Source organism: Chelatococcus asaccharovorans (assembly GCF_003201475.1).
Classification (GTDB): domain Bacteria; phylum Pseudomonadota; class Alphaproteobacteria; order Rhizobiales; family Beijerinckiaceae; genus Chelatococcus; species Chelatococcus asaccharovorans.
Genome location: NZ_QJJK01000009.1, coordinates 172,147 through 229,817, shown reverse-complemented (window position 1 = coordinate 229,817; position 57,671 = coordinate 172,147). Strand labels below are relative to the sequence as shown.

Annotated in this window: 51 protein-coding genes and 1 tRNA gene (1 of these 52 running past the window's edge); 28 read left to right on the top strand and 24 right to left on the bottom strand. The window is 63.6% G+C overall.

The window, feature by feature from the left end:
* Nucleotides 1–238: 238 nt before the first annotated feature.
* Nucleotides 239–1,198, bottom strand: coding sequence for an SGNH/GDSL hydrolase family protein (locus tag C7450_RS21855; RefSeq protein ID WP_110376569.1), 960 nt, complete (start codon nt 1,196–1,198; stop codon nt 239–241).
* A gap of 273 nt (nt 1,199–1,471) precedes the next feature.
* Between C7450_RS21855 and C7450_RS21850 the strand changes: the two genes are divergently transcribed.
* The 5 genes from C7450_RS21850 (at nt 1,472) to metH (ending at nt 9,893) form a co-directional block, all read left to right on the top strand.
* Nucleotides 1,472–2,941 carry an AMP nucleosidase gene (locus C7450_RS21850; RefSeq protein ID WP_110376568.1) on the top strand — a complete coding sequence of 490 codons (1,470 nt, stop codon included), beginning with the start codon at nt 1,472–1,474 and terminating at the stop codon, nt 2,939–2,941.
* 118 nt (nt 2,942–3,059) lie between these two features.
* Nucleotides 3,060–3,770 carry a B3/B4 domain-containing protein gene (locus C7450_RS21845; RefSeq protein WP_110376567.1) on the top strand — a complete coding sequence of 237 codons (711 nt, stop codon included), beginning with the start codon at nt 3,060–3,062 and terminating at the stop codon, nt 3,768–3,770.
* A 254-nt stretch (nt 3,771–4,024) separates the two neighbouring features.
* Complete coding sequence (locus C7450_RS21840) at nt 4,025–5,038, top strand: ArsR/SmtB family transcription factor (protein WP_110376566.1); 1,014 nt, start codon at nt 4,025–4,027, stop codon at nt 5,036–5,038.
* Nucleotides 5,038–5,976 carry a methylenetetrahydrofolate reductase [NAD(P)H] gene (gene metF / locus C7450_RS21835; protein WP_110376565.1) on the top strand — a complete coding sequence of 313 codons (939 nt, stop codon included), beginning with the start codon at nt 5,038–5,040 and terminating at the stop codon, nt 5,974–5,976. The genes C7450_RS21840 and metF overlap by 1 nt, the downstream gene beginning before the upstream one ends.
* Before the next feature lie 161 nt (nt 5,977–6,137).
* Nucleotides 6,138–9,893: a methionine synthase gene (gene metH / locus C7450_RS21830; protein WP_110376564.1), complete on the top strand. Its 3,756-nt coding sequence runs from the start codon at nt 6,138–6,140 to the stop codon at nt 9,891–9,893.
* Between the two features lie 349 nt (nt 9,894–10,242).
* Here metH and C7450_RS21825 read toward each other — a convergent pair whose 3' ends face one another.
* The 3 genes from C7450_RS21825 to C7450_RS21815 all read right to left on the bottom strand — a co-directional run bounded on the left by C7450_RS21825 (nt 10,243) and on the right by C7450_RS21815 (nt 12,941).
* Nucleotides 10,243–10,866, bottom strand: a complete 624-nt coding sequence (locus C7450_RS21825; RefSeq protein WP_110376563.1) for an MOSC domain-containing protein — start codon at nt 10,864–10,866, stop codon at nt 10,243–10,245.
* Nucleotides 10,863–11,639 carry a trans-aconitate 2-methyltransferase gene (gene tam / locus C7450_RS21820; protein ID WP_110376562.1) on the bottom strand — a complete coding sequence of 259 codons (777 nt, stop codon included), beginning with the start codon at nt 11,637–11,639 and terminating at the stop codon, nt 10,863–10,865. The genes C7450_RS21825 and tam overlap by 4 nt, the downstream gene beginning before the upstream one ends.
* An 87-nt stretch (nt 11,640–11,726) precedes the next feature.
* A complete protein-coding gene (locus C7450_RS21815) occupies nt 11,727–12,941 on the bottom strand; it encodes a lytic murein transglycosylase (RefSeq protein WP_245450040.1) in 1,215 nt (404 codons plus the stop codon).
* 128 nt (nt 12,942–13,069) lie between these two features.
* On the opposite strand from C7450_RS21815, the gene C7450_RS21810 reads away from it, so the two are divergent.
* Entirely contained in the window at nt 13,070–13,624 is a 555-nt protein-coding gene (locus C7450_RS21810; RefSeq protein WP_146227443.1) for a hypothetical protein, read from the top strand.
* Between the two features lie 266 nt (nt 13,625–13,890).
* Here the strand turns inward: C7450_RS21810 and ettA are convergent, their stop codons facing one another.
* Complete coding sequence (gene ettA / locus C7450_RS21805; RefSeq protein WP_110376559.1) at nt 13,891–15,546, bottom strand: energy-dependent translational throttle protein EttA; 1,656 nt, start codon at nt 15,544–15,546, stop codon at nt 13,891–13,893.
* 210 nt (nt 15,547–15,756) lie between these two features.
* Here ettA and C7450_RS35185 point away from each other — a divergent pair, with 210 nt between their 5' ends.
* From C7450_RS35185 to C7450_RS21790, 3 genes are all read left to right on the top strand, one after another.
* Nucleotides 15,757–16,002: a hypothetical protein gene (locus C7450_RS35185; RefSeq protein ID WP_425351252.1), complete on the top strand. Its 246-nt coding sequence runs from the start codon at nt 15,757–15,759 to the stop codon at nt 16,000–16,002.
* 255 nt (nt 16,003–16,257) lie between these two features.
* Nucleotides 16,258–17,697, top strand: a complete 1,440-nt coding sequence (locus C7450_RS21795) for an aldehyde dehydrogenase family protein (RefSeq protein ID WP_110376558.1) — start codon at nt 16,258–16,260, stop codon at nt 17,695–17,697.
* Nucleotides 17,698–18,066: 369 nt separating this feature from the next.
* Nucleotides 18,067–18,663 (top strand): hypothetical protein, encoded by a 597-nt coding sequence (locus tag C7450_RS21790; RefSeq protein WP_110376557.1) that lies wholly within the window; start codon nt 18,067–18,069, stop codon nt 18,661–18,663.
* 181 nt (nt 18,664–18,844) lie between these two features.
* Here C7450_RS21790 and C7450_RS21785 read toward each other — a convergent pair whose 3' ends face one another.
* Complete coding sequence (locus C7450_RS21785) at nt 18,845–19,678, bottom strand: FadR/GntR family transcriptional regulator (RefSeq protein ID WP_170147361.1); 834 nt, start codon at nt 19,676–19,678, stop codon at nt 18,845–18,847.
* A gap of 217 nt (nt 19,679–19,895) precedes the next feature.
* Between C7450_RS21785 and C7450_RS21780 the strand changes: the two genes are divergently transcribed.
* The gene (locus tag C7450_RS21780; RefSeq protein WP_110376555.1) at nt 19,896–20,837 is read left to right on the top strand and encodes a DMT family transporter; all 942 of its coding nucleotides are present in this window, start codon (nt 19,896–19,898) and stop codon (nt 20,835–20,837) included.
* Here the strand turns inward: C7450_RS21780 and C7450_RS33650 are convergent.
* From C7450_RS33650 to C7450_RS21760, 3 genes are all read right to left on the bottom strand, one after another.
* Nucleotides 20,818–21,501, bottom strand: coding sequence for a hypothetical protein (locus C7450_RS33650; RefSeq protein ID WP_146227441.1), 684 nt, complete (start codon nt 21,499–21,501; stop codon nt 20,818–20,820). The genes C7450_RS21780 and C7450_RS33650 overlap by 20 nt on opposite strands.
* 237 nt (nt 21,502–21,738) lie before the next feature.
* Nucleotides 21,739–22,722 carry a D-erythronate dehydrogenase gene (gene denD, locus C7450_RS21765; protein ID WP_110376552.1) on the bottom strand — a complete coding sequence of 328 codons (984 nt, stop codon included), beginning with the start codon at nt 22,720–22,722 and terminating at the stop codon, nt 21,739–21,741.
* 194 nt (nt 22,723–22,916) lie between these two features.
* Nucleotides 22,917–23,384, bottom strand: coding sequence for a YaiI/YqxD family protein (locus C7450_RS21760; protein ID WP_110376551.1), 468 nt, complete (start codon nt 23,382–23,384; stop codon nt 22,917–22,919).
* Nucleotides 23,385–24,198: 814 nt separating this feature from the next.
* Between C7450_RS21760 and C7450_RS21755 the strand changes: the two genes are divergently transcribed.
* The 5 genes from C7450_RS21755 to C7450_RS21735 all read left to right on the top strand — a co-directional run bounded on the left by C7450_RS21755 (nt 24,199) and on the right by C7450_RS21735 (nt 29,214).
* Complete coding sequence (locus C7450_RS21755; RefSeq protein WP_170147360.1) at nt 24,199–25,146, top strand: DMT family transporter; 948 nt, start codon at nt 24,199–24,201, stop codon at nt 25,144–25,146.
* 190 nt (nt 25,147–25,336) lie between these two features.
* Nucleotides 25,337–25,564, top strand: coding sequence for a hypothetical protein (locus C7450_RS21750; RefSeq protein ID WP_245450038.1), 228 nt, complete (start codon nt 25,337–25,339; stop codon nt 25,562–25,564).
* Nucleotides 25,565–26,341: 777 nt separating this feature from the next.
* Nucleotides 26,342–27,250 carry an NAD(P)H-dependent glycerol-3-phosphate dehydrogenase gene (locus C7450_RS21745; RefSeq protein WP_110376548.1) on the top strand — a complete coding sequence of 303 codons (909 nt, stop codon included), beginning with the start codon at nt 26,342–26,344 and terminating at the stop codon, nt 27,248–27,250.
* A gap of 13 nt (nt 27,251–27,263) precedes the next feature.
* On the top strand, nt 27,264–27,665 hold the full coding sequence (locus C7450_RS21740; protein ID WP_110376547.1) for an FAD synthase family protein: 402 nt from the start codon (nt 27,264–27,266) through the stop codon (nt 27,663–27,665).
* 13 nt (nt 27,666–27,678) lie between these two features.
* Entirely contained in the window at nt 27,679–29,214 is a 1,536-nt protein-coding gene (locus tag C7450_RS21735; RefSeq protein ID WP_110376546.1) for a LicD family protein, read from the top strand.
* A gap of 280 nt (nt 29,215–29,494) precedes the next feature.
* Here the strand turns inward: C7450_RS21735 and C7450_RS21730 are convergent, their stop codons facing one another.
* From C7450_RS21730 to C7450_RS21705, 7 genes are all read right to left on the bottom strand, one after another.
* The gene (locus tag C7450_RS21730; protein WP_110376545.1) at nt 29,495–30,649 is read right to left on the bottom strand and encodes a hypothetical protein; all 1,155 of its coding nucleotides are present in this window, start codon (nt 30,647–30,649) and stop codon (nt 29,495–29,497) included.
* 63 nt (nt 30,650–30,712) lie between these two features.
* Entirely contained in the window at nt 30,713–31,507 is a 795-nt protein-coding gene (locus tag C7450_RS21725) for a glycerophosphodiester phosphodiesterase (RefSeq protein WP_110376544.1), read from the bottom strand.
* A 277-nt stretch (nt 31,508–31,784) separates the two neighbouring features.
* Nucleotides 31,785–32,030 carry a hypothetical protein gene (locus C7450_RS33645; RefSeq protein ID WP_146227440.1) on the bottom strand — a complete coding sequence of 82 codons (246 nt, stop codon included), beginning with the start codon at nt 32,028–32,030 and terminating at the stop codon, nt 31,785–31,787.
* Between the two features lie 487 nt (nt 32,031–32,517).
* Nucleotides 32,518–33,291, bottom strand: coding sequence for a TylF/MycF/NovP-related O-methyltransferase (locus tag C7450_RS21720; RefSeq protein WP_110376543.1), 774 nt, complete (start codon nt 33,289–33,291; stop codon nt 32,518–32,520).
* Between the two features lie 306 nt (nt 33,292–33,597).
* Nucleotides 33,598–34,518, bottom strand: coding sequence for a DUF1796 family putative cysteine peptidase (locus C7450_RS21715; protein WP_110376542.1), 921 nt, complete (start codon nt 34,516–34,518; stop codon nt 33,598–33,600).
* Between the two features lie 207 nt (nt 34,519–34,725).
* Nucleotides 34,726–34,947, bottom strand: coding sequence for a hypothetical protein (locus C7450_RS21710; protein ID WP_146227438.1), 222 nt, complete (start codon nt 34,945–34,947; stop codon nt 34,726–34,728).
* Between the two features lie 83 nt (nt 34,948–35,030).
* On the bottom strand, nt 35,031–35,225 hold the full coding sequence (locus tag C7450_RS21705; RefSeq protein ID WP_110376540.1) for a hypothetical protein: 195 nt from the start codon (nt 35,223–35,225) through the stop codon (nt 35,031–35,033).
* Between the two features lie 93 nt (nt 35,226–35,318).
* Here C7450_RS21705 and C7450_RS21700 point away from each other — a divergent pair, with 93 nt between their 5' ends.
* The 10 genes from C7450_RS21700 to C7450_RS21655 all read left to right on the top strand — a co-directional run bounded on the left by C7450_RS21700 (nt 35,319) and on the right by C7450_RS21655 (nt 43,785).
* The gene (locus C7450_RS21700) at nt 35,319–35,498 is read left to right on the top strand and encodes a hypothetical protein (RefSeq protein ID WP_210206497.1); all 180 of its coding nucleotides are present in this window, start codon (nt 35,319–35,321) and stop codon (nt 35,496–35,498) included.
* 1 nt (nt 35,499) lies between these two features.
* Nucleotides 35,500–36,471: an AAA family ATPase gene (locus C7450_RS21695; RefSeq protein ID WP_110376539.1), complete on the top strand. Its 972-nt coding sequence runs from the start codon at nt 35,500–35,502 to the stop codon at nt 36,469–36,471.
* An 11-nt stretch (nt 36,472–36,482) separates the two neighbouring features.
* Nucleotides 36,483–37,445 (top strand): DUF58 domain-containing protein, encoded by a 963-nt coding sequence (locus tag C7450_RS21690; protein WP_110376538.1) that lies wholly within the window; start codon nt 36,483–36,485, stop codon nt 37,443–37,445.
* The gene (locus C7450_RS21685; protein ID WP_110376537.1) at nt 37,445–37,909 is read left to right on the top strand and encodes a DUF4381 domain-containing protein; all 465 of its coding nucleotides are present in this window, start codon (nt 37,445–37,447) and stop codon (nt 37,907–37,909) included. The genes C7450_RS21690 and C7450_RS21685 overlap by 1 nt, the downstream gene beginning before the upstream one ends.
* Before the next feature lie 3 nt (nt 37,910–37,912).
* Nucleotides 37,913–38,908 (top strand): VWA domain-containing protein, encoded by a 996-nt coding sequence (locus C7450_RS21680; RefSeq protein WP_110376536.1) that lies wholly within the window; start codon nt 37,913–37,915, stop codon nt 38,906–38,908.
* Nucleotides 38,905–39,819: a VWA domain-containing protein gene (locus C7450_RS21675; RefSeq protein WP_245450036.1), complete on the top strand. Its 915-nt coding sequence runs from the start codon at nt 38,905–38,907 to the stop codon at nt 39,817–39,819. Before C7450_RS21680 ends, C7450_RS21675 begins: the two co-directional genes overlap by 4 nt.
* Nucleotides 39,816–40,460 carry a tetratricopeptide repeat protein gene (locus C7450_RS21670; protein WP_110376535.1) on the top strand — a complete coding sequence of 215 codons (645 nt, stop codon included), beginning with the start codon at nt 39,816–39,818 and terminating at the stop codon, nt 40,458–40,460. The genes C7450_RS21675 and C7450_RS21670 overlap by 4 nt, the downstream gene beginning before the upstream one ends.
* Complete coding sequence (locus C7450_RS21665) at nt 40,457–41,758, top strand: BatD family protein (protein WP_110376534.1); 1,302 nt, start codon at nt 40,457–40,459, stop codon at nt 41,756–41,758. Before C7450_RS21670 ends, C7450_RS21665 begins: the two co-directional genes overlap by 4 nt.
* A 42-nt stretch (nt 41,759–41,800) precedes the next feature.
* On the top strand, nt 41,801–43,450 hold the full coding sequence (locus tag C7450_RS21660) for an arylsulfatase (protein WP_110376533.1): 1,650 nt from the start codon (nt 41,801–41,803) through the stop codon (nt 43,448–43,450).
* Nucleotides 43,451–43,533: 83 nt separating this feature from the next.
* Nucleotides 43,534–43,785, top strand: a complete 252-nt coding sequence (locus C7450_RS21655) for a hypothetical protein (protein ID WP_110376532.1) — start codon at nt 43,534–43,536, stop codon at nt 43,783–43,785.
* A 140-nt stretch (nt 43,786–43,925) separates the two neighbouring features.
* On the opposite strand, the gene C7450_RS21650 is transcribed toward C7450_RS21655, so the two are convergent.
* The 7 genes from C7450_RS21650 to C7450_RS21620 form a co-directional block, all read right to left on the bottom strand.
* Nucleotides 43,926–44,001 (bottom strand) — tRNA-Ile (locus C7450_RS21650).
* A 333-nt stretch (nt 44,002–44,334) separates the two neighbouring features.
* On the bottom strand, nt 44,335–46,137 hold the full coding sequence (locus tag C7450_RS21645) for a TadE/TadG family type IV pilus assembly protein (RefSeq protein ID WP_110376531.1): 1,803 nt from the start codon (nt 46,135–46,137) through the stop codon (nt 44,335–44,337).
* Between the two features lie 499 nt (nt 46,138–46,636).
* Nucleotides 46,637–47,959: an adenylate/guanylate cyclase domain-containing protein gene (locus C7450_RS21640; protein ID WP_245450034.1), complete on the bottom strand. Its 1,323-nt coding sequence runs from the start codon at nt 47,957–47,959 to the stop codon at nt 46,637–46,639.
* Between the two features lie 268 nt (nt 47,960–48,227).
* Nucleotides 48,228–48,515: an HlyU family transcriptional regulator gene (locus C7450_RS21635; protein ID WP_110376530.1), complete on the bottom strand. Its 288-nt coding sequence runs from the start codon at nt 48,513–48,515 to the stop codon at nt 48,228–48,230.
* Nucleotides 48,516–48,635: 120 nt separating this feature from the next.
* Nucleotides 48,636–50,624, bottom strand: a complete 1,989-nt coding sequence (rpoD, locus tag C7450_RS21630) for an RNA polymerase sigma factor RpoD (protein WP_110376529.1) — start codon at nt 50,622–50,624, stop codon at nt 48,636–48,638.
* A gap of 234 nt (nt 50,625–50,858) precedes the next feature.
* The gene (dnaG, locus tag C7450_RS21625; protein WP_110376665.1) at nt 50,859–52,814 is read right to left on the bottom strand and encodes a DNA primase; all 1,956 of its coding nucleotides are present in this window, start codon (nt 52,812–52,814) and stop codon (nt 50,859–50,861) included.
* Between the two features lie 388 nt (nt 52,815–53,202).
* Complete coding sequence (locus C7450_RS21620; protein ID WP_110376528.1) at nt 53,203–53,667, bottom strand: GatB/YqeY domain-containing protein; 465 nt, start codon at nt 53,665–53,667, stop codon at nt 53,203–53,205.
* 178 nt (nt 53,668–53,845) lie between these two features.
* Between C7450_RS21620 and carA the strand changes: the two genes are divergently transcribed.
* Both carA and C7450_RS21610 read left to right on the top strand, forming a co-directional pair.
* Nucleotides 53,846–55,081 carry a glutamine-hydrolyzing carbamoyl-phosphate synthase small subunit gene (gene carA / locus C7450_RS21615; RefSeq protein WP_110376527.1) on the top strand — a complete coding sequence of 412 codons (1,236 nt, stop codon included), beginning with the start codon at nt 53,846–53,848 and terminating at the stop codon, nt 55,079–55,081.
* Between the two features lie 102 nt (nt 55,082–55,183).
* A complete protein-coding gene (locus C7450_RS21610; protein ID WP_110376526.1) occupies nt 55,184–55,912 on the top strand; it encodes a class I SAM-dependent methyltransferase in 729 nt (242 codons plus the stop codon).
* A gap of 220 nt (nt 55,913–56,132) precedes the next feature.
* Here C7450_RS21610 and C7450_RS21605 read toward each other — a convergent pair whose 3' ends face one another.
* Nucleotides 56,133–56,555 carry a GtrA family protein gene (locus C7450_RS21605; RefSeq protein WP_110376525.1) on the bottom strand — a complete coding sequence of 141 codons (423 nt, stop codon included), beginning with the start codon at nt 56,553–56,555 and terminating at the stop codon, nt 56,133–56,135.
* A 434-nt stretch (nt 56,556–56,989) separates the two neighbouring features.
* Between C7450_RS21605 and carB the strand changes: the two genes are divergently transcribed.
* Nucleotides 56,990–57,671, top strand: partial view of a carbamoyl-phosphate synthase large subunit gene (gene carB / locus C7450_RS21600; protein ID WP_110376524.1) — the 5' end (the start) only. Its footprint extends 2,651 nt past the window's final position; the window shows 682 of its 3,333 coding nt (coding positions 1–682); the start codon lies at nt 56,990–56,992; its stop codon lies beyond the right edge, outside the window.

Below are 57,671 nucleotides of genomic sequence, written 5' to 3'. Positions count from 1 at the left end.
TTTGCGCCAGGCTGTCATTTGCTCCAGGACGTCATTTGCTCCAGGCCGTCATTTGCGCCAGGCCGTCATCCTTGGACCGAAACCGTTGGCCGCTGTCGCCTGCGCGCGGGCAGCCGGCACGGATAGCGCGCGTCACGTCATCGGCGCTTCCCGCGCAATACGACGCTCTCGCGCTGCGCTTGAAAGACTGGGGCCACGCGGTGCGGCGTCGCGCGGAGATGAGACAGAGGATGCCGTTTCAGCGGCGTGATGCGGCGGTTCCGTTGGAACCGGCAGCGACAGGTACCAAAGTCGGGTCGGCCAACGCCACCGGCTTGCCGTTCTCGCGCGCCGCGCGCAGGATCTCGCGGCCGAGCAGCCGCGCCATGCAGGCATGGCCGCGATCGCTCATATGGAAGCCATCGCTCGACAGCATGGCCTGCAAGGCAACAGCCGACTGGTCGCCCCAAGCTTTCATGAGCGCATAGCGCGAAAACACGCAGGTCTTGGTCTTCAAGCCGATATCCGTGACCAGGCTGACGAACCGTTCGTAGCGCTGCTTGTCCTTGATCGTCGGAAAGAACTGCTGGTCAAGCAGGATGAGGTCGGCGCCTGCCGCCGTCGCTGCGGCGATGCCACGTTCCACCAGATCGCGAAACGCATCCTCGCCCACGGACGACAGCGCGTCGTTGGTGCCCACCTGCCAGATCACGAGGTCAGGCTTCAGCGCGGCCGCTTCGCGTTCGAGGCGCGCGAGCGTTTGCACGGCGGTCTCGCCGCCGACGCCCGACACATGCATGTCGATGTCGACGAGGGGCAGCTTCTCCTCGAGCCGTGCCGTCAACTGGGCGGGATAGGCCGCGGCGGCCGAGGATGTTCCCACGCCGGCCGTCGTCGAGGAACCGATCGCCAGGATCGTCAGACGCCCGCCGGTCGCGAAGCGCGCCGCGGTGTGCGTGAGCCGGCCGTTGAGCGCGAGCACCGGCTGCATGGACAGGCATTCCCAGCTCGCGGCCGCCGCATTGGCTGCCGGCTCGGCCTGAGACGCCACCATCGCGGCAGGGAGCTTGTGAGCCACGTCGCGGTCTTCTGCAAAAGACGCGGCCGGCAAGGCCACGGCCATGACCGATCCAAGGAACGCAGCGGAGAGCAGGGAGGACAAGCGGCACAGGACTTTTGCGACGGTCGCACCGGCCGTCGGAACTGAAACTGGAACCATTCGGTTGGCACCGGATAAAAGACAGGACCCTGCCGGTCTCTAACATATGCTGCACTGCGGCGCGAGCGGAACCGTTGCCGTGCATAAGCTTGCGCGCCCTCGGCGGTGGAGTGTCGCTGTCGCGGGTCATTCGTCGAAGCGGACGATCGACCGCGGTGCTATTCTCCCACTGGCAACCATTCGCGGAGAATGCCTGTCGGGATTCCCTGACGGCGACGTGCGTTTCGCGCTAGATTCGGCGAACGTCCTTCTCCGTGAAGATGGGAGCCCCGTGTGCCCAGCCGAACCAACGGCTTCGTTGCTGTCAAAACCCCTGAAGAAGCCGTCGACCGCCTGACGGAGCTGCATGCGAGCTCTGCCAACGGGCTGAGACGGGCGCTCGAGGCCTATCTCGCTGACCAGACCATCCCGACAGCGACGGAGCGCGCCTCCTATCGCTATCCGGAAATTCGCGTCACCTATGAACCGCCCGGCCTGATGCCGGTGACGCCGCGTGCCTATGCGAAATTCCAGGCGCCAGGCGTCTATGGCACGACCATCACCCAGCCTCGCCACTTCCGCGCCTATCTGATCGAGCAGCTGCGCCATCTGATGGGCGAATACGGCGCCACCGCGGCCGTCGGGCTGAGCCAGCAGGACATCCCCTACCCCTACGTCGTCGAGCGTGGCGATGAACTGGCGGGAACGGGTGTGACCGCGGCGGAGCTCGCGCGCTATTTCCCGCCGCCTCTGCTGGCATCGGTGGGTGACGAAATCGCCGATGGCCTCTGGGAGGAGGATGCAACCGGCATGAAGCCGCTCGCCCTCTTCGATGCCGCCCGCGTCGATTTCTCGCTGCGCCGGCTGGTGCATTATACCGGCAGCGACTGGCGCCACGTGCAGCCGTGGATCCTCCTGACCAACTACCACCGCTACGTCGACCAGTTCGTGCGGCTCGGCCTCGTGGAACTCGCTGCCGGACGCGCCGAGCGCCTCATCCTTCCCGGCAATGTCATCATCGAGCGCGACCTCGACGAGGCCGAAGCCATCGCCCGGATCACCGCGGTCGCCTGGCACCGCTTCCAGATGCCCGCCTACCATCTCGTTGCGGCGGACGGACGGGGCACGACGCTCGTCAATATCGGCGTCGGCCCGGCCAATGCCAAGAACATCACGGATCATCTCGCGGTGCTGCGCCCGCAGTGCTGGCTGATGATCGGCCATTGCGGCGGGCTGCGCCAATCGCAGACCATCGGCGACTATGTCCTCGCCCACGGCTATCTCCGGCAGGACGGTATCCTCGACCGGCTTCTGCCGACGGATATCCCCGTGCCGGCGCTCGCCGAGATTCAGGTCGCGCTCCAGGAGGCGGCGGCTGTTGTCACGGGGGACCGCGGCGACGCGCTGAAGCAGCGCCTGCGCACCGGAACCGTCCTCACCAACGGTGACCGCAACTGGGAGCTGCGCTGGAGCCAGGAGCGCCGCCGCATCAATCTGTCGCGCGCCATCGCGGTCGACATGGAAAGCGGCACGATCGCCGCCCAGGGCTATCGCCTGCGCGTGCCTTACGGAACGCTGCTCTGCGTGTCCGACAAGCCCCTGCATGGGGAGATCAAGCTGCCCGGCGCCGCCAATGCCTTCTATGAACGGGCCGTCGGCGAACATTTGCGTATCGGCCTCAAGGCGCTGGACCTCCTCCGCGAAGAGTCGCACGGGCTGCATTCGCGCAAGCTGCGCAGCTTCGACGAACCACCCTTCCGTTGACCGATCCTTGGGCCGGGCGCAACAAGGGACGCCGTCGCAACTCGCCCTTGCGGTGGCGGCATGGCTCGCGCGCCAGGAAGGGGGCAATCTGTGCCCAGCTTCGAACGGGACGGGGACCATGCAGCTATCTATTGCCGAAATCTCTCCGCAGTTTCCGGAGGCGCGCATCGCAGCGATCGTGATCGCGGGCCTCCAGATTCAGGGGGCCCGTCCCCCTTCGCTCGACGCCCTGATCGCCGAGCGCGAGGCCGCCTGCCGCAAGCAGTGGGGCGGCCGTGAACTCGCCGACATCCCGGGGATCGCAGCCTGGCGTTCCGCCTACAAGGGCTTTGGAATCAAGCGCACCAGTTATCGCTCGTCGGTGGAGCGTCTGGTGAAACGCGTGCTCGCGGGCGAGCGGCTGCCCGTCGTGAACAGCTTCGTCGACCTCTATAATGCTATTTCCCTCACCCACGTCATGTGTTGCGGCGCCGACGACCTCGACAAGATCGAACCGCCGCTCGCTTTCCGATTCGCGCGCGACGGCGACAGCTTCATCGACATGGGAGCCGCCGAACCGGGCGAGGACGACGACCCGCCCAAGGCGGGCGAGGTGGTCTATGCCGATGCCCGGCATGTGCTGTGCCGGCGCTGGAACTGGCGCCAGGATGCCCGGACCTGCATTTCGCCTCGCTCCACGCGGGTCATCGCCACCATCCAGGCGAACGGCCACGGCGACCTCAACCAGGCGATCGCGGATTTCACGACGCTCGTCGCGATCCACTGCGGTGGCCATACCACCGTCAAAATTGCCGATGCCGCAACGCCCGTCGTGACGATCGGGGCTTAGGTCCCCCACCCCTTACCCCTCCCCGCAAGGGGGAGGGGAGCGGCAGCGTTGGAGACTCAAAGCTCGAGCGTTGCGTAGCAGGGAGGCAAATTGCGAAGGCGCGAGGTCAACCGCTCCCCTCCCCCTTGCGGGGAGGGGTAAGGGGTGGGGGATTACCGATGTCGCCCCCGATGCTTCCGCAGGAATACCTCGACATCGACCTTGCATCGACCTCGAACTTCACATAAAGATATCTTTATGTGTGAGATGAGGCCATGATCAATCAGTCCGCCCTCCCCTTTCCCGTCCTGCTCTGCGCCATGAAAGCGGCGGCCGAGGAAACACGGCTGCGCATGCTCGCGCTGCTCAACGACGGCGAGCTGACCGTTTCCGACATGACCGATATTCTCGGCCAGTCGCAGCCGCGCATCTCGCGCCACCTGAAGCTGCTCACCGAAGCCGGCATCGTCGAGCGCCATCGCGAGGGCGCCTGGGCGTTCTTCCGCATGGCCGATCGCCATCCGGCAGCCGGCGCGATCCGCGATCTCGTCGCCCATCTCGACCCGTCGGATCAGCGTCTGGCGGGTGACCGCGCGCGCCTGAAGGCGGCGCGCCAGGCCCGCGCCGAGGCGGCCGAGGCCCATTTCTCCCGCCTTGCCGACAACTGGGACAAGGTGCGCTCGCTGCATGTGCCCGAGGAGGCCGTCGAGGCGGCGATCATCGAGGCCGTCGGCGCCAAGCCTGTCCAGGCCTTCCTCGATCTCGGCACAGGCACGGGACGGATGCTGCAGCTCCTCGCGCCGCTCGCCTCCCGCGCGGTCGGTGTCGATGCGAGCCATGCCATGCTCTCGGTGGCCCGCGCCAATCTGGAACGGACGGGCCTTGCCAAGGTACAGCTCCAGCAGGGCGACATCCACGCCCTGCCTGTCGAGCACGATGCCTTCGACCTCGTGCTCATCCACCAGGTCCTGCATTATCTCGACGATCCGGCCCGCGCCTTGCGCGAGGCGGCGGCCGTGCTGGCACCGGGTGGCCGCCTGCTGGTCGTCGATTTCGCCCCCCATATGCTGGAGTTCCTGCGCGAGGGGCACGCCCACCGCCGGCTCGGCTTTGCGGACGAGCAGCTCCGCGGCTGGCTCGCGGAAGCCGGGCTCGACGTCGTCGCCCATCGCGACCTCAAACCCGAGCAGAACCATCCCGAGCAGCTCACCGTATCGCTCTGGCTGGCGCGCGATCGCCGTGTCGTCACCGATTTTCAACCACGCTCCACCCAACGGGAGGTTGCCTGATGGCACCCGCTTCTTTCCGCCCCAGCCGTCACAGCTCCCGGCCCGTGCGGGTGTCCTTCGAGTTCTTCCCCCCGAAGACACCCGCCATGGAGGAGACCCTGTGGACGTCCATCGAGCGTCTGGCGCCTCTCAAGCCCAATTTCGTCTCCGTCACCTATGGCGCGGGTGGCTCCACGCGTGAACGTACCCATGCCACCGTCAAGCGCATCGTCGACGAGACGGCGCTGAAGCCGGCGGCGCATCTCACCTGCGTGTCGGCGACCCGCGAAGAAGTCGACGCCGTCGCCCGCGCCTATTGGGCGGCCGGCGTCCGCCACGTGGTGGCGCTGCGCGGCGATCCGGTCGCCGGCATCGGCACGGCCTACGAAGCGCATCCCGGCGGCTACGCCTCATCCTATGATCTCGTCGCCGGCCTCAAGCGCATCGGCGACTTCGAGGTGACCGTTTCGGCCTATCCGGAGAAGCATCCGGAAAGCCCTTCGATTGACGCCGACATCGAGATCCTGAAGCGCAAGGTCGATGCCGGCGCCGACCGCGCCGTCACCCAGTTCTTCTTCGATAACGACCTCTACCTGCGCTATATCGACAAGGTGCGCGCCGCCGGGATCAATATTCCGATCGTGCCGGGCATTCTGCCGGTGCAGAACTTCAAACAGGCCGCGAATTTCGCCGAACGCGCCGGCGCCAGCATGCCCGACTGGCTCGCCGCCCGCTTCGACGGCCTCGATGAGGACGTGGAAACCCGCCGCCTCATCGCCGCGGCGGTCGCCGCCGAACAGGTCATCGATCTGGTTGACCGCGGCGTGACCGATCTCCACTTCTACACGATGAATCGTGCTGACTTGGTCTATGCAATTTGTCATCTATTAGGGCTGAGAGCCGAGATCACGGCACCGGCCAAAACTACGGTACCGGCGAGTGCCGTGGCGGCGGCTTGAGATCTCTGTCATTCCGGGGCGGCCGAAGGCCGAGCCCGGAATCCAGAACCGCTTCGAAGCTTGAATAGGCGATAAGCTGAGGTCACCCCCAGCCGCATCGTTTCTGGATCCCGGGCTCTGCGCTACGCACAGCCCCGGGATGACACGGAGAATCGCTTCCAATGTCGCAGACCGATTTCCCTGCCGTCGATGGTGCTGAAGTGCGGGCCGCCCTGAAGAAGGCGGCGGCCGAGCGGATCCTGGTGCTCGACGGCGCCATGGGCACGGAATTGCAGAACAGCAAATTCTCGGAGGCCGACTTCCGGGGCGAGCGCTTTCGCGATCACGCCCACGACGTCCGGGGGAACAACGACCTGTTGATCCTGACGCAGCCGGATGCGGTCAGAAAGGTTCACCTCGACTATTTCCGCGCCGGCGCCGACATCGTCGAGACCAATACGTTCTCCGGCACGGCGATCGCCCAGGCCGACTACGGCCTTGAAGCCATCGTCTTCGAGCTGAACCGCGAGGGTGCCCGCATTGCCCGCGAGGCCGCCGCCATTGCCGAGCAGGAGGATGGGCGCCGCCGCTTCGTCGCCGGCGCCATCGGCCCGACCAACCGCACATTGTCGCTCTCGCCCGACGTCAACAATCCCGGCTTCCGCGCGGTCACCTTCGATCAGGTGCGCGACGCCTATGCCGAGCAGGTGCGCGGCCTCATCGCCGGCGGCTCGCACGTCATCCTCATCGAGACGATCTTCGATACCCTCAACGCCAAGGCTGCCGTGGTCGCCGCCCAGCAGGTCTTCGCCGAGACGGGCGTGACGCTGCCGATCATGATCTCCGGCACCATCACAGATCTTTCCGGCCGCACCCTCTCCGGCCAGACGGTGGAAGCCTTCTGGAACGCGCTGCGCCATGCCGATCCCATTTCCATCGGCCTCAACTGCGCGCTCGGCGCGAGGGAGATGCGCGCCCATATCCGCGAGCTCTCGCAGATCGCCGATACGCTCGTCTGCGCCTATCCGAACGCAGGTCTCCCCAACGAATTCGGCCTCTATGACGAGAGCCCGGAGGCGATGGCGGAGCTTGTCGGCGAATTCGCGGAGGCCGGCCTCGTCAATATCGTCGGCGGCTGCTGCGGCTCGACGCCGGCCCATATCAAGGCGATCGCCGGGGCGGTGAAGGACAAGGCGCCGCGCGTCATCGCCCAACCGCCGCGCTATATGAGGCTGTCCGGCCTGGAACCCTTCACGCTGACGCCGGAAATTCCCTTCGTGAATATCGGCGAGCGCACCAACGTCACCGGTTCGGCGCGCTTCCGCAAGCTGATCACCGCCGGCGACTTCGCGGCAGCGCTCGACGTGGCGCGCGACCAGGTCGCCAATGGCGCCCAGGTGATCGACATCAACATGGACGAGGGCCTGCTCGATTCCGAGAAGGCGATGACGGAGTTCCTGAACCTCGTCGCCGCCGAGCCGGATATCGCCCGCGTGCCGGTGATGGTCGATTCCTCGAAGTTCACGGTGATCGAGGCCGGCCTCAAATGCATCCAGGGCAAGCCCATCGTGAACTCGATCTCGCTGAAGGAAGGCGAGGAGAAGTTCCTGCACGAGGCGCGCATCGTGCGCAGCTACGGCGCAGCCGTCGTCGTCATGGCCTTCGACGAGACGGGTCAGGCCGACACAGAGGACCGCAAGGTCGAAATCTCAACGCGAGCCTACAAGATCCTCACCGAGCAGGTGGGCTTCCCGCCCGAGGACATTATCTTCGATCCCAACGTCTTCGCGGTCGCCACCGGCATCGAGGAGCACAACAACTACGGCGTCGACTTCATCAACGCCGCGAAGCGTATCCGCGAGAGCCTGCCCCACGTGCATATCTCGGGCGGCGTCTCGAACCTGTCCTTCTCGTTCCGCGGCAACGAGCCCGTGCGCGAGGCGATGCACGCGGTGTTTCTCTATCACGCCATCCAGGTCGGCATGGACATGGGCATCGTCAACGCCGGCCAGCTCGCCGTCTATGACGAGATCGACCCGGCGCTGCGCGAGGCCTGCGAGGACGTGGTGCTGAACCGCCGTTCCGACGCGACCGAGCGGCTGCTCGACCTCGCCGAGAGCTTCAAGGGCAAGGGCCGGCAGGCGCGCGAGGCGGACCTCACCTGGCGGACTTGGACCGTCGAGAAGCGCCTCGAACATGCGCTCGTCAACGGCATCACCGACTATATCGACGCCGATACCGAGGAAGCCCGCCAGACGGTGGCGCGGCCACTGCATGTCATCGAGGGGCCGCTGATGGCCGGCATGAGCGTGGTCGGCGACCTCTTCGGCTCGGGCAAGATGTTCCTGCCGCAGGTGGTGAAATCCGCCCGCGTCATGAAGCAGGCGGTCGCCTATCTCATGCCCTTCATGGAGAAGGAAAAGGAGGAGAACGGCGGCGGCAGCGTGCGCGAGGCTGCCGGCAAGATCCTGATGGCCACCGTCAAGGGCGATGTCCACGACATCGGCAAGAACATCGTCGGCGTGGTTCTGGCCTGCAACAACTACGAGGTCATCGACCTCGGCGTCATGGTGCCCGCGCAGAAGATCCTCGACACCGCCCGCAAGGAGAAGGTCGACATCATCGGCCTGTCCGGCCTCATCACGCCGTCGCTCGACGAGATGTGCCACGTGGCCGGCGAGATGGAGCGCGAGGGCTTCGACATCCCGCTGCTGATCGGCGGGGCGACCACGAGCCGCGTCCACACCGCCGTCAAGATCCACCCGAATTACGCGCGTGGGCAGGCCGTCTATGTGAATGACGCCAGCCGCGCCGTCGGCGTCGTCTCCTCGCTCCTGTCGGCCGACAATCGCGCGACCTATGTGGAGACGCTGCGCGCCGAATACGCGAAGGTCGCCAATGCCCACGCCCGCGCCGAGGCCGACAAGCAGCGCCTGCCGCTGGCCAAGGCACGTGCCAATGCGTTCAAGCTCGACTGGTCGACCTACCAGCCGCCGAAGCCGAGCTTCCTCGGCACCCGCGTCTTCCGCACATACGACGTCGCGGAACTCGTCCGCTACATCGACTGGACGCCCTTCTTCCAGACCTGGGAATTGAAGGGCCGCTTCCCGGCGATCCTCGAGGATGAGGCGCAGGGCGAGGTGGCCCGCCAGCTCTATGCGGATGCGCAGGCCATGCTGAAGCGCATCGTCGAGGAGCGCTGGTTCACCCCCAAGGCGGTGATCGGCTTCTGGCCGGCCAATGCGGTGGGCGACGACATTCGCCTCTACACCGGCGAAAGCCGCACGGAGGAACTGGCCACGTTCTTCACCTTGCGCCAGCAGCTCCTGCGCCGCGACGGGCGGCCCAATCTCGCCCTCGCCGATTTCATGGCGCCGGCCGAGACCGGCAAGGCCGACTATGTCGGCGGCTTCGTCGTCACCGCCGGCATGGAAGAAGAGCGCATCTCGAAGAAATTCGCGGAGAAGAACGACGACTATGCCTCGATCCTCGTGAAGGCGCTGGCCGACCGCATCGCCGAGGCCTTCGCCGAGCGCATGCACCAGCGCATCCGCCAGGAGTTCTGGGGCTATGCACCGGACGAGAACCTAACCAACGAGGAACTGGTGCGCGAGGACTATGCCGGCATCCGCCCGGCGCCGGGCTATCCCGCCCAGCCCGATCACACGGAGAAGGCGACCCTGTTCGACCTCCTCAAGGCGAGCGAGCGCGTCGGCGTTTCGCTGACCGAGAGCTACGCCATGTGGCCGGGCTCGTCGGTCTCAGGGCTCTATCTCTCGCATCCGGAGTCCTACTATTTCGGCGTGGCGAAGGTGGAGCGCGACCAGGTCGAGGACTATGCCATCCGCAAGGGCATGGACGTCGCCGAGGTCGAGCGCTGGCTCGGGCCGATCCTCAACTACGATCCGGCCAACTACGCGCGCGTCGCCGCGGAATAGGCGCATCGTGCGGATGCCCTGCCTCGCGGGCGCCTGTCCATGGATCCCCTTCCCGAGAGCCTGCGGCTCTCGCCGGGGATGACAACCGTGGCCTGCACTGCGCTCTCCGTATCATCAAGTCAGTCGCGCCACACGCCGATCCCTCCCCTTCAGGGGAGGGTGGCGCCGCAGGCGCCGGGTGGGGTCCACCTGACGCTGAGGCGACGGAATATTGTCGGCCTTGGGGGGCATCGGCTCAAGCCGCGCGACCCCACCCGACCTCGCTGACGCGAGGCCCCCCTCCCCTGAAGGGGAGGGATCGGCGCGCGTGGCCCCCGCGTATCATCCCCGGCGGGCTGTGCCGACGCCCCTACCCCGCCGGTGCGTAGGCCCAATGTTCGGGGATGCGCGCGACGACCTCTTCGCCCGGCGTGATGACGCCGGGGCGCTCCACCCAGCCGACCAGCCCACGCAGGCGTTTCGCCACCTTGACGAAATCGAGCGCGATCTCGGGCCGCCCGGGGTGGGCGTCGGCGACCATCTGGCCCGCGTATTTGCAGGGCGCATTCTGCCCCTCGATGCCGATGACCACGCCGCCGGCGAACATCAGGCGCGTCCGCGGCGGGATCATCGAGAACTGCGGCAGCCCTTCGACGACGATATTGCCGCCGAGCCACTCCGCCTTGACCGAGGGGATATCCAGGCCGGCCGCGATCTCCGCCAGCTCCTCGACGGCCAGCAGCGAGATCTGGCGATCGTTGCGCATCTCGGTGCCGCGCGGATACCACGGCTCCCGCGCCCCGGAGAGACGCGTGAGCCCGTAATGCCGGTCGCCGGGGATGCCCTCATAGGTGACAGGGAGATCCGATACCGCCGCTGTCACGAAATCATAGGTGCCGCCGCCCTGCCCCGCCTGGAGCGTCGCAGTGACCCGGCCATTGAGCCGGCGGCCGGGACAGATCGCCGGCCCGAAGAGATCGCCCGTCCCGCTCATGCGGCTTTCTCGGCAACGATGAACAACCGGGGGAAAGCGAGCAGCACCTTGCCATCGACCCTGGGCGGATAGCCCTCGGTCAGTCGTTCGCGATAGTCGGCCAGAAAAGCCGCCTGCTCGGCCTCGTTCAGCGGCGCCAGGAAGGGGCGCAGGCCTGTCGCCTTCAACCATTCGATGATCGCCGCCGGGCCATCCAGCGGGTGCTGGTATGTGGTCTGCCAGATATCGACGCGACGCGCGGAGGGCTTCACCAGGTCGTAGAGATGGCCGGGGGGCGCGAGCGGCACGCGCGCCGCGCTGGCCTTGGCGAGCTTGTCTCGCCAGCGCTCCTCACGCGCCACGTCACGCATCAGCGCATGCGAGGGCTCGGTCAGATTGTTCGGCATCTGCACCGCGAGGATCCCGCCGGGCGCCAGCAGCGTCATCAGATGCGGAAAAAGCTCATCATGGTTCGGCAGCCACTGCAGCACCGCGTTGGCGAACAACACATCGACCGGCTGCTCCGGCCGCCATGTGGCGACATCGGCTTCGATGAAGGTGGCGCGTGGCAGACGCTGACGCGCCTTCTCCAGCATGTCGGGCGACGTGTCCACGCCGATCACATTCGCCTCGGGAAAGCGCGCGGCGAGCAATTCCGTCGAGTTACCCGGCCCGCAGCCGAGATCGACCACACATCGGGCTTCAGCCGGCGCAACCTGCGCCAGAAGATCTGCGGAGGGCCGTGTGCGCTCGTCCTCGAACTTCAGATAAAGCTTGGCGTTCCAATCTGCCATGACGCTCTCCCGTTGCTCACCTGTTGCCCTGCGTCATACCATCAGCCGTCCCCATGCACAGGATGGCGTAGCGCAGGGCAGACCCGCTCAGCGCGCCGCCTGCAAAGCCTTGAGGACGGCATCCCCCGGCCAGCAATCGACGCTGAGCCCCCGCGCCTCCTGATAGCGGCCGATGGCAAGGCGCGTCTTCATGCCGGCCCGCCCGTCGACCGTCTCGGCATAATGCCCCTGACGTGCGAGTTCCTGCTGGATCGCGGCGATCCCGGCCGTCGACGACTGTTTCGCCGCCTGCCAGGGGGTGGCGAAGGCAGCGCCCCCGTCGATCAGGTCGGCGAGATGGCCGACATACAGCACATAGAGATCCGAGAAATTGTAGGCCTTCAGGACGTAGTAGTTGCGTGTGATGAGAAAGGCCGGGCCATAGGCGCCGGCGGGCATGAAGAGGGAGGCCGGAGCCGCACGGTCCGTGGCACTCGGGACCTTCCCGCCGATCACGGTGAACCCGCGCGCGAGCCATCGCGAGACCGCCATCGCCTCTTCGGGATCGGCATGGCCGCAGGTGAAACCGGCGGCCGGCTTCACCTCAAGCGCCCAATCGAGGCCGCGAACCCAGCCCTCGCCGGCGAGGTGGTTGGCGATCGAAGCCAAGGCATCGGTCTCCGACGTCCAGATATCGACGCGGCCCGAGCCATCGAAATCGACACCGTATTTGTAATATTGCGACGGCAGCATCTGCGTCAGGCCGATGGCCCCCGCCCAGGAACTGCGCAGCCCCGCCCGGCTGACGGCGCCGTCCTGCAGCATCTTGAGGGCCAGCAGGAACTCCTGCCGGAACTCGGCCTTGCGGCGCCCGACGAACGCCTGGGTGGCCAGTACGCGCACCGCGTCATAGGGCACCTTGGCCGCGCCGAATGCCGTCTCTCGCCCCCAGATGGCGAGCACCACCGAGCCCGGAACCCCGTAACGGCGCTCGATGGCGGCGAGCGCCTGCCTGTGGCGCGCCAGATACTGGCGGCCCTTTGCCGCCTGCGCCGCGAGTGCCTTCGGCGCCAGATACTGCGCCGGCGTCAGCGTGAATTCAGACTGCCCAGCGTTGGATGGGCCCCGACGACCGGGAAGATCGAGATTGGGGAGGCTCAAATCCGGCGTGAGACCTTCGGTCTCCCTGTCGAAGGTGGCGGTCGTCACGCCGACGCTCGCGGCCTCGGCCCGCATCTCGCGCAGGAAGGCTGAGAAATCCTGCGCCGCAGCGGCGCCTGGGCCCATCAGAGAGGCGATGAGCGCGATGACAGCGAGGATCACGGATGGTGTTCGCAAAACGAAACCTCGGCGGATCGCCCGATCGGGCATTGCAAAGTGAAGATCTTGCATTGGCCAGCCCAAATGGGCATCACAGACGTTGACATTGGCAGTCGTCAAACGGATGGACCATGGCGCGACGCACGGCGGAACGATGGGCGAAACGGGTTCAGACCAGCATGGCGGGCAAGGCCATCAGGAGCAAGCGCCTTGGAGGCGCATTCGTCCTCTGCGGACTGGCAGCGGCCACCGTGATTTCGACCCATGGACACGCGATCGCTCAGGACAATCCGGCCGCCGTCTGCCGCTACGCCGGCGACGACAACATGATCCGGCCGCTGCCAGGCAGCATGTTGGCCAAGGCCAAGGCAGCCTTCGGCAGCGATCTTGCAGGGATCGGCGGCGCGCCGGTCGGCATCTGGCGCTGCATGGGTGGCCGGGTCATGGTTTGCCTGCCCGGCGGCGATCGCCATTGCGGCCGCGCCGACAGCCAGCCCATGGCCACGCCCGAGGCCAGTGCTTACTGCCGCAGTCATCCCGGCAGTGAAACGGTGCCCATATCCGAGACCGGCCGGGATACGATCTTCGCCTGGGGTTGCGACGGGGCAGCCGTCAAGAACAAGGGCAGCGTACGCAGCGTCGATCCGCGCGGCTTCGTGAAGGAATACTGGCGGCCGCTCGACTAGGCGGCGCGGTTTCCCCCACCCCCAACCCCTCCCCGCAAGGGGGAGGGGCGCGTCTCCTGTCGAGATTTCTGGATAAAGGAACGACTTCATCCGCCTTCCGACAGGCTGCGCTTAACTTTGCAATCTCCAACGCTGCCGTCGCCCCTCCCCAACGCAAGTCGGGCTTGCGCGACTTGGGCAGATGCCTGCGGATCTTGGACAAGCCCAAGATCCGTGGGGGAGGGGTTAGGGGTGGGGGTTGCATAGAGCGCTACGGCGCCCGCCGATCAGCGCCCGAACTTCTTGTACTGGATGCGCTTCGGGATCGTGGAATCGATGCCGAGGCGGCGCTTCTTGTCGTCCTCGTAGTCCTGGAAGTTGCCCTCGAACCACTCGACATGGCTGTCGCCTTCGAAGGCCAACATATGCGTCGCGATGCGGTCGAGGAACATGCGATCGTGGCTGATGATAACGGCGCAGCCGGCATAGTCCTCGAGCGCTTCTTCCAGGGCCCGCAGGGTGTCGACGTCGAGATCGTTGGTCGGTTCGTCGAGCAGCAGCACATTGGCGCCGGACTTCAGCATCTTGGCGAGATGGACGCGGTTGCGCTCACCGCCGGAGAGCATGCCGACCTTCTTCTGCTGGTCGCCGCCCTTGAAGTTGAAGGCGCCGCAATAGGCGCGGGAATTGATCTCGCGCTTGCCGAGATAGATGATCTCGTTACCGCCGGAAATTTCCTCCCAGACGGTCTTCTTGTCGTCGAGGGCATCGCGCGACTGGTCGACATAGCCGAGCTTCACCGATTCACCGACGGTGATGGCACCGCCGTCCGGCTTTTCCTGGCCGGTGATCATGCGGAACAGCGTCGTCTTGCCGGCGCCGTTCGGGCCGATGACGCCGACGATGCCACCCGGCGGCAGCTTGAAGGACAGGTCGTCGATCAGGAGCTGGTCGCCGAAGCCCTTCGACAGCCCGTCGAAATCGACCACATTATTGCCGAGCCGCTCGGCGATCGGAATGACGATCTGGGCTGACGTCGGCGACTTGTCATTGGCCTTCTGCACCAGCTCCTCGTAGCGCTGGATACGCGCCTTGTTCTTGGCCTGGCGCGCGCGTGGCGAAGCGCCCATCCACTCCTGCTCGCGCTGGAGGGTGCGCTGCCGCGCTTCGTCCTCGCGGCCCTCCTGCGTGAGGCGCTTCTGCTTCTGCTCCAGCCAGGAGGAGTAGTTGCCCTCATAGGGGATGCCACGGCCGCGATCGAGCTCGAGGATCCAGCCGGTGACATTGTCGAGGAAGTAGCGATCGTGGGTGACGATCAGGATCGCGCCCGTGTAGTTGCGCAGATAGCCCTCGAGCCAGGCCACCGTCTCGGCGTCGAGATGGTTGGTCGGCTCGTCGAGCAGCAACAGGTCCGGCTCCCACAGGAGGAGCTTGCAGAGCGCTACGCGGCGCTTTTCACCGCCCGAGAGCTTCGCCACATCGGCATCGTCGGGGGGACAGCGCAAGGCGTCCATCGCCTGGTCGACACGGCTGTCGAGATCCCACAGGCCCTTCGCCTCGATCTCGTCCTGCAAAGCCGTCATCTCGTCGGCCGTCTCGTCCGAGTAATTCATGGCGAGGTCGTTGTAGCGATCGATGATCGCCTTCTTCTCGGCCACGCCTTCCATGACGTTGTCGCGCACGCTCTTCGTGGTGTCGAGCTGCGGCTCCTGCGGCAAATAGCCGACGCGCACGCCATCCGCTGCCCAGGCCTCGCCGACGAACTCCTTGTCCTGGCCGGCCATGATCTTGAGCAGCGTCGACTTACCCGAGCCGTTGATGCCGAGCACGCCGATCTTGGCACCGGGGTAGAAGGACAGGTGCACGTTGTCGAGCACCTTCTTGCCGCCGGGATAGGTCTTCGACAGACCACGCATATGGTAAACGAACTGCTTGGCAGACATGAACAACGAGCTCCACCCCGCGCGCGCCGGCGACGGATCAGACTTTCGGGAATGCGCCTCGTATCTAGCGACCGCCCGCCGGAACGGCAAGGGGCCGCGACTTCCGAACAGCGCATCGCCCCGGATTTGCGGATGGTGGCACGCGGATGTTAGGCTGCCCTATCAGCCAACGTAAATCGCTCGCCCTCCTCTATCAAGCTGCGTGCCTTGATGAGCGCGCGCACGTCGCCGCGGGCGTGGGACCTGCGCTGCGAGGTGCGTGAAAAGCTCCTCGCCTTTCTGCAGGCGGAATATCCGCGCGCCCTGCCACGCCGCCGCGCCGAACTTGTCGAGACACAGGGTCCTGCAGGCGACGACGGCCGGGGAGATACAATCCGCAAGACGGACAAGCGGGGCAAGGCCGGCAACCGCCCCACCTCGCTCGATCAAGGATCTGTTGCCGTGGCGTCGGGCTGACCGTGGCGTCGGGCTGACGTGACCCTGTGATTGCCCACCATAGGGCCGCGCGCGGTGGAAAGCTCTTTCCATGCCGGCGCTGGATGCTTTAGAGCAAGATGGACGCGCTCGTTGCCAGACGCCGGAGAGTGAGCGCTAACATAACTGATGATTTCGCGCGTCACGGTGGGAACGGGTCACGCCCCACGGCGGCGAAAAGGCGTATGAAATTGCGGCCGGGCCCCTGCCCGCGTCGCAGTGCAACCGGAGGAAGCGATGACTGACCACTCCAAGAACTATATTGCCGGCGAATGGGTTGACGGCAGCGAGGCTGCCCCTGACATCAATCCCTCCAACACCGGTGACGTCGTCGGGCAGTTCGTGCGTGCGAGCGCAGCCGACGCGGACCGCGCCATCGCCGCTGCCCGCGCCGCGCTGCCGGCCTGGTCGCGCACCACGCCGCAGGAGCGCCACGACATCCTGAAAAAGGTCGGCGACGAGATCCTCGCCCGCAAGGACGAGCTCGGCCGGCTCCTGTCGCGCGAGGAAGGCAAGACCCTGCCGGAAGGCATCGGCGAGGCCGCCCGCGCCGGCCAGATCTTTCTGTTCTTCGCCCAGGAAACCCTGCGCATCGCCGGCGAGAAGGTCGCATCGGTGCGGCCGGGCATCGACATCGAAATCACCCGCGAGCCCGTCGGCGTCGTCGGCATCATCGCGCCGTGGAACTTCCCCATCGCCATCCCGGCCTGGAAGATCGCCCCGGCGCTCGCCTATGGCAATACGGTCGTCTTCAAGCCCGCCGATCTCGTTCCCGGCTGCGCCCACGCCCTCGCCGAGATCATCGTGCGCGCCGGCATTCCGGCGGGCGTCTTCAATCTCGTCATGGGCCGCGGTTCGGTCGTCGGCAACGCGCTTCTGAAGAGCCGCGGCGTGGACGCCATCACCTTCACCGGCTCGGTCGCCACCGGCCGCCAGGTGGCGGCGACCTGCGTCGAGACCATGAAGAAGTTCCAGCTCGAGATGGGCGGCAAGAACCCCCTCGTCGTGCTCGACGACGCCGACCTCAAGACCGCCGTCGAGGTTGCCGTCAACGGCGCCTTCTTCTCCACCGGCCAGCGTTGCACCGCCTCGTCGCGCTTCATCGTGACCGACGGCATCCATGATAAATTCGTCGATGCGGTCACCGAACGCCTCAAGGGTCTGGTGATCGACGACGCGCTCAAGGCCGGCACCCAAATCGGCCCCGTGGTCGACCAGTCCCAGCTCGACCAGAACCTCTCCTACGTCAAGCTCGGCAAGGACGAAGGGGCGAAGCTGGTCTATGGCGGCGAACTCCTGAACCGCGAGACGCCCGGCTTCTACATGGCGCCGGCTCTGTTCACCGACGTCGATCCCTCAACGCGCATTTCCCGGGAGGAGATCTTCGGGCCGGTCGCAACCGTGTCGCGGGCCAAGAATTATGATGAGGCCCTGGCGCTCGCCAACGACACCCAGTTCGGCCTGTCGTCGGGCATCGTCACCACCAGCCTGAAATATGCGTCGCATTTCAAGCGCAACGCCGAGGCCGGCATGGTGATGGTCAATCTGCCGACGGCCGGCGTCGACTACCATGTGCCGTTCGGCGGTCGGAAGGGCTCGAGCTACGGTCCGCGCGAGCAGGGCCGCTATGCCGCCGAGTTCTACACCACGGTGAAGACGGCCTATACGCTGCCGTAACCGTAGCTGTTGAGCTTCACGGACGATCCGGAGCAAGTCCGCAACAGACGGACTTGCTCCAGGTCGCATGCCCCGCGCCGCGACGGCTTGCGGGCGACCAGACAGACCCAGCGCATCAGCATCGATCGCAACAATCAAGGCGCGTGCCGCCTCAAACCGCATTCCGCTTGCCGCGAAATCGCCAGATACACCGCTATAAGGTAGCTGCAAATAATAGAATTCTTCTTTTCGCGAAAAGACATATATATGGAAAATATCGATAAAGACAAGAATTGCGAATTTCTTGAGAAGCGATCATATATAGCACCATAATCTCTGAGCTATATATTATTATAAGCGCCTGAAAATATTCTTAGGAAAGCGAATTCCATGCTTATCGTTTATGGAATGGCGCAGGGCGGAGCTGTGGAGCTCCGGCTCGGCGGCGGACACGCCGCGATTGCACTGGCCGGCCTTGGACATGACGCGACCTATATCTCTTGGATCCGCAAAGGGCGATCACCCGTCTTCAACGCGTTTCGGAAGGGGCCCTTCGGAACGCCGGTCTATCGGATCTGCATTCCCTCGAACGAGGACCTGAATTTCAATATCGGAATCAGCGAAAGAGACGCTTATAATTGGATATACAAAGAATTGGCCGGGGATGGAATGCGACGATATACGCTTGATAAGCGTATACACCAGATAAAATCATTGCCATTCGGGCCGCTTTATTACGAATATAATTGCGTCGATATTGTCAAAAACTGCCTTCGCGTGAGCGGAGCATATCGCTATGCCGGATCTCTGCTGCCCACCTGGACCGTAGCAGGTGTGTGCGGCGACGCCGCAACAATACGCAGGGCCGTTCTGCGGCGCCTTTCGAACGGCGTCGACCCTGCGTTGCAAACCCCGCGGATTGCGACACCGCCCGACTTTTTCCGGGAGGACGTGAGACGAGAACAGAACATCGAGCCCACCCTGTGAAATCCGTGACCTGGACTATCGCCAGGGCCTCCCGCCGCCAAGAGACCGGATGCCTATGGATGATAGGCGACCGGGGCATTGCCGCGCGAAGCGGAAGCCAGTTCGCGTGAAGACGATACCTTGGTGCCGGCCGCCGACCTGCCGCTCAGAGCCGCACCTTTGGGCCTTGATGAAAGGCATGTCATGTGCCGAGAGCGGGATCCTGCGCGGCAGCGGACGACGCGGCCTCCTCCTTCCTCGGCACGGAATTTTGCGAAAGCGCACAGCCTGCGGCCCGCTGGCGCGCCGCCGTGCCAGGCCGGGCGACCGCCAGAGCATCGTGCTCCGATCGCGCGAGCAGCCCCCGCATGGCCGCCCGCGCCGCAGCGGCATCGCCGCTGATAATGGCATCGACGACCGCGCCATGCATGGGAATGACATGGTCGAGTTCGTCCGGCGTCGCGCGCGTAACACGGAAAGCGAGGGTCAGGGAGGCCTCGATCACGGGTGCGAGCGCCGCGAGTAGCTGGTTGCCTGACGCTGCCAGCACGGCCCTATGGAACGCAAGATCGGCCTCGATCGAATGCGTTGAGTGAGTATCGGCGGCGGCAAGGGCCGCCATCGCCGTCTCCAGGGCGTTAAGTCTCGCGGGGATGGCCCGCTCCGCGGCCAGCGCCGCCGCATCGGGCTCGATCATCCGGCGCAATTCGAAAAGCTCGCGCACGAAGTCGGCGCTCAGTTGTCCCTCGCTGCGCCAGGACAGCACGTCGGCATCGAAGAGGTTCCACTGATCCTGGGCGCGGACCACGGTGCCGCGGCGCGGGGAGGATTTCACCAGGCCCTTGCCGGCGAGAATCTTGATCGCCTCGCGCAGGGAGGAACGCGACACCCCAAGCTCCCGCGACAGCGCATCCTCCGGCGGCAGGGCCTGGCCGGGCGCCCACGCGCCACCCACGATCTGCCGGCCGATGGCAACGGCGACCTCGGTATGCCTGTAACGCGGGGCGTGGCCCGACACCGCCGATCGCTTGCTCATGCCGCTCCCCTGAGATGTGCCGTGGCCAGCATCCACGCCGTCGCTTTTCCGAAAAATGTCCGACAAATCCCCATCCAGGTCAACGCGGCATGCATCGCTCGCTGCATTGAACGCCATGCAGGGTCGGAATGCCTTTGCCCACCTACCGGGCACTCTGCTTATCAGCTATGCGATCCAGGCAGAAAATAGCCACAGTCCGTCGTATAAAGCAGCTCTCATGTCCGCCTCAGATCCCACGACCCTCCCCAGCCGTCGCCCCCTCGTCGAGGGGCCTGCCGCCAAAGGCGCGGTGATCGCGGGTATCGGTCTGATGTTGCTCGGCATTTTTTCATATTCGCTGAACGACGTCATGGGCAAGTGGCTGGTCGCGACCTATACGGTGCCGCAGGTCATGCTGATCCGCGGCTTCGCGGCATTATTGCTGCTCATGCCGTTCCTGTGGCGCGAAGGATTGTCCGGCATCCGGGGCGTGCAGCGACCCGGCCTGCAGATCCTGCGCGGCATCGCTGTGATCTTCGATGTCGCCTGTTTCTACTGGGCCGTCGGCTATCTGCCGCTCGCCAGCGTCATGACCTATTATCTTGCCGGGCCGATCTATGTCACCGCCCTCTCCGCCTTGCTGCTCGGCGAGCATGTGGGTTGGCGACGATGGCTCGCCGTCGCATTCGGCTTCAGCGGTGTCGTCATTGCCCTCGATCCGACCGCGGGGGCATTCGGCCTCGCCGATTTCGTCGCCTTCTGCGGCAGCATGGGCTTCGCATTCCTGATGATCACGACCCGTCAGCTTCGCGGCACCTCGGAGACCCTGCTGGTCTCGGCCCAGGTCATCGCTCCCCTTCTTGTCGGCGCCGTCCTGGCCCCCATCGGCTGGGTCACGCCGAGCGCGATCGATTTCGGCCTGCTGGGTTTGCTCGGTATCGTCTCCATGATCGCGAGCCTCTGCGTCAACCGGGCCTTGAAACTGGCACCGGCCTCGGTCGTGGTGCCCTACCAGTACACCTTCATCATCTGGGCCATCGTTTTCGGCTATGTGTTCTTCAACGACACGCCGACGCCGCACATGCTGGTCGGCGCGGCGATCATCATCGGGGCCGGCCTGTTCATCTTCCTGCGGGAGCAGGCGCTGGCCCGCGAGCCCGTTAATCCCGATCGGGGGTGAAGCATTTTCCAACTTTCACGACCCTGCTGAGACGGGTCAACCCCCAATCTTCCAACTTGGCCCTGACAACTTCGCGCTTGCCATCCGGAACGTATATGGCCATCATATCCTGAATAGAAATAGCTGCCTTGCTCACCGGATGCTCCGCAAGACGTATTAAATCATCTTCCATCAACCGAACACCGTATAGTATTGGGAAAATATCTGCTTCCTTAGAAGATCCAATTTCTGCATAGTGAATAGATTCAGAATATCGATCTGCATAACTGAGGCTAACGCCCGTTGCAATATATCCCGCGCTATCGCGCATGACGGGGAAAACGGAAATACTCCAACGGCCGTCACCATTCCTTTGCCACTCATAATCCTCGCGCCGAGGAAACCAGGGCTGGCCAGTCGGCTTCTGAAAAAGCGCCTCGAATACATAACCCCGTTCACCGGAGCCAAGGCCACGCTTGTGGAACCAGCCCGTCTGATATATCAGCTGCATCGGCAGAAGCGCACGGAACCGTACCAAGCCTTCCAGACTGGCACTGTTCGAGCCATGGACCATGTTTACGTCATCGGCTTCAAACTGACCCTTCGCCTCTTTATGACGATGGCCAAAATCGAGTTTCAGGTTTAGGTTCGTATTCACGAACTGTGGGCGCTTACGTTTCAGCATTTCACAATCACATCAAAAAAATGACGCGTCTTCATTATTAAACATGAAAACGACATCAAATATAAAACAATGGCTCAATGCATAAATTCAGATATTGAAATATACTAGAATGACCAATGGTATAAAGATTACATTATCGCTCCCCTTTCTGTCAATAATATACGTCGCTTGACGCACCGCCGGGCGGAGCGGGCCAGGGCTGAACAGCCTGCCAAATATCGGCCTTGGGATCCCCCTTCAGATCCGCCCGTCGAGCTCGTCCTCGACATGGATCCGGATGATCTCGTCGAAGGTGGTCTCGGCCGTGAAACCGAGCGCGGCCGCCCGGCGGGCATCGAAGGCCGTCGGCCAGCCGGCCACCATCTTGCGGATCAACGGATCGGGCTCGCGCCGGATCAGCTTGACGGCCTTGTCGCCGGCCACGCGGCGCAACGCCTCGATCTGCTCGCCCACGGTGGCGGCAAGACCCGGCATGGTGACATTGCGGCGCCAACCGAGTGCGGCGAGATCCATCGTCGCGGCGTGGATGAGAAAGCCGACGGCCGCGCGCGGGCTCGCATGCCAGTGGGTGACATCCTCCGAAACCGGGAGAATAGCCTCCTGCCCCACCAGCGGCTCGCGGAGGATGTTGGAGAAGAAGCCGGACGCCGCCTTGTTCGGCCGGCCGGGGCGGATGCAGATCGTTGGCAGGCGGATACCGATGCCGTCGAAAAAGCCGCGTCGGGAATAGTCCGCGAGCAGGAGCTCACCGATGGCCTTCTGCGTCCCGTAGCTCGTCAGCGGCGCCGTCAGAAAATCATCCGGAATGACCTCCGGGAACGGGGCGCCGAACACGGCGATCGATGATGTGAACACCACCCGCGGGTAATAGGAGCCATCGCGACCCTCCAGCCGGATCGCGTCGAACAGCGCACGCGTTCCATCGAGATTGATGCGGTAGCCCTTGTCGAAATCAGTCTCGGCCTCGCCTGAGACGATCGCCGCGAGATGAAACACGACATCGGGGCGCTGCGCGATCAGCGTCTCGACCATCCCCGGCCCCGCGATGTCGAGGGCCATGGCCGCGCCCTTGCCGGAAAAGCCTTCGGGCAGTTCAGGTTCGACCACATCGACGAGGGTCAGCGTATCGATCGGCTTGTTGCCGAGATGCCCGTCGGTCACAAGCTGTGCCGTCAGCTTGCGACCAACCATGCCAGCCGCGCCAAGAATGAGAATACGCATGCGAAAACATCCCCAGGCAAGTCCCTCTGATCAGGACTTGCTCCACTTGAAAAGTGACGAGCAGATCGACCCGCGGTCGCAGACACCCTGTCGCCGGTCGGGGCATGGTCGCGCGGCATAGGCCGCGGGGCAACCCAAAAGAAATCGCAAAACCTCTCCGTCCCCACGTAACGGCGGCGACGGGTGGACCGCGCTTACCGCGGCCGCTGGAGCCTCACGAGGGCGAGGTCGAGCGCGGACAGAAAGCTGGAGCGATCCCGCGCCGAGAATGGCTTCGGCCCGCTGGTGATCGCACCGGCCGCGCGCAGATCCGTCATGAGATCACGCGTGGCAAGCGCCATGCCGATCGATGCCTCGGTGAAGGCGCGTCCCGTTGGGGAGATCACGGCAGCGCCGGCCTTCACGCATCGGCTGGCGAGCGGCACATCCGCCGTCACCACGACGCTCAGCGGGCCGGCCCGCGCGGCGATCCAGTCGTCGGCCACATCGAGCCCCGCGCCGACGATGATACGCTCGATCCATGGCTCCCTGGGCACGGCGATGAAGCTGTTTGCGACGACGACAACACGGACGCCGCGCCGCTGCGCGACCTTGTACACCTCGTCCTTGACCGGACAGGCATCGGCATCGACATAGATCACAAGGGGGGAAGAAGCATCCATAAGCCGGGGATAAATGACCACCGCAGGGCGCGCGTCAAGCCGGGATGCTGACGGTGACGGGCTACGGGCTGCGCCGCAACGAAACAACATCGTTTGGGCCTAGCGGCATCCCGGGCCTCGGCGGAAAGCGGCGTGCGGGAAAACGCCAGCGTAAAGAGCCGGCGCGGACAGGCGTTTCTGCACCGTCACTCCGCCCATAAGCAGCAATAAGAAGGGCTGCCCCGAAGGACAGCCCTTCCATTGTCAGACCACGGCCTGATCGGAGCAGCAGACATCGCTTACGCGGTGCAAACTCCGCCAGAGGCGAAGATCCAGCTGACCGACACTGACGACCGTAGATGGCGACAATGAGACACCAGATCACCTCCTTTCAATAGTTGACGACAGTTCATAGTAGGGCGTGAGTCTCGCGTTTTTACAAGTGACATTCTGCGCGAAACGCCACAAATAGTGTTTCAGCTGATGCCTTCATCCTTGCAGCCTGAACGATCTCGCCCCTTCTTTTGCGCGCGCAGCTGTCGCCCGCCCGCCTCCCAGCGACGGCAGCGTTCAGCCCGTTCAAAGGCATCTCTCGCGAAGCAAGATTTGCACCACCAGATTTGTGCCGCGAAATATGTGGGACCGGCGATCCTGGCCTCGACGGCAAGGGGCTGCAGTGTGGAGGCTGCCGTGTGGGGGCTGCAGAACGTGGGGCTTCCGATCGTGAGGGGGTGGAGACCTGCGGCATGGGCAACGGTGCGATGCGTCAAGCCCCCTGTTATCCCCCCGGCCGCATGCTATGCAGGGGGTAAGCAACAGAAAAGAGACGATCGACGTGTCGACGCTTCCCGCGCCCGCCGAAAATGCCCGCCCCGCAGCGTCGCCCGGGATTGAACCAGCTCCTTCCCCGAAATCGGCGCCAAGGGCGGACAATCCCCTTCGCGGAATCCTCCTGTTTTCTCTCGCCTTGATGCTGTTTTCCGTCGGGGACGGCGCGTCGAAATATCTCACGGAAACCCTGCCTCCGTTCCAGATTTCCTGGATGCGCTTCGGCGTTTTCGCCTTCATCGTCCTGGGGATCACGGTCCTGCGGCGTGACTGGTCCGCATTTCGCTCGCGCTGCCTTCCTATCCAGCTGGCACGCGGCGTCGGCATCACGGGCTCGACGGTGCTCTTCGTGACCGCCATGAGCTATCTGCCGATCGCCGAAGCGACCGCCATCTCCTTCGTTTCGCCCCTGCTCGTGACCGCGCTTGCCATTCCGATCCTTGGGGAAAAAGTCGGCTGGCGCCGCTGGGCGGCGATCGTCGTCGGCTTCATGGGCGTGCTCATCGTCGTCCAGCCGGGATCCGGCCAGCTCGGCATGGCCGCCTTGCTACCGCTTGGCAGCGCAACCTTCTGGGCCATGGCACTCATCGCGACGCGCATGACGAGCGGCCGGGACGGTGCGCTCACCGCGCTCATCTACGCATCCGGCCTGGGCTTCCTGCTGACGACCCTGCTCCTGCCCATCGGCTGGGTCCAGCCGTCCCTTGCGGAACTCGGCTGGCTTGCGATTGCCGGCGGATCCACCGTCGCGGCGCATTTCCTCGTCATCGGCGCCTTCCACGTCGCGCGCGTCTCGACGCTCGCCCCGCTCGCCTACATGCAACTTCTCTGGTCGGGGCTTATCGGCTATTTCGCCTTCCACCACATGCCGGATCAATGGGCAATCATCGGTGCGCTCGTGATCATGGCGAGCGGCCTCTACACCGCCAGCCGGGAACGCCGCGCGCGGGCGTAACCGTCACGCTCATCAACCGTTAACGACACTATCGCGGAATTCGAACTTCTTTTTGGGTTGACCCTCCCCGCCTAACTCATAATTAAGAAAGTACCGTCCGATACGATGTGGGGTGTTCATGCGGATTGCAGTGACTGCGGCCTTTTTGGCCCTTGCCGTGGCTGGTTGCCAGTCGGCCCAGGATTCGATGATGGATGCAGAATTCACCTGCGAGGAGGCGGGCCTGCGTCCGGGCACCCGTGCATTCGAACGTTGCGCCAACGTGAACTACAGCCGGAACAGGCAGCAGTCGCAGGATGCCGCCAACGCGGTCGCGCTGGGCGCGGCTGCAGGCGTCATCGGCGGCGCGGTCATCGGTGCCGCCTCGACCCCGCGCTACTATCCCTATTACCGCTGTAACCGTTGGCGTTGCTGGTAGGAAGGCCTGCCGTCGCGGGATCACGATGATCGGTGACAGAAACAGGAAGCCCCGGCACAACGGGGGCTTTTGCGTCTCATGAGCTGAATGAGCCGCCGGGACGGATCGCGATCTGATCGATCCCGGCCGGTCGGCGCCGCCCATCGCCCCGGTGAGTTCCGACGCGGCTCTGGTTGTCATGCCTGGAAGCCGCCAGCGACATAGGGGTAGACCGCAGGCGGCGCCGATGACGCGGCTTGTCCAGGAAAAGCCGCCTTCTCCTTTCGCGGGAGAGGCGTTCCGAAGCGATGAAATCGGCAAGATAATCGCCGTCAAATCTTACTCAGACGCTAAAATACCGTAATAGTATCCGAACGTTATTTCCTAAATACACGCAGGAAAGAATAACCTTGGGGCCCGTTGCTCAGGGTGCACGGATGCTGCGCGCACCGGGCGAGACCGTCAATCTCTGTTGGGTGAAAGCTGAATTCCGCACGATCGCTATGGATCAGTGAAACATCAGCATCTGGCCGATATAAATCCAACCCGATGGCGGTGCCTCGCCCGGTGGATACCCTTTGGATATGACACACGCATCCTTGAGCTTTGCAGTATAAGCATCGGACAATACAGGGAAAATTGAAAAATTTACGCGCCCACGCCCAGCTGATGCCCTGTTTTAACAGGCGCACAATTAGCCAAAGCGGCGGTTTAGCGCCTATTGCTGCGGCAGTGAAATATTGATAACCATCCAATATAGGTGCGCTATATGACAATGGCGTGTCAGAGAGATAAAAAATGCTGGCTCGGACAAAATTGCTGCTGATTGGGTTTGGCACATTCGGTCAGGCCATTGCCAATGCTCTGTCGTCCCGCAGCGATCTGTCCATTAGTGTATGCACGCGTAGTCCTCGGTCATTCCCGTCTTATATAACGCGTTCCTTCACTGACGCTATGGACGTGCCGATGGACGATTTCGACATTGTCGTCCTCGCTTTGCCGAGCTTTGCGGTGGGGCCGGCCCTGTCCGCTCTCTACGCAGACAAGAGGCCGCAGGGGGTGATTGTTTCCTGTGCCAAGGGGCTCGATCCGCACGCGACGCAGTTCGTCAGCCAAGTCATTCAGTCCACGACCGGCTCGGATGCCATAGCGGTTTTGGCGGGGGCCAGCTTCGCGCATGAAATGATGGAGGATAGCCCGGTCTTCCTGACGCTCGCCTGCACCAATCCGGCGATCGGCAAAGAGCTCATCGATCGGCTTGAAACAGCCAAGCTGCATCTGGAGCTTGCAACGGATGTCCGCGGCATGGAAGTCGTTGGCGTTGCGAAGAATATCCTGGCAGTCGGCGCCGGTATCGCTGATGGCTTGAACCTCGGCGAGAATTTTCGCGCCACGTATATCGCGCGGGGTGTCGCCGAACTCTCCAGGATCATTACGATGCTTGGCGGCGACAGCGACACAATCTCCAAGATTGGTGCCCTGAGCGACATCATCCTGACCTGCTCATCGGATCGGTCACGGAACTATCGCCTGGGGCGGAATATCGCTGTTAACAGACTGCACAACGCAAGTCTTGCCGAGGGGCTGCACTCCGCCGGAGCCTTCGTTAATCTCTTGGAACGTCAAGGTGCGCAATCGCGCTTCTTCAGCGTCATCAGTGAGGCGATGGGAAACCCCTCGCTTATTGTCAGCACCCTTTTCCGGTAAAGAGGCGGCCAACATGAATGTCGGCATCACTTTTGGAACGTTCGATCTGCTCCATATCGGTCATATCAAGATCCTCGAGCGGTCGAAGGCCCTCTGCGACTATCTGGTGGTGGGTGTGTCGAGCGACGCGCTCAATCTCTCAAAAAAGAACGCCGCACCTATATATTCTGAAGACGAGCGCATGAAAATTGTTTCAAGTTTACGGTGCGTCGACTTTGTTTTCCGGGAAGAAAGTCTTGAAGAGAAGCGCGATTATATCAAGAAATATAACGCGTCAACCCTGATCATGGGGGACGATTGGCACGGGAAGTTTGATTTCTGCTCTGACATTTGCCGAGTTGTTTACTTGCCGAGAACACCTCACATATCGACCACGCAGATTAAGGCAGAAGTGTTTTCCCGCCATACGGTCTAAGGGAGCCGGCACGATGTTTGAAGTTTCGCGGCAAACAAGAGAGCGCTTAGCCTTGGCGGGCATGCCAGGGTTAGTTCACTTCGGATTGGCCCCCCTCCGCCTTTTTCCGATGCGCACGTGCAAGAAGCTCCGCTTGCAGCTGTTGGGGACCGGCATCCTCAATCTGGAATCCTTGTCGCTCGTCGGCCCTGAGGACGTCGTGCCGTTCGTAGAGGAGGCCCGCATGTCGTCGCGACACGCGTCCTCGCATGATCCGGAGCGACTTTTGACGGGAAACCCGATCCATACCGCAAGTGAGCTGTGCCCCTGGTGGGAAGTCACGTTCTCCAAGCCGGTCCAGATCGATGAAATTACGGTCGGTAATCGCCTCGGCGTCTGGTGCGGACGTGCTTACGGCCTGATTGTCGAGCTCATGGACAAAGACGGTATCGCCTGGACCTACGATAATCTTTCAGCGACACGCTTCAACGACCAAATCGCCCGATTCAAGCAGCATATCGAAGCATTCGTGTCTCACTGCTACCGGCTTCCTGTCGCCAGCAGAAATGGCAGCTCCCGGGCCCTGCTTGAGTTTATAGGCACCGCCACGACATTGACAACGCGTGTGGAGCAGGCGTTGCAGGGCGCCAGTTTTTCCGAGCGCGATCTCACGGATGCACGGATCGCCACGCTTGCGGGGCTCGATGCGATCCATCAGCCTTTGGCCACGAAAGATCTGGTCTCGACACTGAAGCAGTCATACCTGCTTTTCGATTGGTTGCTTCCACGCCCAAAAGCCGCGAATATTGATATGAATCTGCCGGTCGAGCTGTCGGCCATGTCCTGGATGTTCGCCTCGATCCTTACGGAACATCACACGGTCAAGCTAGCTCATATAAAGGATCATGATCGTCTCCTTGCCGATACAGCCTGCACCCGCTTCGTCGAAGAGACCGTCAATACCGCCTATAAGGCAACGGGCCTGACCCGCACCGCCATGCCGATCATGTTTCGCGCCCACGGGATGAGCGGATCCGCGCTTCTGTCAGACCCGCAATCCTTTGTTCGATCAATGAAGGAGATCGAAGAGATCCTCGACGGCATCGGATATCAAGCCGCCATATGCTACGGAACGTTCCTCGGCGCGGTGCGAGAGAAAGGCTTTATTCCGCATGACGATGATGTGGACATGGCCTTCCCGCTGAAATCCCACGGGGATGAGGGCGTCGAAGAAGAGCTCCAGGCGATTGTCGCGACCTTGCAGAAGCAGGGCGTCGATGCCGGCATTACCACGGGCTACCAGTTCTTGAAGATCAGGGCTCCCAAAAACAAACGACTCGTGGATGCATTTCCGATTATCCGGCGAGGCCCGGAGCGCGTGGGGATGTATATGCAGGAACTGAAGATACGCGACGTTCCCGCCCATGTCGTTTTGCCTTTCGGCTCGATCGAGCTCTATGGCGAAAGCTTTGCAGCTCCGGCATCGGTTGATGGCTTTCTCTCCGAGCGATATGGGCCGACCTGGCAAACCCCCTTGCGCATCATCGGCTCCAAAACCCTTGAGGTGTGAGGTTGCCCGATCGCGTCAAGACGCTTAGAGCATAATCCGACCGGAGTGAAACGAGGATCGATAAGATTATGCTTGAAATAAACGAGGTTAGAGCGCCGATCTGATGCAATCAGATCGAAACGCGCTCTAGGTTCATTCGACATTCAGCGCTCTCGGCCGTCATGGCCGGGCTCGTCCCGGCCATCCCGATGAATTGAGGCGCCTTTCTGGTCGGGATCACCGGGACAAGCCCGGTGATGACAGTGGTATCTCTTGGGCAATTCTTGAATGTCGATTGGTCCTAGTTGTGGATCTCGACCGCGATGCGCTTCAGATCCCGATCAAAGCCTATCGCGCAATCCGCTGCGCCGATCTCCGTGAAGAATAAGAAGAACCTGTTTCCAACATTGTCGAAGTTGCGTCCCTCGGCGTCGGGATCGACTGCCGAGGGATAGGCCAAAAGCTTTGAGCCGGCGCAGGGGCCGTTGTAGAGCGTGGGGCCGGGCAAGAGCAGCTTCAGATCCGTCCACTCCAGAAGATTGGTCGAGGTGCTGTAATAAATTCCGGGTGCAGGGCTGGAAGGTCGTCCTCCAGGGCTTTGGAAGACCGCGATCCACCGCCCGCTGGGCCTATGCCGAACGACGGCCCCGACCGGGTCGGAGAATGGCTGTATGACCTTGCAGGGCGCAGCGGAACCAAGACCGCGGTACGGGTCGCCAAAGCGGGCTGCAAACGCCCGGCCATTCCACGCGCGCCATGAGGTTTCGTCAAACGGATTGTCTGTCCGAAACAGGCAAGCCCCGTATCCCATCCCCTCCCATCCGGTCGTCGCAGCGAAAAAGTAATAAGAGGACCCGTCCCGGACGATATTGGAGGGATTGAAAAAGCCGCGATGCCGTCCTTGCCCCACATCCTGGGCAAAGGGGAAGGCGGCAACCACGACAGGTGGATCCCCGCTTTCAAACGAAAGGCCGCCGTCGGAGGATCGGGCGGCTAAGATCGTATTAAACCAGCATTTCCGATACTCGCGGTAGGCACATCGGCCGGCGTGCGTGTTGGCTTGAAATTCATCATGCACCAATGCCGCGATATGCTGTCCATCGTCGGTCCAGGTGGCGGTCAACCAACGCTTGTCGTTGTAGGCCGCGGGGTCCGGATTAAGCGCGCTCGGCATGACTACGGAGCAATCCAGTGTGAGAGACTGCAAAGATGGCCCGATCAGCGCCCTGTTCACATAGTGCATGCCCAGCGCGACCACCATTCCGTCCTGACGTCTGAAAGCACGCAGAGGCGCATCGGGGATGTCAGTCTTGTCACAGGCCTGGCTGCGGCGGTGAAAGACGGTTGTCGCTTCTCCGCGCAGCACGAGCGCCAGCCGTGATGGCAGGGGATCCGCGCGCAACGCCGGCTGCAATAGAAAACAGGTCGGGAACAAACAGGCAAAGGCGACAATCAAACCCCGCGCGCCACGCCGTCTATTGGGGATTAGCTCCATGCCACTATAGACAAGCAAATTCACTTACGGCGCAAGCGGCTTATCCGCAATGATCGGCGAAACGCCCATCGCCACCAGTTCGTCAGCAATGGAACGGTCGGGAACAGTCCAGGCTCCCACCTTGATGCCGGCTCTCCGCAGGCGTGCGACAGTATCGCCATTGGCCAGAAGCTCTTTATAGTAAGCCAGAATGGACGTATCGCCGCCCAACGACGCCATCTGTTCCACCATAGCTTCGCTATCGTTGATTTTACTTACGATATAATCAAGCGGAATCGTTTTGTTTCTCTTTCGAACATAGGCAAGATCGCCAAGCCTGAAGCTCGAAAGACGAAGATTGCAGGAGGAACATTGTCCGATATCGCTTAAAATCAGGTCGATATCCCGTTGATTGCGATATCCCTTGATTTCGACATAGGCCTGGACTGATGGGTGTTTTGACAGGAATTGTATGAAATCGGCAAAGGACGGTATCCGAGCATCTGGGATCTGGAGGGCTCCCCTCCTGAGTTGAAGCTCCGCTATCTGCTTCAACGTCAGGTTGTCGACGTTCCCCTGCCCGGTCGTGACACGAGATACATCCTTGTCGTGGAGAAGGATTGGGACGCCGTCGGCCGTGATCCGCACATCCGTTTCAATCGCGCGAGCGCCGCCTGCGACCGCTTCTTCGAAGGCTTGGATCGTATTCTCCGGCGCTGTTCCGGATTGCCCGCGATGCGCCACGAACAGCGGCGCCTCACCTGCCCAGCCCTCCGCCAAGAGGCTTGAACCCAGCAACACGCCCAGCAGCACGGCACAGAGCTTGGCAGATCTCAGCACGAACCATTCCCCTCTGAGTCAGCGTGGCTGATCAAAGAAGAGCAGCAGAATGTCAAATTTACGGTCGTTTCGGCCTGCTGCGCCTGCTCGCTAGTGGAGCGAATTTGACATTTGAGTCCCACCTGACATCAAGCTCCAGATCAAATGTCAAATTCAAAAGCTCCACTAGAACCAATAACTTGCTAGTGGTTCTCTTGACTCCGACATTTGCTCCAAGGGTGGTATCGGACGGATGCAAATGTCAGAGTCGAACCACTAGATCGTCAGGCAGCCAGAGTCAGCGCGCGGTGTCGGGGATCACTCCTCCGAGTTCTTCGAGTAACGCGCGTCCGCGCGCGATTTCCGCCGGATCGAGACCCATGATATCGGCCCAGTTCACGATCTCCTGAAGCACCTTGTGCATTTCGTCGGCGCGCGCAATTTCACGTGCCGCTTGCTCACTGTGAACGTCCACAATTACTGAGTGACCATCGTCATGCCGAAATTCGACCCTCGCACCAGTCGCGCTTAAACATACGCTCACGTTCTGCTCCGCTCCAGAGGCCTGGTTCATTAAGCTTATGAAGTTTTTTTGACATTCCCGTGACACGGCTCCAGCGGCAGGACGCCGCAGGATTGGCCGCGACAAGCTGAAGCAAGACGCGTGCCGCCGCCGGATCCGGGCCATTGCCAGAGCGCAACCAGCGGGGCGCCCCGCATCGACGGTCGGCTGCAGGTCTTCAGGGGGATAAAGGATCGATGCTGTCGAAGGAACGCGAAGCGTGCAGCGATGGGACGTGCCCTGCAGGCCTGAACGGGGGGCGTATCCGATCGCCGGCTGTGCGACCCCGCCGGAGGCCGGAGAGGTCGCGCCGATCGCGCAATGCGTCGCTCAGCGCGGCGGCACGATCCGGTCGGATGACTGCGGAGCGATGGCGACGGCCGGCGCGGACAAGCCCCGCCGAACCCTTCGCTTGGTGGGACTATGCGATCCGCGCGATCGCCAGACCGCTCCAGCGGGATGGACTGACCTATTTTGTGATCCGGATCGCGACCTGTACCCACCGCGTTTTGAACAGATACTCGAAGGAACGATCATACTCCTTAGCCCAATCCATAAGGGCGCGGTGTTCGTCCTCCTCCTTGTTCATCACATATTCGTCGAACAAGATGATCGTGCCCGGCACGATTAACGTGTTGATCGGGTAGAGAACGTCGATCGTCGAGCTATAAAGATCGGCATCCATATGAATGAAGCTCAACGGGTTCTCATGCGCCTGCGCGAAGATCGGAACCGTATCCTTGAACCACCCCTTGTAGACGCGACAGACCTCCGGATCGAGCTTGGGGACATTGCCCTTGAGGTCGAAGTGACCTTTCGCCCACGCGCCCGCCCACGCTTCAGGTAGCCCCTCGAAGCTGTCGAAGAGATGGAACCGCCGCCCCTTCGGTACGAACTGGGTGATGAAGCGAGCGCAACGCCCCTTAAACACGCCGAACTCCGCGAAGTCCCCCTTCAGCGACACGAAAGGCATGGCGGCATAGGCCGAGATCAGCTTGAAACTGGTGAACCGCTGTTCGTGCACGTAGAAGTCGTCGATGTGCATCTCGGGAATGCGCTTCATCGCCTCCCGTCCACCCTCACCGGGGATGGGCGCGACGGGCGTCAGTCTCGATACGAGTTTTTTCGTTGGCGGCCCCAACCGGCTGACGGCTTCAGCCGCCAGCCGATCGATATCAACCTTGACCGGAACAGTATCCGCTGCAGAACTCATCGGCCGTTCCTCCTCATAGCTCGTATCCATGCGTACCACGCACTGCGATCATTCACCGAATTTATGAGACAGGCAACGGAAAGAAGAGCGAAACGCGCCTTTTCTTGGTGGAAACACTGTCGCTCGTCATCGGAGGATCTTGAGACCGCCGGCCTTCACCGGCAAATGAAGGCCGGGCCCACTGAGGCTCCAGAGCGCGTTTCGACCTGATTGCATCAGATCGGCGCTCTATCCTCTTTTATTTCAAGCATAAGCTTATCGATCCTCGTTTCACTCCGGTCGGATTATGCTCTAAATTTGTTAGAGGCTGACGAAGACGCCCGGAGGGCTGATCTCTCATTCTGGCGATTTCGCCAAGCGACTGTCTACGAAGGATTTTATCTGGGAGACGCCTTGACGCTCGAATTCATAGCCCTTCTCGGAAAAATAATGTTCAGGCATATGCCAAACGTAGCTCTGATAAGGAAAAGGGATATTAATAACGCGAGCATGAGGGCCTAAGTCCTCTTCGTAAGGACTTCCCACACCATCAACATAGCTGTTCCAGACAATAAACAACGATTCCTTGCCCTCACGGCGTGCCGACAGAAATTCAAAAATCCTCCTCAATACGCGCAGCGCGTGCTTGTCGGCTGATTTCGTATGTGAAATGAACACAGCTCGCTCGGCCGTATCAATCGTGTTCCACAGATTGTCAATTCTTGATCTATATATATCAATCAATTTCGAGAAATTGTCCTTTGGATACTCCTCTCCGGTCTCGTGATTGAAACTCACCCTCAGCTCAGTGTTGACGCAGAAATTGCGCCGCTTATCAAATGCGAGCAGGGATGGCTCGAGGTACTTTTCGAAATTGGTCTTCAGGGCGCTCTCGATCGCCAGAAGGGGATGAACCGATAAATCAAAGGGGTGGCTCTTCTCACCGAGCTTCGCAGATGGCTTCAGGCCCCACCGCGTCGGCACTGTGCGGCTTAGGCAATTCGTTCCGAGGGAGATCCAGGCTATGTCGCTATATCTGAGCAAATTTCGCCGCCGCATGTGCGCGAGATCGATCAATCTGTCAAAGCTCTTCGTTATCAGCTCGACACCGCGCTCGCGTGCCGTCGCCAAATCCTCGATGTCATTCAGGGACATCGACAAGCCGGAACGTGACGACCTGGCAATCTGATTGAGAACGACCTCGCCAAGGCCCTTTTCAAAGGATTCGACAGCGAAAAGATTATTTCGCGCTGAGTCTACGCCTGTGTCAGTCGCCATCGCCGAGGCCTCCCCAGCTATAAGATATCTCCAATTTAGCGTTTGTGAATCCGATCGGTCAATAATTCCGATCGCAATCCGGCTTAGCGACAGTTGAAGTTAATAACGCATGCCGTCGCCTGCGGCGGCGGCGCGGGAAAATCTGGTCGAGGCAGTTCGTGAACTGGTATACGTCCCGTCACGGCGCAGCTTGCAGCCGGCGATTGTTTAATATTCGGAAAAACCTGCGAAAATCGTCCGTCCGGACAGCTGGTGGCGAGGCCGTGAGCGCTCGCCGTCGCACCGCAAGCGTGCTTGCGCGGCAGATCCCGCTGCGGCGGGCGTGTCGTTGAAGGCGATGCGCGCCGCGGCCGGCCATCCCACGGGGCAATTCCAGATCGGCGGTCGCTCCCCCTCCGCCTCGAGCACCCGGCGGGTCGGCTTCGCCATGGCCGGCGCCTCATGCCTGGACAGGGAGGCGGCCCGCAACAGCATCGTCCAGGACGACGTCACCAGGATCAGAACCGTACGAACTATCTTACCCCCGCGACATTCTTGGCTCGCTCGAGACCCCTTTGCGAGGCATCGACGATTGGATCCGTAGCGCCGGCACGGCGCAGATAGGCCGCCGGTTCGCGCGCAAGGACCGTCGTCTTTCCCATCTCCGCGAGCGCTGCTTGCGTCGCTTCGCGATTGCCGAGTTCGGCGTTGGCAATAGCGATCAACATCTGACTGACGCCAGATCCACCGACCGCTGATCGCTGAGCCGTCGCGAGCATTTGTCGGTATTCTTCGCGATGCTACAATGGGCGACGCTCAACGTGGGGCCGCGCTTCGGAATGCTCCTCCACCATACGGATGCCGACCAGGAATGGGCCAATGATCGACACGCGTCTTTCGGCCGGCTCGACGTCGCGCTCGACGAGGCGCCCCACCGCGGCTGGACCGTCGTCGATATGAGGGCAGCCTGGAAGGTTGTCGATCCATTCGAGGTGAAGTGACATGACGGCCCGCGGCTCTATCGTTGAAATTCAGCAACGGGTGAACGCCTCGGTCATCGGCCAGGAGCGCGTCGTCGAGCGCCTGATGATCGCGCTGCTGGCAAATGGCAACGTGCTGCTTGAGGGACTGCCCGGTCTCGCCAAGACGCGCGCCATCAAGAGCCTCTCGCAGGCTGTGGAAAGCGAGTTCAGCCGCATCCAGTTCACGCCCGATCTTCTGCCCTCCGATGTCACCGGCGGGGAGATCTACGTCGCCGAAGCCAGCGGGGCCGGCAGGTTCGAGTTCCGCAAGGGTCCGATCTTCGGCAATATAGTGCTTGCCGACGAGATCAACCGCGCGCCCGCCAAGGTTCAGTCGGCGTTGCTCGAGGCGATGGAGGAACGCCAGGTCACCGTGTCCGGCACGCGCTATGCGCTGCCGGAGCTCTTCATGGTCCTCGCCACCCAGAACCCGATCGAGCAGGAGGGCACCTATCCGCTGCCGGAAGCGCAGATGGACCGGTTCCTGATGCATGTCAGGATCGCCTACCCGAGTGACGACGACGAACTTGCAGTCATGCGTCTGGTCCGCGGCGAGGCGGCGGGCGCGGCCGAGACCGCCGCGCCGCGGATTCCGCAGGCGGACGTTCTGGCGGCGCGCCGGGAGATCGACGCCGTCCGCACGGTCGAGGCGGTGGAGCGCTACATGGTCGCGCTCGTCGCCGCGACGCGCCGCCCCGCCGACTTCGGCGACAAGCTGAAGGGCTGGATCGCCATCGGTGCAAGTCCGCGCGGCACCCTGGCGCTCGATCGGGCCGGCCGCGCCTATGCCTGGTTGCACGGGCGCGACTACGTCGTACCCGAGGATATTCAGGCGATTGCCCATGATTGCCTGCGCCACCGTGTGGCGGTCACCTACGAGGCGACGGCCGACGGAAAGAGCTCCGACGACGTCATCGACGAACTCATTCGGCAGGTGGCGGTGGCCGTCTAGAGGAGACCGACATGGCAGGTGAAGCCCGTGCGCATGTCTTGCTCGACGATCTGCTGCGCCTGCGCCATCGCGCCAAGGGCTTCAGCTTTCTGCCGCGCCAGCCCGTGCATTCGCTGCTCGCCGGCCGCCACGCCTCGCGGTTGCGCGGGCGCGGCCTCGAGTTCGAGGAGTTGCGGCCGTACTATCAGGGCGATGACGTCCGCGCCATCGACTGGCGCGCCACGGCCCGGCTCGGCGAGCCCCAGCTCAGGGTCTACACCGAGGAGCGGGACCGGCAGGTCATCCTTCTGGTGGATCAACGGCTCAGCATGTTCTTCGGCAGCCGCCGGACGATGAAGGCGGTGGTTGCTGCCGAGGCCTCGGCCTTGGCGGCGTGGCGGGTGACGTCTCTTGGCGACCGGATCGGAGGCATCGTCTTCTCCGAACATGGTGTGGACGAGATCCGCCCCCGCGCCCGCCAGGCCGCCATTGGTCCCCTGTTCGCGGCGGTCGTCCGTCACAACCAGGCGCTCAGGGCCGACGACGCGCGCCCCTCCGACCCGACGCTTCTCAACACCGCCATCGCCAAGGCCCTGCGCCTGCTGCCGCACGACGGCCTGCTGACGCTCATCACCGATGCCGCGGGGGCCGATGCCGAGACGGTGCGGCTCGTGACCGAGGTCATGGCACACAACGACGTGCTCACGATCTTCGTGTTCGACCCGCTGGAGGCGCGGCTGCCGGACATCGGCCGCACCGTCGTTGCCGAGGGAAGCCACCAGATCGAATTCGACAGCGGGGCAAGCGGTCTTCGCGCCGGATTTGCCTCAAGCTTCAGCGAGCGGCGGCAGGCGGTCGAGAATTTCTCGCGCCGGCGCGCCATTCCCGTCCTGCCGCTGACGACCGAACGCGACACGACGGAGCAGTTCCGCGAGCTCCTGGGCCGGCGGATGGCGCGATCGCCGGCAGCGGATCGACAGGCGAGTGCGATGTGATGGCCGACGAAGCGGACCTGTCGCGGCTAGCCGATATCGTGGTGCCGCCTCCCCTGCCCTGGTGGCCGCCGGCGCCGGGCTGGTGGATCATTGCCGCCGCCCTGCTCGGCGCCGCGGTGATCACGGCCGTCGCCGGCCTTGCCCGGTGGCGGCGCAATGCCTATCGCCGCGCGGCGCTGGCCGAGCTCGCCGCCATCGGTCCCGTCTCCACGCCCGCCAGCGCCGCGGCGGTCTCCGCCATCCTCAAGCGGGTCGCCCTCGTCGCCTATCCCCGTGTCGAGGTGGCGAGCCTCACCGGGGAGGCGTGGCTCGCCTTTCTCGACCGCACCTCGGCCAGCGACGCATTCTCGCAAGGCGCGGCGGCCGATCTCGCGCGCGCGCCGTTCGGCGCACCGGTGCGCGACGGCGGGGCGCTGCTCGGTGTTGCCCGCCGGTGGGTGACGCATCATCGCGGGGAGACCTGAGCGATGCTGTCCTTTGCCCATCCCTGGCTCGCCCTGCTGCTTCCCCTCCCTGCCCTGGCCTATTGGCTGCTGCCGGCCTATGAGATCCGCCGCCCCGCGGTGCGGGTGCCGTTCTTCGCGGAGCTCGTCCGGCTGACGGGCGCCGCGCCGCGCCAGGGAGCGAGCGTCGGGCGGCGCGGGCTTTTGCGCATGCTCGTCCTGGTGCTGTGCTGGCTGCTGGCGCTGGCCGCCCTGATGCGGCCGCAATGGGTGCTGCCGCCGATCCACCAGGATCGGCCGGCGCGTGACCTCCTGATGCTCGTCGATCTCTCCGGATCCATGGACACGCAGGATTTCACCGATCCATCGGGCAAGACGATCGATCGCCTGACGGCGGTGAAGCAGGTGCTCGACACCTTCCTCGCGCGCCGCGATGGCGACCGGGTGGGGATCGTCGTCTTTGGCAATGCCCCGTTCATGCTCGTGCCCTTCACGACCGATCTTCATCTCGCCCGGCGGATGCTCGCGGAGATGCAGGTCGGCATGGCCGGGCCCCGCACCGCCTTCGGCGATGCCATTGGCCTCGGCATCAACCTGTTTGCCGCGTCCACCGCGCCGGCCAAGACCATGATCGCCCTGACCGACGGCAACGATACCGCAAGCAAGGTCACGCCGGCCGATGCCGCCCGTATCGCCAGGGATCGGGGCATCGTCATCGACACCATCGCAGTGGGCGACCCCACGGCGGCCGGCGAGGAGAAGCTCGACGAAGCCGCACTGCAGGACGTGGCGACCGTGACGGGTGGCGGTTACTACCGCGCCCTCGATCGCGAAGAGCTCGACGGCATCTATGCGCGGATCGATCAGCTGGAGGCACGCAAGGTCGAGACCGTCTCCTTCCAGCCGCGCCGCGAGCTCTACTGGATGCCCCTTGCACTCCTGACAGTCCTTTCGCTGCTGGTGCAGGCCTTCAGGCTCGTGCGCTGGCCGCGCCGCCGGGGGATGGAGGTCGCGCCATGATGGACGCGCTGGCCAATTTCCATTTTCTGCGGCCGCTGTGGCTTATCCTCATCGCGCCCGCCGTCGCCTTGTGGTGGCTGGAGCGTCAGGAAGCGGACACAACCGCGCGATGGCGCGCCGTCATGGATGCGGAACTGCTCGCCCGCCTCACGGTCGGCGGCGACAGCCGGCGACGGCTGACCCCAGGCGATCTGCTGCTGGCGGCCTGGGTGATCGGCGCATGCGCCGTCGCGGGTCCCACCTGGCAGCGGATGCCGCAGCCCTTCGCGCAGGTGGCGCGTCCGGCGGTCTTCGTGCTCAAGGTCACACCGTCCATGGGCGAGCGGGATCTCGCCCCGACGCGGCTCGATCGGGCCCGCGAGAAGATGGAGGATCTGCTGAAACTGCGCGAGGGCGCGCCAACCGGCCTCGTGGCCTATGCCGGCTCAGCCCATCTCGTCGTACCGCCGACGCCGGATCCGGCGGTTGTGACCGGCATGGCGGGCGCTCTCGCACCGGACGTCATGCCGCGCCAGGGCGATGCGCTGGCGGATGCAGTGAAGCTCGCCGCGAAACTGATTGCCGACGGCGGCCAGGGCGGCTCGATCGTCGTCTTCGCCGATACCGCGCCGGCCGTCACGCCCCTCGATCTTCAGGGAGCGCCGGTGTTCCTGTTTCCCATGCTGCCGCCGGCACGCGCATCGGCCGCGCCGGCGCTGCGCGCCGCGGCGACCGCGCTCGACGCCGAGATCATCGCGCCGACCATCGACAATGCGGATGTGGAGGGGCTGGCGCGGCTGCTCGCGACGGCGGGACCGCCGCCGCCGGCGCCGGGCGAAGAGCTGCGCTGGCAGGAGGCGGGGTGGTGGCTGACGCCGCTGCTGGCGGTCCTCGTGGCGGTCTGGTTCCGGCGCGGATGGGTGCTGGCATGAGGACGCGTCGCGCCTTTGCCCTTCTCGGCGCGGGCCTGGTCGCCGCGCTCGGCCTCGCGACCTGGCAGGTCGGCTGGCCGGCCCTCTGGGCGAGCCCGGATCAACGCGGGCGCTATCTTTTCGAACACGGCCGCTATGTCGCCGCGGCTGATGCCTTCGCCGATCCTATGTGGCGTGGCGTCGCCGCGATGCGCGCCGGGGACTTCAAGGCAGCGGAGGCGACCTTCGCGGCCATCGATACGGCCGATGGCGCCTACAACCAGGCCAACGCCCTGGTGATGCTGGGCCAATACGACGAGGCGGTGGCCCGCTACGATCATGCGCTCGCCATGCGGCCGGATTGGCCGCAGGCGCGGGGCAACAGGCGCATCGCCCAGCTGCGCGCCGAACGGATGAAGGCGCCGGGCGCCGACGCCGGTGACCAGCGTGAAGGCGCCGACCAGATCGTCTACGACAAGGACGCCAAGCGCCCGGGCGGTCAGGAGACGCAGGTCGCCGGCGGCCCCATGGACGACGAGGCCGTCCGTGCCTTGTGGTTGAAGCGGGTGCAGACGAAGCCCGCCGATTTTCTGCGGGCCCGCTTCGCCTACCAGCTCGCGGCCGGGACGCAGCCGGGCGGCAAGGCGGAGGGCGAGCCATGAAGCGGGCCATCGTCGCGCTGCTTCTGCTCGGCGCGCCTGCGCCGCTCGCTGCTCAGGACGCCCCGGCTGAGCCGCCCACGCCGCCTGCCATCGCGCAGCCGGCCGCCCCTGCAGCCGTCGTCGTGCGGCAGACCGTCGAGCCGCCTGCTGGCGCCGTCATCGGCCAGCACATCACCCTGAATGTCGACGTGCTGTTTCGCGGCGACATGCCAAGGCCGCCGCGGGTTTCCCTGCCGGCTGTGCCGGGGCTGCAGACCTTCCGCTTCGAGTCGCAGGGGACGACGATCAGCGAAACCATCGATGGCGCGCGCTACAACGGCCAGCGTTTCGGCTTCGCTCTTTATCCCCGTCGCGGTGGCCGCTTTGATATTCCCCCGGCCGTGGTGACGCTGCTCGACCGGCAGGGCGGGGACGCCGGCAAGGCTGACGGGCGGGAGGTGACGCTGGAGGTGAGCGTGCCGGATGGCGTCGATGCCTCGCAGCCTGTGGTCGCCACGCGCAAGCTGACCTTGGCCGAGGACTGGGCGCCCGATCCGAGGGAAAGCTTCGACGCCGGGGATGCCATCGTCCGAACCATCACGCGCACCGCCGAGGACGTGTCGGGCCTGGCCATGCGCGACCTTGCCTTTCCCGCCCCGGAGGGCGTGCGGGTCTACGCGGATCCGCCTGACATCGAGGACCGCAGCAATCGCGGGGTCGTCACGGGCCAGCGCAGGGACCGTGTCACCTACGTCTTCGTCCGTGGCGGCACGGTCGTCCTGCCGGCCGTGGCACAGCCCTGGTGGGACCTTGCCGCTGGCGCCTTGAGGACGGAACAGGCGCCAGGCGCCACCATCACGGTGGCCGCGGCGCCGATCGCCGCACCGGCTCGTGCCGACGCGTGGCGGTCCGGCCTCGCGCTCGCGGTGGCCGCCGGCCTTGCCGCTGTCCTCGTCGGCGCCTGGCTCGTTCTGCGTCGACGGCGCGCGCAGGCTCCGGGCGGCGAACCGGCGGCGTTCGCGGCCTTGCGCCGAGCCTGCGGCGGCGGCGATGCCCGCACTGTCTACGACGCCTTCGCCATCTGGTGCGGCTGCCTGACGGCGGAACGGCGTGCGGTGGTCGCGCAAGCGGCGGCTCCGCTCTCCGCGGCGCTCTTTGCCGGCAAGCCGGCGGCGTGGAGCCAGGCGGATGGTGCCCGCCTCGTCGAGCGCCTCACCGGGATCCGACGGTCGTGGAGCGCGCCGGCCGCGCTCCCCGCGCTCGCCGCGCTCAATCCGGCCGGGCCCCTTCGCCCCGAACACGCAAGGTCACGCCCTTGAGTGCGTCACTCACCCATACATAACATCCAGAAGGAGACGTCCATGTCACACGATCCGTCAACGACCCCGACGAAAGCGGCCCTCAGCCGCCGGTCGATCTTGGCCGGATCGACAGCGCTCATCACGGCGGCTGCCGCGATCGGCGCCGCCTCCAGGGCCGCCGCGCAGGGACAGCCTGCGACGCCGGCGTCCGGCAGCAGCAAGCCGCCGAATATCGTCGTCATTTTCGGCGACGATATCGGCATCGCGCAGATCAGCGCCTATACGATGGGACTGATGGGCTATCGCACGCCGAACATCGACCGTATCGCCAATGAGGGCGCGATTTTCACCGATTCCTACGGCCAGCAGAGCTGCACCGCCGGCCGCGCCTCGTTCATCCTGGGCCAGGAGCCGTTCCGCACCGGTCTACTCACCATTGGCATGCCGGGCGATCCGCATGGTATCACCGACTGGATGCCGACCATCGCCGACGTGCTGAAAACCCGCGGCTATGCCACGGGGCAGTTCGGCAAGAACCATCTCGGCGACAGGGACGAGCATCTGCCGACCAATCACGGCTTCGACGAATTCTTCGGCAATCTCTATCATCTCAATGCCGAGGAAGAACCGGAAGGGTATTTCTATCCGAAGAATCCTGAATTCAGGAAGCGCTTCGGCCCCCGCGGCGTGATCCATTCCCACGCCGACGGGCGGATCGAGGACACCGGCCCGCTCAATACGAAGCGGATGGAGACCATCGACGAGGAATTCCTCACGGCCGCGAAGGACTTCGTCGACCGTCAGCACAAGGCGGACAAGCCGTTCTTCCTGTGGTTCAACGCGACCCGCATGCACGTCTTCACCCATCTCAAGCCCGAGAGCCTCGGCAAGACCGGCAAGGGCATCCATGCCGACGGCATGGTGGAGCATGATGGGCATGTCGGGCAGTTGCTGAAACAGCTCGATGATCTCGGCATCGCCGAGAATACCATCGTCCTTTACACCACCGACAACGGTGCCGAGCTTGCGCTGTGGCCGGACGGAGCCATGACGCCGTTCCATGGCGAGAAAGGCACGACCTGGGAAGGCGGCATGCGCATCCCGATGATGGTGCGTTGGCCGGGCGTGGTGAAGCCGGGCACGCAGATCAACGAGATCGTCACGCTGATGGACTGGATGCCGACCTTCGCGACGGCGGCGGGTCTTCCCGACTTGAAGGAAAAGATGAAAACCGGGTTCCAGGCGGGGATCAAGACGTTCAAGGTCCATCTCGATGGCTATGACCTGACAGACCTGCTGAAGGGAACAGCCAAGACGCCGCCGCGCGACACCATGTATTACTTCGACCAAGGCGGCAATCTCAACGCCATTCGTTTCAACGACTGGAAACTGAGTTTCGCCGTCGCCAGCGAGGGCAATATCGCGACGGCGACGCGTGAATCGCCGAGCTGGGCGCTGATCGAGAACTTGCGCATGGACCCGTACGAGAGGGGCTCGAAGGAAGGCGGGGGCGCGACGGAATTCATTGCCCGCAATATGTGGCTGCTCGTGCCGATCCAAGGCAAGGTCAAGGAATTCTTCGCCGATTTCGACCAGTTCCCCTATCAGGAAGGGAGCTCGCTCAATGCGGGTGGCATCAACTATGGCTTGTTGCGCCAGCAGGCGGCGTTGAAGCGCCTGAATGAGATTGAACGGATGGCGCCACGCTAGCCGTGGCCAGAGCAATTGGGAGAGGTGGCGAGCGCTGCCTCTTCCAGCAATCTGATAACAAGGCGATCGGAGCTAGAGCGATTGTGAAGCCGACCGGCCAACAGCTCGTCATCACCCGGCGCGGCGGTGCGGCGAGCTTCGACGGCAACGCGCTGCCGACGATCACCATCCGCGAGCAGGGCTGCTCAAGCTGGAACGTGTCGCCCAACGGCCGACCGGAATATGGCACCGTGAAGGTCCCCTATATCGACCAGAACACCGGTCGCCAGCGCACGAAGAGCTTTGAGACGGGCCTTGAAGGTCCATCGCGCAATGTACGACACGTCCGACACTGACATCTGATTGCGCGCGCCGCATCATCGACAATGATGGGATGCTCGCCGATCTCGGCTACGCTATCGCACAATCATTGCCGTTATCGGTCCCGTAAACGGCCCGAGGCCGCTCGCGTACCCGTCTAAGTCTCTGAAATCATTGGTGGGCCCGGCAGGACTCGAACCTGCAACCAGACCGTTATGAGCGGTCGGCTCTAACCATTGAGCTACAGGCCCACAAGATCGGCAAGCGGACCAATGCCGCAGATGGCGACCTCACGACGTCGTCGCTCTGGATGACACGCCGCAGGTTGCCGGTCAAGGGACACCTCGGCGAGGCGGCCCAAGGGCGCTCACGGCTCGGACAATCCCACCGGTCCTCCTGTCGGCCTGTCTCTGCATGCACACGACCCTTAGAGCATTTTCGAGCGAAGTGGACACCGGTTCGCGTGAAGAAAATGCGCTAATACAAAGACATGGAGCATTTTCGCGATTCGGAGAAACGCGAAATGCTCTCGAGCGGGAGCTGATCAGATTGCCGCGCGTTCGCACCCCGCGTTTTCTGACCTTCTATTGGGCAAGGCGCAGGCTCCCAAGCTGGCGCGCGATTTTGTTGAAGATCTCCACGATGTCGGCGCTGTCGGTCGCCATATAGGTCAGTCTTTGCGTCCCGCTCGAATCGGCAGAAGCACAATTGCGAAGCAGGGTCTTGCCCTGGTCATCGATGTCGGAGCCGGCATCGAAGCCGACAGTATAAACGATAAGCCCTGCGGCCTTGGCGTTGTTGCAGGCCTCCAGCGTTTTCGCGTCCATCGCATCGCGGGCCGCCTGCGTGGCTGTGAGGCCCGATGCGATGCGGTTATTCGTGTAATAGCCGAAGGGCGTATAGGTAGAGCCGTTGTGATTGTTCGCCTGCAGCCACTGGTTGGTGCCGTCCGTCATCAGGATGATGATCTTCCGATTCTTCCTTTCCGTATAAGCCTTGCCATCGCCGAAGGGAGCATACGGGCTGAGCGTGCGCCACCCCCACATGAACCCCTCGACGAGATTGGTGCCGCCGTCGGCGACCATCTGATCGATCTTTGCCTTCAAGCCCGCCGCGTTGTTCGTCAATCGCGTCAAGGCCTGCGACGTGCAGAGATAGTTCGGCCCATAGCCCACATTCAGGACCCTCGCCGACCGATATTTGCAGAGCTTGTTTTGCGCCTTGACATAGGCCCCAGCCCCGGTCTGATTGCTCGAGCTACTGCAGGCACTCGCGGTATTGTCGTTGAGATAGCTGTTCAGATAGGTCCAGGTGGTCGTGGTCCATCCGGAGGTGAACCGGTAGTTTGGGCCATTGTTGGCATCAGGCTCATCCGGCCAGAACTGGGGGACGAACAGCGTGTTGAAATCCGCCTGGCTCACAGGAGACGTCACCGGCGGGGTGTCGGTTGTGCCGATGGCACCCGGTCGCATTTCGAAACAGCCACCCCAGCCATAGCTGGATTTGACGGCTGCCAATTCGGTGAAAAGATCGAAGCGCGACTGTGGAGGCCAGGTCGACGAGACGCTGTGCGGATTGCTGGGGCGCCCCTCGAAGAGGTTCGACGGCCAATGAATCTCCGACCGGCCCGTTGTATCCGTGTAGCGGCTCGGAACCTGGCCGCCCGTATTGACCGAGAGATTGAAGGGCACCAGGGCGATCTTCGTGCGGCTAATGGCCTGGGGCGTCGAGAACATGGCCTCGATCAGCGCGGCGGCCGCCGTCTTCGTCGCCTGCATCTTGTTCTCCGAACCTGCGTACTTCGTCATCGAGCCGGAGTTGTCAATGACGAGGGCGATCTCGTATTCAACATCGGAGGCGATCGTTCGTGACAGCGTGCTCACCGTCACAGGCTCTCCACTGAAGGTGACGAGCCCCATGACGGCCGGCTCATAGGCCGCCGAGCTCACAACGGTCACATCACCGCGATCGCTGCTGATGACGATGGAGTCGATGCGGACCCCGCTCCCGCCCATGCTGCTGATCGCCGATGCCATGGCCGCGCGCAGAAAGCTCTCGGCCATGGCCCGCAACTCGGCGTCTGTCTTCTGGCCTGCAAAGGGCGCAATCGCCAGCGTGGCGGCATCCGTCGCCTGCTGCAGCTTCGTGCGCAGGGTTGCCGCACGGGCATAGTCGACGGCCGCCCCCGCCGCCAGAAGGATGGGCACGAGCATGAAGGCGAACCAGAGGACGATACTGGCGTGACCATCACCCCAGAATGCGCGCAGCCGGGGCAGCGCCGCCCGCTCTCCCGCGGAAGCAAGGCGTGTCTTCCCGGCGTCATCCGCGCATATCCCGTCTCTGCCTGTGCCCATGCCGCGACGACGGGCCGAACCGCGATTGCTCATCGGACGCTCCCAAACCTGCAATCGGGTCAGGCTACAGGGAGATTGTAAATGCGAAGTTACCCGCTATAGTTGTATTATTGAATCTTATGTCGTTATAATTGCATTCGCTCAGCCGTTCTGATGAAGCAACACGCACAGGTACGACGCGCGCGGATTGTCCGAGCGCCTGCAATGCAATCCGGGGGAAGACGGTTGAAAACAAGAGCCAATCCGACGTGAACGGAAGCGCCCGGTACCACACCAATTTTTGAGTTGTCTGATCGATGTGAGCGAGAATATCCGCAGCCGACGGGCCCGGTCCTAGAGCAATTCCAGCGGAAGTGTGTCGCGGTTCCGCGTCCGGAATTGCGTAAAATCAAGGAGAGAGAGCATTTTCGAGCGAAGTGGACACCGGTTCGCGACAAATCCGACTTCGATGGAATCGTCTGATGCCATCTAAGTCTGTGAATTTGCTCGTTAATTTTTGAACGTTGCCAAGTCCGCAACAGACGGACTTGCTTCAGGGCGAGTAGATTTCGAAGGTGCCGTCCAGGCCGTCGAGTTCAAAAAAGCCGAGGCTGCGTGGATCCGCCCATAGATGCTCGACAAAGGGGCGAGACAGCAACAGCGGCTCACCTAAGGTCTTGTTCAGGCCCGCCATCCGGCTGGTGAGATTGACGTCACGCCCGACGACCGTGAAATCGAGCCTTTGGCCGGAGCCAACATTGCCATAGGCCGCCTCACCATGATGCAGCGCGATGCCCGCTTTCAGCGGCACGCCGGCAATGCCGCTCGCATTGGCCGCATCGATGCGGGCCAAGGCATCCAGCGCCGCCGTCAAGGCCGACTGGGCCGCGGATCCGGTGTCATCGCCACGGTCGCGAAAAATGGCGAGAAGCCCATCCCCGAGATACTTCAGAACCTCGCCGCCCTCAGCCTCGATGGGCGGCACGAGGCAGTCAAAATAGATATTCAGAAGGCTGACCACATCCTCGGGATGCATGTTGGATGTCAGCCGCGTGTAGCTGCGCATGTCAGCGAACAGGATCGCCGAGCGGATACGGCTGACCTGCCCGCGTCTGACATCGCCCGACAGCACCCTCTGGTGCGGCTCGTCGCCGATATAGACTCTCAGAATCTGGTCAAGGGTGGCGTAGCCAGCGCGGATCTCCATCGCCGCCGCCAAGGCGGGAACGATGCCCTCGAGAAATGTGCGGTGAGGCTTGGAAAATCCCTCAGGCGCTTTCGTCGCGAAGGAAATGCCGTTCTCATCACCATTGGCGAAAAAGACCGGAAAGCAACTGTAGCCGACATAGCCGTCGGCCTTGAGCTCCGGAACGATGCCGAAGCGGTCGTCCGGGGTCTCACGCAGGTCAAGGAACAGCGGCTGGCGTGTCTGATGCACATGGTAGAAGGGGCTGCGCTCATAGGTGCCGTCCGCGTTGCCCGAATAGGGAAAAGCCCGCTGCTGGCTGTCGCCGCCCTTCAGCCAGACGCTCGTGACCGCCGCATGTTCCGAATGAAGCGTCTCGGTGGTCATCGAGGCACGATCAATCGGCACGCCCGCGGCATTCAGCTGGTCGGCGAGCGTGGTCAATAGCGACGTCTGGTCCTTCTTCTCCCGGGCTTCGGTGAGCAACCAGTCGCGGATCGCGATCATCGATCGCAACCCGTCCAGCGACAGCCCTTTCAGTGACTCCTGAATCGAGGCAACCGTGGCCGCGGCGTCCGAGGCCGCGGGCTCAACGAAAATCGCCGCCGGATTAGCCGGCGAAACGACGTCAGCCATCACGGGCTCGATCCCGCTGCTATCGGCATCGGAAAGGGACGTGTCTTCGGTCATGCGCGCATTCATGTGGGCATGCCTTTCTGCGACTGCAATCCATCGCGAAAAAAAGACGCATACAACCCCGCGATAAGCGCGCAGGATCATCCCCGTCTCACTGATTTGTTCTCATTATGTTCACTGCCAGGTGACACGTCAAGGCAGCATAGAACTTGATCCAAAGCCGGATTCAGCGAAGGAACAAGCCCGACAAACGTCGATAGGCGCTCATCTGAAGCGAGAGGTCTGACTCCTGAAATACTTCAGGCGCGCCTATCGCCGACGTTCAGCGGAACAATCCGTCGCCCTGCTCGTCGATGATCTGTCGGCCTTTGGCGAGCGCGAATTCGGCGGCTTCATCGGCTGAGGTAAAACGGTCTGCGCGGATGAAGCTCTGCTCGCGCAGAACGCCGTCGCTTTCCTTCTGGATCACGCCGGCCGTCTGGTACTGCCCCTCCGACTGGAAGGGCTCCGCTCGAATGAGGAAACCCTTGTGCTCAAGGGTCTTCAGGGTTTTCGGCGCGGCCGGCTCACCGGCGGAACGACGCGAGAAGAGAGATTTCAAAAACGACATGGGTCCATTCCTCTCCGTTCGGGCGCCGCCGGCATCATGGTCGCCCGGCCGGGGCAGGCTTGCGCTCCCGCAACAACCCCGTGCCGGGCATGCAGTCGCCCGGCGCGGATCGCGTATCCGTCAATTGTCGAGGAAGCTCCTGAGCTTCCGCGACCGGGACGGGTGCTTCAGCTTCCTGAGCGCCTTAGCCTCGATCTGGCGAATACGCTCGCGGGTCACCGAGAACTGCTGGCCAACCTCCTCGAGGGTATGGTCCGTGTTCATGCCGATGCCGAAGCGCATGCGCAGCACGCGCTCCTCACGCGGGGTGAGCGAGGCCAGCACGCGCGTCGTGGTCTCGCGCAAGTTGGACTGGATCGCCGCGTCGATCGGCAGGATGGCCATCTTGTCCTCGATGAAATCACCGAGATGGCTGTCTTCCTCGTCGCCGATCGGCGTCTCGAGCGAGATCGGCTCCTTGGCGATCTTCAGGACCTTGCGCACCTTCTCGAGCGGCATGGCAAGCTTCTCGGCCAGCTCCTCCGGCGTCGGCTCGCGACCGATCTCGTGGAGCATCTGGCGCGACGTGCGGACGATCTTGTTGATCGTCTCGATCATATGCACCGGAATGCGGATCGTGCGGGCCTGGTCGGCAATCGAGCGGGTAATCGCCTGCCGGATCCACCAGGTGGCATAGGTGGAGAACTTGTAGCCGCGCCGGTACTCGAACTTGTCCACCGCCTTCATCAGGCCGATGTTGCCCTCCTGGATCAGGTCCAGGAACTGCAGGCCGCGATTCGTGTATTTCTTGGCGATCGAGATGACGAGCCGGAGGTTCGCCTCGATCATCTCCTTCTTGGCCTGGCGGGCTTCCTTCTCGCCCTTCTGCACCATCGAGACGATCTTGCGGAATTCCAGGATCTCAAGGCCGGTCTCGGACGAGAGGGTCTGGATTTCCTGACGGAACTCGCGGATGCGATCCTTCTCATTGGCGACAAATTCGCGCCAGCCACGCGTGCCGAGCTTCGAGACGCGCAGGATCCACTTCGGATCGAGCTCCGAACCCTGGTGCTGCTTGAGAAAGTCCTCGCGCGACACGCCGTAGCTTTCGGACAGGCGCATCAACCGGCCCTCGAGGCCGATGAGACGCTTGTTGATGTCGTAGAGCTGCTCGACCAGCGAATCGATTCGGTTCTGGTTCAGCGACAGGGATTTGACATCGACGATGATGTCTTCCTTGAGCTTCTTGTACTTGCGCTCCTGGGAGGGCGACAGCTTCAGGTTCTGCAGGCGGTTCTCGATGTCCTGATCCTGCAGGCGGCGCAGCTTCTTGTAGTTTTCGGCCACCGCGTCGAAGGTCAAGAGGACCTTCGGCTTCAGCTCCGCTTCCATGGCCGACAGGGAGACGTTGTTCTCCATGTCGTCCTCGTCCATGTCCCCTTCGGGCATGGGCTGTTCGGACGCGATCTCCGGCTCTGCCGCCTCATCCTCGCCTTCGCCATCGGCCTGCGGGCCAACCTTGCTGTCGGGGCCGGCATAGGTCGCTTCGAGATCGATGATGTCGCGCAGGAGTACCTTGGCTTCGACGAGTTCGTCGCGCCAGATGATAATGGCCTGGAAGGTCAGCGGGCTTTCGCAGAGGCCGGCAATCATGGCCTCGCGACCGGCCTCGATACGCTTGGCGATGGCGATCTCGCCCTCGCGCGACAGAAGCTCGACCGAGCCCATCTCGCGCAGATACATGCGGACGGGATCGTCGGTGCGCTCGGCCGGCTCGCTCGCCTTCTCGACCTTGACCGGAACGGAAGCCCGGGCCTGCTCGACGATTTCGCCGCCCTCGGCCTCTTCCTCTTCGCTCTCGCCTTCGCCGTTCGAATCGTCGGCTTCTTCCGATTCGATGACGTTGATGCCCATTTCGTTGAGCTGGGCGAGCACGTCCTCGATCTGCTCCGAGGAGAATTCCTCCGAAGGCAGAACGTCGTTCAACTCGTCATAGGTCACATAGCCGCGCTTCTTGGCGACCTTGATCATGCGCTTGACAGCGCCATCGCTGAGATCGAGCAACGGGCCGTCAGCTTGCGGCTCTGCGACTTCCTGGTTGTCTTCCCGCTCGGTCGTCTTCGTCGCCATGTTCCATGCTCCACTCGCACATAGCCTATCGCGTCAGCCATATGCGCTCATAGACAAAAAGGCAGCATGAGCCCCGACGCTCAGCCACCCGTCTCATATCTCATTCAAGCGCGTGACCGCTTGACTAACCGTTAACCAACCTCCGGTCGCGGCAAGCCGCACCGAAAAACTCGAAAACTGCGGCGCCTCGCGCCCCAACACCATCAAACAACTCCACCTGAAGCCACAGCCGTCTCAGGGACGGTTGCGGGAGGTCGATACCTTGTTCGCCGCCTCGCGGTCGGCCTCTGCCCCGTCGAGCGACGTCAACTCGGTCCGCACCTCCGTCAGCCAGGCGAGATTCGCCTCGCTCTCATCAGCGGCAAGGGCACGTTCGGCAGCCTTCAATTCGCTATGTAGCGTGAATGCGCGCCGATGCAAGGTCAGTGCTTGCCGCAGCATCTCCTCGACCGCCGTCAATTCCGCGTCCCGATCGAAGGCCCAGACGTCCCCGTGACGCACGACGGCACGAAGACGCTCGGCCGCGAGGACAACATCCTGGGGCAGCGCGCCGGCCAGATCGGGTCCGTCCGTCGCCAAGGCCTCCCTGTCGATCAGGCAGGCCCGAAGCCGTAGCGCATCCGCATTGGAAAAATCAAGTGAAGTCACGATCTCGCCGTAGCGATGCATCAATTCGGGATGGGCGAGAAGCGTGAGCACGATCAAGGCTTCCCGCGGCGCTCCGGTACTCGTGGCGGCAAACAGAGAATTTCGCGCCAGGCTCGGACTGATCTGGAGAGGCACCTTGCCGGCGCGCGGACGCGCGTCCCGGCCTCCACGGCTGTTCTTCCCGAAAGTCTGACCGCCATAGGCCGGCGCACCTGCCTGCCGGAAGCCGGGGCCGCGCCCGCCACCCGCGTAGCCGTCACGGCGTCCGCCGGTTTGCGGCAGCAATTGCCTCAATCGCTCGCCGATCTCGGCCCGATAATGGCGCCGCAGATCCTCGTCGCGAATGCCGTTCAGCAGTCCGAACAGCCGCTTCTCCAGCGCGGCGCGGCGCTCCGGTGTATCGAGGGAGGCGGTCTCCACCTCGCGCATCCAGAGCAGGTCGACGAGCGGCTGTGCCTTATCCAGAACCTGGGCGATGGCCGGGGCGCCTCCGCTGCGCGCGAGATCGTCCGGGTCCTGCCCCTCGGGGAGCAAGGCGAAGCGCAGGGATTGGCCTGCGACGAGATGCGGCAGGGCGACATCGATGGCGCGATAGGCCGCGCGCCGCCCTGCCCCATCGCCGTCGAAACACAGGATCGGCTCCGGCGCCATGCGCCAGATGAGGGTGAGCTGGTCCTCCGTCAACGCGGTGCCGAGCGGCGCGACCGTATGCGGAAAGCCCGCCATGGTCATGGCAATGACATCCACATAGCCCTCGACGACCACGACCGTGCCCTTGTCATGCGCCGCCTTGCGGGCCGCCTGGTGGTTGTAGAGCACATGGCCCTTGTGGAAGAGCGGCGTCTCCGAGGAGTTGAGATATTTCGCCGGCGCGTCCGCGCTCATCGCGCGGCCGCCAAAGGCGATCACCCGCCCCCGCACATCCGTGATGGGGAACATGATGCGGTCGCGGAAGCGATCATGCGGGACGGTCACATCCTCGCGATTGACCAGCAAACCGGCCTCGATCATGGCCTCGGCGCCAACGCCCTGGGCCGCCAGATGATCGCGCAACGCGAATCGGTCGGGCAAGGCATAGCCGAGCCGGAAGCGTGTCCGCGCCTCACGGCCGAGCCCGCGCCCGTCGAGATAGCGCGAGGCTTGCGCGCCCTCCTTCTTCGCCAGATTGGCCGCGAAGAACTGGGCCGCCATGTCCATGATCTCATGGAGGCCGCGCCGGCGCTCCTCGTCGGCCTGCGCTTCTTCGGACACCTTCGGCAGCGTGACGCCCGCATCTGCTGCAAGCCGCTCCACGGCCTCCGGAAACGACACACCCTCCGTCTCCATCAGGAAGGTGAAGATGTCGCCATGCTTGCCCGAGGAGAAGCAGTGGAAAAAGCCCTTGTGATCGTTGACGTAAAACGACGGAGTCTTCTCCGCGTTGAACGGGGACAGGCCTTTCCATTCGCGTCCGGCCTTGGTCAGCCGCACCCGTCGCCCGACGACCGCTGTGACCGGTAGCCGTGCCCGAATCTCTTCGAGAATCGAAGGCGGAAATCGCATGATCACCTGAGGATGGTCCTCCGCCCCGACCAACGCAAGATTGGTCTGCCGGAAGACGTCGGCGGTCTGTCGGAAGGCGGCGGCGCGCGAAAGTTATCCCCTGCTCGCCGCGTTATCCCGATTGTCCACAGGAGCGATGGCAACCCGCGCCAGCGCTTCTCCCTCTCCCCGGCCGGGCGAGGTGAACTGTGGCAAACCGCGCGTGTCATCCCCGGCGACCGGCAAAGCCGGTCGGGAAGGGGATCCACGAACACTGCCGATTCTTGCTGGCCATAACCGGTGTGCATGGATCCTCTTCCCGGCGCTGCGCGCCGCCGAGGATGACACTCTGGTTTTCGGCACGTCGCCCCGTAATCCCTCACCCCCCACATGACAGCCCGAAAGCGCCTCAACCGCCCGACAGCTTGGCCTTCACCGCAGCGCTCGCCTTGGCGAAATCCATGCGGCCGGCATAGGCGCCCTTGAGATGGCCGACGACCTTGCCCATGTCCTTGATGCTGGCGGCGCCCGTCTCGGCGATGGCCGCGTCGATCGCTGCCGTGACCTCGGCCTCGTCGAGCTGCTGCGGCAGGAAGGAGGAAATCACGGCGATTTCCGCGTTCTCCTGGTCGGCGAGCTCGCCGCGGCCGGCCTGGCTGTAGATGGCCGCTGATTCCTGGCGCTGCTTGATCTCCTTCTGCAGCATCGCGAGGATCTCGTCGTCGGTGGCGGTGCCCTTGCCGGCACCGCGTGCCTCGATGTCCTTGTCCTTGAGCTTGGCCTGGATGAGACGCACGGCGGACAACCGGGTCTTGTCGCCCGCCTTCATGGCCTCTTTCATGGCCGCGGTGAAGCTCTCGCGCAACGTGGGCATCGTCAGGCATCCTTTGTTTCCCCATTCGCCCGCTTACACAGGGCGTGACGAATGGAGCGTTGACGTGTATGTCATTCGTTCATTAAACGACGACGAAAGTGACGCGCGGGCGGCCTTCGGGCTCTTGGCCCGCCTTTTCCATGCCCGCACGCCGGGCTGACGAGGGCTTAAACGGAACATGGCGACGCTGCAAGACGATGCTGACCGCGGCCTCCACTCCGGCGCGCAATCTGTCGCCGGCTGGAGCGAACCGCGCCCGACCGCACTCCTCGTGCTCGCTGACGGTACGGTGCTTGAGGGTTTCGGGCTTGGTGCCGCAGGCGAAGCGCCCGGCGAGGTCTGCTTCAACACGGCGATGACCGGCTATCAGGAGATCCTCACCGACCCCTCCTATGCCGGCCAGATCATCACCTTCACCTTCCCGCATATCGGCAATGTCGGCGTCAACGACGAGGACATCGAGACGGTCAACATGGCCGCCTCGTCGGGCGTGCGCGGCATCGTCGTCCACGCTGACGTGACGTCTCCGGCCAACTGGCGCGCCAGCCGCCATCTCGACCAGTGGTTGAAGACGCGCGGCATCGTCGGCCTCTCCGGCATCGACACCCGCGCCTTGACCGCGCTGATCCGCGACAAGGGCATGCCGAATGCCATCATCGCCCATGACCCGAACGGTAATTTCGACATCGAGGCCCTGAAGGCGAAGGCAGCCGCCGTGCCCTCCATGGACGGGCTCGACCTCGTGCCGCTGGTCGGCACCACCCAGCGCTACGAATGGGACGAGACGCCCTGGACGCTCGAAAACGGCTATGGCCATCGCGAGGGCGAGGCGAAGCACCATGTGGTGGCGATCGACTACGGCGTGAAGCGCAATATCCTGCGTCTCCTCGCCGAGCGCGGCTGCAAGGTGACGGTCATGCCCGCGACAGCCTCCGCCGAGGACATCCTGGCGCTGAATCCGGACGGCGTGTTCCTCGCCAACGGCCCCGGCGATCCCGCGGCGACAGGCACATATGCCGTGCCGGTCATTCGCAGGATCCTCGACGAAAAACTGCCGACCTTCGGCATCTGCCTCGGCCACCAGATGCTCGGGCTCGCCATCGGCGCCACGACGGCGAAGATGCATCAGGGTCACCACGGCGCCAACCACCCGGTGAAGGATGAGACGACCGGCAAGGTCGAGATCGTCTCGATGAACCACGGCTTCGCGGTCGATCGCGACAGCCTGCCGGCGAATGCGGTGGAAACCCACGTCTCGCTGTTCGACGGCTCGAACTGCGGCATCGCCCTGACGGATCGGCCCGCCTTCTCCGTGCAGCATCACCCGGAAGCCTCGCCCGGCCCGCAGGACAGCCACTATCTGTTCGACCGCTTCATCGCCCTCATCGAGAGCGAGAAGGCCAAACGGGCCTGACGATGGCCGGGCCGAGGGCACCAAGCCGCGTCTTCAAGACGCGGCTTGCTCGACGCCTGGTGAAAGGCCACAGTGCACGCCTCAATCGCGGGTGCTGCGCCAATGAGCTGGACCGAATTCTGGAATTCCGACACGCCGATCTATGTCAATGAGCGCCACAAGCTTCTCCACTATCGGCTGATCGCGCGCGACATCATCAAGCTCATCCCCTCCCCCGACATGCGCGTGCTGGACTACGGCTGCGGCGAAGCCTTGTCGGCCGGTGACATCGCAGCCAAATGCCGGTCGCTCACCCTCGTCGATGCCGCGCCGCGGGTGCGCGAGAAGCTCGGCGAGCGCTTCGCACCCGTCGCGAATATCACCGTTGCCTCTCCCGAGGATATCGCCGCCCGGCCGGCGGGTTCCTTCGATCTGATCATCATCAATTCCGTGCTGCAATATCTGACAAAGGACGAAGCGGCGGCCCTTTTCGCCGTGCTCCGCGAGAAGCTCAGCCCCGGCGGCCACCTCATCCTCGCCGATATTCTCCAGCCCGGCATGAGCCCGCTCGCCGATGTCAAGGCGCTGCTCGGCTTCGGCTGGACGGGGGGATTTCTGGGCGCCGCCTGTCTCGGGCTCGTCCGCACCGCCTTGTCCGACTATCGCAAGCTGCGCGGCCAGCTCGGCCTCACCCACTACAGCGAGGGGGAGATTGTTGCGACGCTCGCCGGCGCCGGCTTTTCGGCCCGACGGCAACGCCCGAACATCGGCCATAACCAGGATCGCATGCTGATCATCGCCGAGCCGGCTCCGGCGCAGGCGCGCGTGGAACCGGCTGCCGCTGCGGTGTGAGCCGGCGGGCGCTGATCCCTCCCCGTCCGGGGAGGGTGGCCTCGCGCCAGCGAGGTCGGGTGGGGCACGTGGCTTGAGCCGATGCTCGCAGGCCAGCCAATATTTCCGTTGGGTCAGCGTCAGGTGGACCCCACCCGGCGCCTGCGGCGCCACCCTCCCCCGAGGGGAGGGATCGACCCGTACGGATGATATGGGGCACGACGGCGTCCCCGGATATGCCTCACACCGGCCCGGCGCCGAAGGTCCAGAGCTTGTTGCCGAGAAAATTCCAGACGAGCACGATCCCGGTCGTCACCACCTGCGCGGGCAGATAGGGCAGCGTGAACCGGTGGATGAACACATACATCAGCGCGAAGGTCAGCGCGAAGCCGCCACCGGCGACCAGGGCGAAGCGCCACGTGGCCTCGCGATGCGGGCGGGTGCTCGCGAAGGTCATACTGCGGTTGAGGATGTACGAGACGACGCCGCCGGCAATGAAGCCCACCAGAGTGGCGGGCACCGGGTTGACACCCGCACCCTCGACAAGGCCGATCAGCGTGCCGAAATGGGCGACCGCCGCCAAGAGGCCAACCACGACAAAGCTGCCCACCTGTCGCGGCAGACCCGTGGCATGACGAGCGATGAAGGATGAACGGTCGCGCATGAAATCCCTTCGGCGCGCCGTTCAGCCCGGCCCCGGAGCATGTGGCGCGCGCCCTGCCTTATCGCCTCGGCCGCCACTTTTCCAGCCGGCTTTGGCGCGATCCGGCATGCCGGCGGTGCCGACGCATGTGGGCGATGCATGAAGGATGCGCCTTTAGGGCTTCCTTTGCCGCGTCAGCCCGTGTAAACGACAGCTTCAGCCGACGTTACTATCGAATTCTGCGGTCCGCTCGCGCATCCTGGTCAAGATTGTCCGGGATGAGCGGGGGCGGATCGCACCGACACGCCGGGTGTAGGCCCCACGAGGCAACGGGTAACCGTTCTTCGCGCAGCGCCGCACACTCAGATATAAGAAGCACGCATGCTGTCGCCGGGACTGCTCTCCTGGTCGCGCGGCAGCATGGGTTCCACGAACCAGGACAGCATCGGACGACCATGCCCAAACGCACCGATATCTCCACGATCCTCATCATCGGCGCGGGTCCGATTGTCATCGGACAAGCCTGCGAGTTCGATTATTCGGGCACCCAGGCCTGCAAGACGTTGAAGGCCGAGGGTTATCGAATCGTTCTGGTCAACTCCAATCCGGCGACGATCATGACCGATCCCGATCTCGCCGACGCGACCTATGTGGAGCCGATCACGCCGGAAATCGTCGCCAAGATCATCGAGAAGGAACGCCATGTCCTTCCTGGCGGCTTCGCGCTCCTGCCGACCATGGGCGGCCAGACGGCGCTGAACTGCGCGCTGTCGCTGCGCAAGATGGGCGTGCTCGATAGATTTGACGTGGAGATGATCGGCGCCACCGCCGAGGCGATCGACAAGGCCGAGGATCGCGAGCTGTTCCGCGAGGCGATGACCAGGATCGGCCTCGACACGCCGCGTTCGCATCACATCAAGACGCTCTCGCAGGCCCTTGACGCGCTTGAAGATATCGGCCTGCCGGCGATTATCCGCCCGTCCTTCACCATGGGCGGCACCGGCGGGGGCATCGCCTACAACAAGGGCGAGTTCATCGATATCGTCGAGCGCGGCATCGATGCCTCGCCGACGAGCGAGGTGCTCATCGAGGAAAGCGTCCTCGGCTGGAAGGAATACGAGATGGAGGTGGTCCGCG

Coding starts and splice junctions, on each gene's coding strand:
- C7450_RS21855 (WP_110376569.1), bottom strand. CDS start 1,198: ATGGTTCCAGTTTCAGTTCCGACGGCCGGTGCGACCGTCGCAAAAGTC.
- C7450_RS21845 (WP_110376567.1), top strand. CDS start 3,060: ATGCAGCTATCTATTGCCGAAATCTCTCCGCAGTTTCCGGAGGCGCGC.
- C7450_RS21840 (WP_110376566.1), top strand. CDS start 4,025: ATGATCAATCAGTCCGCCCTCCCCTTTCCCGTCCTGCTCTGCGCCATG.
- metF (WP_110376565.1), top strand. CDS start 5,038: ATGGCACCCGCTTCTTTCCGCCCCAGCCGTCACAGCTCCCGGCCCGTG.
- metH (WP_110376564.1), top strand. CDS start 6,138: ATGTCGCAGACCGATTTCCCTGCCGTCGATGGTGCTGAAGTGCGGGCC.
- C7450_RS21825 (WP_110376563.1), bottom strand. CDS start 10,866: ATGAGCGGGACGGGCGATCTCTTCGGGCCGGCGATCTGTCCCGGCCGC.
- tam (WP_110376562.1), bottom strand. CDS start 11,639: ATGGCAGATTGGAACGCCAAGCTTTATCTGAAGTTCGAGGACGAGCGC.
- C7450_RS21810 (WP_146227443.1), top strand. CDS start 13,070: ATGGCGCGACGCACGGCGGAACGATGGGCGAAACGGGTTCAGACCAGC.
- ettA (WP_110376559.1), bottom strand. CDS start 15,546: ATGTCTGCCAAGCAGTTCGTTTACCATATGCGTGGTCTGTCGAAGACC.
- C7450_RS35185 (WP_425351252.1), top strand. CDS start 15,757: ATGAGCGCGCGCACGTCGCCGCGGGCGTGGGACCTGCGCTGCGAGGTG.
- C7450_RS21795 (WP_110376558.1), top strand. CDS start 16,258: ATGACTGACCACTCCAAGAACTATATTGCCGGCGAATGGGTTGACGGC.
- C7450_RS21790 (WP_110376557.1), top strand. CDS start 18,067: ATGCTTATCGTTTATGGAATGGCGCAGGGCGGAGCTGTGGAGCTCCGG.
- C7450_RS21785 (WP_170147361.1), bottom strand. CDS start 19,678: ATGAGCAAGCGATCGGCGGTGTCGGGCCACGCCCCGCGTTACAGGCAT.
- C7450_RS21780 (WP_110376555.1), top strand. CDS start 19,896: ATGTCCGCCTCAGATCCCACGACCCTCCCCAGCCGTCGCCCCCTCGTC.
- C7450_RS33650 (WP_146227441.1), bottom strand. CDS start 21,501: ATGCTGAAACGTAAGCGCCCACAGTTCGTGAATACGAACCTAAACCTG.
- denD (WP_110376552.1), bottom strand. CDS start 22,722: ATGCGTATTCTCATTCTTGGCGCGGCTGGCATGGTTGGTCGCAAGCTG.
- C7450_RS21760 (WP_110376551.1), bottom strand. CDS start 23,384: ATGGATGCTTCTTCCCCCCTTGTGATCTATGTCGATGCCGATGCCTGT.
- C7450_RS21750 (WP_245450038.1), top strand. CDS start 25,337: ATGGATGCAGAATTCACCTGCGAGGAGGCGGGCCTGCGTCCGGGCACC.
- C7450_RS21745 (WP_110376548.1), top strand. CDS start 26,342: ATGCTGGCTCGGACAAAATTGCTGCTGATTGGGTTTGGCACATTCGGT.
- C7450_RS21740 (WP_110376547.1), top strand. CDS start 27,264: ATGAATGTCGGCATCACTTTTGGAACGTTCGATCTGCTCCATATCGGT.
- C7450_RS21735 (WP_110376546.1), top strand. CDS start 27,679: ATGTTTGAAGTTTCGCGGCAAACAAGAGAGCGCTTAGCCTTGGCGGGC.
- C7450_RS21720 (WP_110376543.1), bottom strand. CDS start 33,291: ATGGATACGAGCTATGAGGAGGAACGGCCGATGAGTTCTGCAGCGGAT.
- C7450_RS21715 (WP_110376542.1), bottom strand. CDS start 34,518: ATGGCGACTGACACAGGCGTAGACTCAGCGCGAAATAATCTTTTCGCT.
- C7450_RS21710 (WP_146227438.1), bottom strand. CDS start 34,947: ATGGCGAAGCCGACCCGCCGGGTGCTCGAGGCGGAGGGGGAGCGACCG.
- C7450_RS21705 (WP_110376540.1), bottom strand. CDS start 35,225: ATGTTGATCGCTATTGCCAACGCCGAACTCGGCAATCGCGAAGCGACG.
- C7450_RS21695 (WP_110376539.1), top strand. CDS start 35,500: ATGACGGCCCGCGGCTCTATCGTTGAAATTCAGCAACGGGTGAACGCC.
- C7450_RS21690 (WP_110376538.1), top strand. CDS start 36,483: ATGGCAGGTGAAGCCCGTGCGCATGTCTTGCTCGACGATCTGCTGCGC.
- C7450_RS21685 (WP_110376537.1), top strand. CDS start 37,445: ATGGCCGACGAAGCGGACCTGTCGCGGCTAGCCGATATCGTGGTGCCG.
- C7450_RS21680 (WP_110376536.1), top strand. CDS start 37,913: ATGCTGTCCTTTGCCCATCCCTGGCTCGCCCTGCTGCTTCCCCTCCCT.
- C7450_RS21675 (WP_245450036.1), top strand. CDS start 38,905: ATGATGGACGCGCTGGCCAATTTCCATTTTCTGCGGCCGCTGTGGCTT.
- C7450_RS21670 (WP_110376535.1), top strand. CDS start 39,816: ATGAGGACGCGTCGCGCCTTTGCCCTTCTCGGCGCGGGCCTGGTCGCC.
- C7450_RS21665 (WP_110376534.1), top strand. CDS start 40,457: ATGAAGCGGGCCATCGTCGCGCTGCTTCTGCTCGGCGCGCCTGCGCCG.
- C7450_RS21660 (WP_110376533.1), top strand. CDS start 41,801: ATGTCACACGATCCGTCAACGACCCCGACGAAAGCGGCCCTCAGCCGC.
- C7450_RS21645 (WP_110376531.1), bottom strand. CDS start 46,137: ATGAGCAATCGCGGTTCGGCCCGTCGTCGCGGCATGGGCACAGGCAGA.
- C7450_RS21640 (WP_245450034.1), bottom strand. CDS start 47,959: ATGACCGAAGACACGTCCCTTTCCGATGCCGATAGCAGCGGGATCGAG.
- C7450_RS21635 (WP_110376530.1), bottom strand. CDS start 48,515: ATGTCGTTTTTGAAATCTCTCTTCTCGCGTCGTTCCGCCGGTGAGCCG.
- rpoD (WP_110376529.1), bottom strand. CDS start 50,624: ATGGCGACGAAGACGACCGAGCGGGAAGACAACCAGGAAGTCGCAGAG.
- dnaG (WP_110376665.1), bottom strand. CDS start 52,814: ATGCGATTTCCGCCTTCGATTCTCGAAGAGATTCGGGCACGGCTACCG.
- C7450_RS21620 (WP_110376528.1), bottom strand. CDS start 53,667: ATGCCCACGTTGCGCGAGAGCTTCACCGCGGCCATGAAAGAGGCCATG.
- carA (WP_110376527.1), top strand. CDS start 53,846: ATGGCGACGCTGCAAGACGATGCTGACCGCGGCCTCCACTCCGGCGCG.
- C7450_RS21610 (WP_110376526.1), top strand. CDS start 55,184: ATGAGCTGGACCGAATTCTGGAATTCCGACACGCCGATCTATGTCAAT.
- C7450_RS21605 (WP_110376525.1), bottom strand. CDS start 56,555: ATGCGCGACCGTTCATCCTTCATCGCTCGTCATGCCACGGGTCTGCCG.